The 57671-nt window shown below is 30.5% G+C and carries 51 protein-coding genes and 1 tRNA gene (1 of these 52 running past the window's edge); 33 read left to right on the top strand and 19 right to left on the bottom strand.

Annotation, left to right across the window (positions count from 1 at the left end):
- A protein-coding gene (locus Q0684_RS07330) for a type I restriction endonuclease subunit R (RefSeq protein ID WP_299014523.1) crosses the window boundary here: on the top strand, nt 1–1523 show its 3' portion. It extends 1615 nt beyond the left edge of the window; the window shows 1523 of its 3138 coding nt (coding positions 1616–3138); its start codon lies off the left edge, out of view; it ends in the stop codon at nt 1521–1523.
- A 161-nt stretch (nt 1524–1684) separates the two neighbouring features.
- Here the strand turns inward: Q0684_RS07330 and Q0684_RS07325 are convergent.
- Both Q0684_RS07325 and Q0684_RS07320 read right to left on the bottom strand, forming a co-directional pair.
- Nucleotides 1685–1766, bottom strand: a tRNA-Leu gene (locus tag Q0684_RS07325).
- 1 nt (nt 1767) lies between these two features.
- Nucleotides 1768–2013: a GIY-YIG nuclease family protein gene (locus Q0684_RS07320; RefSeq protein ID WP_299014520.1), complete on the bottom strand. Its 246-nt coding sequence runs from the start codon at nt 2011–2013 to the stop codon at nt 1768–1770.
- A 213-nt stretch (nt 2014–2226) separates the two neighbouring features.
- On the opposite strand from Q0684_RS07320, the gene Q0684_RS07315 reads away from it, so the two are divergent.
- From Q0684_RS07315 to pth, 3 genes are all read left to right on the top strand, one after another.
- Nucleotides 2227–3168, top strand: coding sequence for a ribose-phosphate pyrophosphokinase (locus Q0684_RS07315; RefSeq protein ID WP_299014517.1), 942 nt, complete (start codon nt 2227–2229; stop codon nt 3166–3168).
- A gap of 62 nt (nt 3169–3230) precedes the next feature.
- On the top strand, nt 3231–3836 hold the full coding sequence (locus Q0684_RS07310) for a 50S ribosomal protein L25/general stress protein Ctc (protein WP_299014514.1): 606 nt from the start codon (nt 3231–3233) through the stop codon (nt 3834–3836).
- A 232-nt stretch (nt 3837–4068) separates the two neighbouring features.
- Nucleotides 4069–4635 (top strand): aminoacyl-tRNA hydrolase, encoded by a 567-nt coding sequence (pth, locus tag Q0684_RS07305; RefSeq protein ID WP_299014512.1) that lies wholly within the window; start codon nt 4069–4071, stop codon nt 4633–4635.
- A gap of 33 nt (nt 4636–4668) precedes the next feature.
- Here the strand turns inward: pth and Q0684_RS07300 are convergent, their stop codons facing one another.
- The 8 genes from Q0684_RS07300 to Q0684_RS07265 form a co-directional block, all read right to left on the bottom strand.
- Nucleotides 4669–5214, bottom strand: a complete 546-nt coding sequence (locus Q0684_RS07300) for a hypothetical protein (RefSeq protein ID WP_299014509.1) — start codon at nt 5212–5214, stop codon at nt 4669–4671.
- A 17-nt stretch (nt 5215–5231) separates the two neighbouring features.
- Nucleotides 5232–5681: a 6-carboxytetrahydropterin synthase gene (locus Q0684_RS07295; RefSeq protein ID WP_299014507.1), complete on the bottom strand. Its 450-nt coding sequence runs from the start codon at nt 5679–5681 to the stop codon at nt 5232–5234.
- 100 nt (nt 5682–5781) lie between these two features.
- A complete protein-coding gene (locus Q0684_RS07290) occupies nt 5782–7275 on the bottom strand; it encodes a GH3 auxin-responsive promoter family protein (protein ID WP_299014505.1) in 1494 nt (497 codons plus the stop codon).
- Between the two features lie 3 nt (nt 7276–7278).
- Nucleotides 7279–8142: a M23 family metallopeptidase gene (locus Q0684_RS07285; protein ID WP_299014503.1), complete on the bottom strand. Its 864-nt coding sequence runs from the start codon at nt 8140–8142 to the stop codon at nt 7279–7281.
- Between the two features lie 49 nt (nt 8143–8191).
- Nucleotides 8192–8773 (bottom strand): nicotinate (nicotinamide) nucleotide adenylyltransferase, encoded by a 582-nt coding sequence (nadD, locus tag Q0684_RS07280; protein ID WP_299014500.1) that lies wholly within the window; start codon nt 8771–8773, stop codon nt 8192–8194.
- Nucleotides 8774–8832: 59 nt separating this feature from the next.
- On the bottom strand, nt 8833–9420 hold the full coding sequence (gmk, locus tag Q0684_RS07275; protein WP_299014497.1) for a guanylate kinase: 588 nt from the start codon (nt 9418–9420) through the stop codon (nt 8833–8835).
- Nucleotides 9421–9492: 72 nt separating this feature from the next.
- Nucleotides 9493–10359, bottom strand: a complete 867-nt coding sequence (locus Q0684_RS07270; protein WP_299015528.1) for a YicC/YloC family endoribonuclease — start codon at nt 10357–10359, stop codon at nt 9493–9495.
- A 35-nt stretch (nt 10360–10394) separates the two neighbouring features.
- Nucleotides 10395–11291, bottom strand: a complete 897-nt coding sequence (locus Q0684_RS07265) for a DMT family transporter (protein WP_299014494.1) — start codon at nt 11289–11291, stop codon at nt 10395–10397.
- Nucleotides 11292–11586: 295 nt separating this feature from the next.
- On the opposite strand from Q0684_RS07265, the gene Q0684_RS07260 reads away from it, so the two are divergent.
- Complete coding sequence (locus Q0684_RS07260; RefSeq protein ID WP_299014492.1) at nt 11587–12051, top strand: hypothetical protein; 465 nt, start codon at nt 11587–11589, stop codon at nt 12049–12051.
- 106 nt (nt 12052–12157) lie between these two features.
- Here the strand turns inward: Q0684_RS07260 and Q0684_RS07255 are convergent, their stop codons facing one another.
- A complete protein-coding gene (locus tag Q0684_RS07255; RefSeq protein ID WP_299014489.1) occupies nt 12158–12655 on the bottom strand; it encodes a hypothetical protein in 498 nt (165 codons plus the stop codon).
- A gap of 473 nt (nt 12656–13128) precedes the next feature.
- On the opposite strand from Q0684_RS07255, the gene Q0684_RS07250 reads away from it, so the two are divergent.
- The 17 genes from Q0684_RS07250 to Q0684_RS07170 all read left to right on the top strand — a co-directional run bounded on the left by Q0684_RS07250 (nt 13129) and on the right by Q0684_RS07170 (nt 31230).
- A complete protein-coding gene (locus Q0684_RS07250) occupies nt 13129–13350 on the top strand; it encodes a hypothetical protein (protein WP_299014486.1) in 222 nt (73 codons plus the stop codon).
- A gap of 9 nt (nt 13351–13359) precedes the next feature.
- Nucleotides 13360–14031 (top strand): tRNA (guanosine(46)-N7)-methyltransferase TrmB, encoded by a 672-nt coding sequence (gene trmB / locus Q0684_RS07245; protein WP_299014483.1) that lies wholly within the window; start codon nt 13360–13362, stop codon nt 14029–14031.
- A gap of 130 nt (nt 14032–14161) precedes the next feature.
- On the top strand, nt 14162–14497 hold the full coding sequence (locus Q0684_RS07240) for an MGMT family protein (RefSeq protein WP_299014480.1): 336 nt from the start codon (nt 14162–14164) through the stop codon (nt 14495–14497).
- Nucleotides 14498–14714: 217 nt separating this feature from the next.
- Entirely contained in the window at nt 14715–15854 is a 1140-nt protein-coding gene (locus Q0684_RS07235; protein ID WP_299014477.1) for an Mrp/NBP35 family ATP-binding protein, read from the top strand.
- Nucleotides 15855–15858: 4 nt separating this feature from the next.
- Entirely contained in the window at nt 15859–16095 is a 237-nt protein-coding gene (locus Q0684_RS07230) for a NifU family protein (RefSeq protein WP_299014474.1), read from the top strand.
- A gap of 325 nt (nt 16096–16420) precedes the next feature.
- A complete protein-coding gene (locus Q0684_RS07225; protein WP_299014471.1) occupies nt 16421–16708 on the top strand; it encodes a hypothetical protein in 288 nt (95 codons plus the stop codon).
- Nucleotides 16709–16817: 109 nt separating this feature from the next.
- Complete coding sequence (locus tag Q0684_RS07220; RefSeq protein ID WP_299014468.1) at nt 16818–17324, top strand: ferritin; 507 nt, start codon at nt 16818–16820, stop codon at nt 17322–17324.
- 268 nt (nt 17325–17592) lie between these two features.
- On the top strand, nt 17593–18750 hold the full coding sequence (locus Q0684_RS07215) for a homogentisate 1,2-dioxygenase (protein WP_299014465.1): 1158 nt from the start codon (nt 17593–17595) through the stop codon (nt 18748–18750).
- 343 nt (nt 18751–19093) lie between these two features.
- Nucleotides 19094–20254: a 4-hydroxyphenylpyruvate dioxygenase gene (hppD, locus tag Q0684_RS07210; RefSeq protein ID WP_299014462.1), complete on the top strand. Its 1161-nt coding sequence runs from the start codon at nt 19094–19096 to the stop codon at nt 20252–20254.
- A 349-nt stretch (nt 20255–20603) separates the two neighbouring features.
- Nucleotides 20604–21521, top strand: a complete 918-nt coding sequence (locus tag Q0684_RS07205; RefSeq protein WP_299014459.1) for a tryptophan 2,3-dioxygenase family protein — start codon at nt 20604–20606, stop codon at nt 21519–21521.
- Between the two features lie 104 nt (nt 21522–21625).
- Nucleotides 21626–22396: a DUF3108 domain-containing protein gene (locus tag Q0684_RS07200; protein ID WP_299014456.1), complete on the top strand. Its 771-nt coding sequence runs from the start codon at nt 21626–21628 to the stop codon at nt 22394–22396.
- Between the two features lie 105 nt (nt 22397–22501).
- Nucleotides 22502–23782: a peptidoglycan DD-metalloendopeptidase family protein gene (locus Q0684_RS07195; protein ID WP_299014453.1), complete on the top strand. Its 1281-nt coding sequence runs from the start codon at nt 22502–22504 to the stop codon at nt 23780–23782.
- Nucleotides 23783–23786: 4 nt separating this feature from the next.
- Nucleotides 23787–25355, top strand: a complete 1569-nt coding sequence (gene pgi, locus Q0684_RS07190) for a glucose-6-phosphate isomerase (RefSeq protein ID WP_299014450.1) — start codon at nt 23787–23789, stop codon at nt 25353–25355.
- A gap of 201 nt (nt 25356–25556) precedes the next feature.
- A complete protein-coding gene (locus tag Q0684_RS07185; protein ID WP_299014448.1) occupies nt 25557–28787 on the top strand; it encodes a carboxypeptidase regulatory-like domain-containing protein in 3231 nt (1076 codons plus the stop codon).
- A 240-nt stretch (nt 28788–29027) separates the two neighbouring features.
- A complete protein-coding gene (locus Q0684_RS07180; protein ID WP_299014446.1) occupies nt 29028–29450 on the top strand; it encodes a hypothetical protein in 423 nt (140 codons plus the stop codon).
- Nucleotides 29451–29512: 62 nt separating this feature from the next.
- On the top strand, nt 29513–30247 hold the full coding sequence (locus Q0684_RS07175; RefSeq protein WP_299014444.1) for a lysophospholipid acyltransferase family protein: 735 nt from the start codon (nt 29513–29515) through the stop codon (nt 30245–30247).
- Nucleotides 30247–31230, top strand: a complete 984-nt coding sequence (locus Q0684_RS07170) for an acyl-ACP desaturase (RefSeq protein WP_299014441.1) — start codon at nt 30247–30249, stop codon at nt 31228–31230. Before Q0684_RS07175 ends, Q0684_RS07170 begins: the two co-directional genes overlap by 1 nt.
- 268 nt (nt 31231–31498) lie before the next feature.
- On the opposite strand, the gene Q0684_RS07165 is transcribed toward Q0684_RS07170, so the two are convergent.
- From Q0684_RS07165 to Q0684_RS07155, 3 genes are read right to left on the bottom strand one after another with little or no spacing between them, the layout of a single operon-like run.
- Nucleotides 31499–32281, bottom strand: a complete 783-nt coding sequence (locus Q0684_RS07165; RefSeq protein ID WP_299014438.1) for an amidohydrolase — start codon at nt 32279–32281, stop codon at nt 31499–31501.
- 51 nt (nt 32282–32332) lie between these two features.
- A complete protein-coding gene (locus tag Q0684_RS07160) occupies nt 32333–33379 on the bottom strand; it encodes a DUF3179 domain-containing protein (RefSeq protein WP_299014435.1) in 1047 nt (348 codons plus the stop codon).
- Nucleotides 33376–34329 carry a hypothetical protein gene (locus Q0684_RS07155; RefSeq protein WP_299014432.1) on the bottom strand — a complete coding sequence of 318 codons (954 nt, stop codon included), beginning with the start codon at nt 34327–34329 and terminating at the stop codon, nt 33376–33378. Before Q0684_RS07155 ends, Q0684_RS07160 begins: the two co-directional genes overlap by 4 nt.
- 144 nt (nt 34330–34473) lie before the next feature.
- Here Q0684_RS07155 and Q0684_RS07150 point away from each other — a divergent pair, with 144 nt between their 5' ends.
- Nucleotides 34474–37227, top strand: a complete 2754-nt coding sequence (locus Q0684_RS07150; protein ID WP_299014429.1) for a PD-(D/E)XK nuclease family protein — start codon at nt 34474–34476, stop codon at nt 37225–37227.
- Nucleotides 37228–37238: 11 nt separating this feature from the next.
- Nucleotides 37239–37796, top strand: coding sequence for a hypothetical protein (locus tag Q0684_RS07145; RefSeq protein ID WP_299014425.1), 558 nt, complete (start codon nt 37239–37241; stop codon nt 37794–37796).
- Nucleotides 37797–37887: 91 nt separating this feature from the next.
- On the opposite strand, the gene Q0684_RS07140 is transcribed toward Q0684_RS07145, so the two are convergent.
- Nucleotides 37888–38679, bottom strand: a complete 792-nt coding sequence (locus Q0684_RS07140; RefSeq protein WP_299014422.1) for a universal stress protein — start codon at nt 38677–38679, stop codon at nt 37888–37890.
- Between the two features lie 151 nt (nt 38680–38830).
- Here Q0684_RS07140 and Q0684_RS07135 point away from each other — a divergent pair, with 151 nt between their 5' ends.
- The 3 genes from Q0684_RS07135 (at nt 38831) to Q0684_RS07125 (ending at nt 41642) form a co-directional block, all read left to right on the top strand.
- A complete protein-coding gene (locus tag Q0684_RS07135; protein ID WP_299014419.1) occupies nt 38831–40162 on the top strand; it encodes an MATE family efflux transporter in 1332 nt (443 codons plus the stop codon).
- Nucleotides 40163–40287: 125 nt separating this feature from the next.
- Entirely contained in the window at nt 40288–41055 is a 768-nt protein-coding gene (locus Q0684_RS07130; RefSeq protein WP_299014416.1) for an enoyl-CoA hydratase/isomerase family protein, read from the top strand.
- A gap of 29 nt (nt 41056–41084) precedes the next feature.
- On the top strand, nt 41085–41642 hold the full coding sequence (locus Q0684_RS07125; protein WP_299014415.1) for an MOSC domain-containing protein: 558 nt from the start codon (nt 41085–41087) through the stop codon (nt 41640–41642).
- A 51-nt stretch (nt 41643–41693) separates the two neighbouring features.
- Here Q0684_RS07125 and Q0684_RS07120 read toward each other — a convergent pair whose 3' ends face one another.
- Nucleotides 41694–42836: a DNA polymerase III subunit delta' gene (locus Q0684_RS07120; RefSeq protein WP_299014412.1), complete on the bottom strand. Its 1143-nt coding sequence runs from the start codon at nt 42834–42836 to the stop codon at nt 41694–41696.
- A gap of 73 nt (nt 42837–42909) precedes the next feature.
- Between Q0684_RS07120 and Q0684_RS07115 the strand changes: the two genes are divergently transcribed.
- The 3 genes from Q0684_RS07115 (at nt 42910) to Q0684_RS07105 (ending at nt 46289) form a co-directional block, all read left to right on the top strand.
- Nucleotides 42910–43677 carry a tryptophan-rich sensory protein gene (locus Q0684_RS07115; protein WP_299014409.1) on the top strand — a complete coding sequence of 256 codons (768 nt, stop codon included), beginning with the start codon at nt 42910–42912 and terminating at the stop codon, nt 43675–43677.
- 89 nt (nt 43678–43766) lie between these two features.
- Nucleotides 43767–44954, top strand: coding sequence for a phosphoglycerate kinase (locus Q0684_RS07110; RefSeq protein WP_299014407.1), 1188 nt, complete (start codon nt 43767–43769; stop codon nt 44952–44954).
- Between the two features lie 294 nt (nt 44955–45248).
- Nucleotides 45249–46289 (top strand): aldo/keto reductase, encoded by a 1041-nt coding sequence (locus Q0684_RS07105; RefSeq protein ID WP_299014404.1) that lies wholly within the window; start codon nt 45249–45251, stop codon nt 46287–46289.
- A 110-nt stretch (nt 46290–46399) separates the two neighbouring features.
- Here Q0684_RS07105 and Q0684_RS07100 read toward each other — a convergent pair whose 3' ends face one another.
- The 3 genes from Q0684_RS07100 to Q0684_RS07090 are packed head-to-tail and all read right to left on the bottom strand — an operon-like array spanning nt 46400 to nt 47764.
- Nucleotides 46400–46666: a type II toxin-antitoxin system RelE/ParE family toxin gene (locus Q0684_RS07100; protein WP_299014401.1), complete on the bottom strand. Its 267-nt coding sequence runs from the start codon at nt 46664–46666 to the stop codon at nt 46400–46402.
- Nucleotides 46666–46917: a hypothetical protein gene (locus Q0684_RS07095; protein WP_299014398.1), complete on the bottom strand. Its 252-nt coding sequence runs from the start codon at nt 46915–46917 to the stop codon at nt 46666–46668. The genes Q0684_RS07100 and Q0684_RS07095 overlap by 1 nt, the downstream gene beginning before the upstream one ends.
- 37 nt (nt 46918–46954) lie before the next feature.
- Complete coding sequence (locus tag Q0684_RS07090; protein ID WP_299014392.1) at nt 46955–47764, bottom strand: hypothetical protein; 810 nt, start codon at nt 47762–47764, stop codon at nt 46955–46957.
- A gap of 88 nt (nt 47765–47852) precedes the next feature.
- Here Q0684_RS07090 and Q0684_RS07085 point away from each other — a divergent pair, with 88 nt between their 5' ends.
- The 3 genes from Q0684_RS07085 to Q0684_RS07075 form a co-directional block, all read left to right on the top strand.
- Nucleotides 47853–48665 (top strand): helix-turn-helix domain-containing protein, encoded by an 813-nt coding sequence (locus Q0684_RS07085; protein WP_299014389.1) that lies wholly within the window; start codon nt 47853–47855, stop codon nt 48663–48665.
- A gap of 176 nt (nt 48666–48841) precedes the next feature.
- Complete coding sequence (gene lnt / locus Q0684_RS07080; RefSeq protein WP_299014386.1) at nt 48842–50389, top strand: apolipoprotein N-acyltransferase; 1548 nt, start codon at nt 48842–48844, stop codon at nt 50387–50389.
- A gap of 11 nt (nt 50390–50400) precedes the next feature.
- Nucleotides 50401–57671, top strand: a 7271-nt coding sequence (locus Q0684_RS07075; RefSeq protein WP_299014383.1) for a leucine-rich repeat protein, incomplete at its 3' end; no start/stop codon positions are given.

Below are 57671 nucleotides of genomic sequence, written 5' to 3'. Positions count from 1 at the left end.
GAGTTAACGAAGGTGCAACCGTAAAAGGAAAAGCAATGTTTGTGGCAAGTAGTAGAACAATTGCTTACAATCTATATCAAGAAATAATTGCTTTACGACCTGAATGGGCAGAAATTAAAACTCATGAAGAGGGAAGTGAACTAACAGATAAAGAAAAGAAGGAAATTAAGCCTATGGAGCGCATTAAAATGATAATGACGCGAGGTAAAGATGATCCTAAGGAGTTGTACGATATGTTAGGTTCTAAAGACTATCGTAAAGAATTGGATAGACAATTTAAAAACGAGAAATCTAACTTTAAAATAGCTATTGTAGTAGATATGTGGCTCACTGGTTTTGATGTTCCTTTCTTAGATACCATTTATATTGATAAACCTATTCAAAGACATAATTTAATTCAGACAATTTCTCGAGTAAACCGAAAGTTTAAAGGAAAAAATAAAGGTTTAGTTGTAGATTATATTGGTATTAAAAAACAAATGAATTTGGCTTTGGCTGAATTTGGAAAAACAAAAGGTGACAACATTGAAGAGATTGAAGAGTCTATAATTGTAGTAAAAGACCATCTAAGCTTATTGGGTAAAATATTTCATAAGTTTGATACGACTAGATACTTTAATGGAAATCCGTTAGAGCAATTACAAACCCTAAACAAAGGAGCTGAATTTGTACAACTAACGCAAGAGTTGGAACGTCGTTTTATGGATTTGGTAAAACGTTTAAAAGCGGCTTATGATATTTGCGCAGGAACGGGTGAGTTTACAGATAGAGAAAGAGATGAGATTCATTTCTATTTAGCGGTTCGTTCTATTGTATTTAAATTAACCAAAGGAACTGCACCAGATGCTGCTCAAATGAATGCCAGAGTTCGTGAGATGATTAAAGAGGCAATACAAAGTGATGGTGTAGAGGAAATCTTTAAAATGGGGGATTCAGATGAAAAAGAAGTAGATATTTTTGATGAAGATTATTTGGCTAAAATTCAGAAGATTAAGTTGCCAAATACAAAGATTAAATTACTACAACAACTACTAGCTAAAGCAATTGGACAACTCAAAAAAGTTAATAAAATTAAGGGGATTGATTTTTCAAAAAAAATGCAATCTCTGGTAGAAAAATACAACGAGCGTAAAGAAAGTGATGTATTAAGAAGTGAGGTCTTAGAAGATTTTACAGACGAAATTATCGACCTTTTCTATGAACTAAAAAAAGAAAAAGATTCATTTCAAGACTTAGGAATCGATTTTGAAGAAAAAGCTTTTTATGACATTTTAAAAGCATTAGCTATTAAGTACGATTTTGAATATCCAGAAGATAAATTGGTTCATTTAGCAAGAGAGGTTAAAACAGTAGTAGACGATAAAGCCAAATACACAGATTGGAGCAAACGTGCAGACTTAAAAGCAGAACTAAAAGTAGACTTAATTATTCTTTTGGCAGAAAACGGATATCCGCCAGTAGATAGAGACGAGGTTTATAAAGAAATTTTTGAGCAAGCTGAGAATTTTAAGAAGTACAACTAAATTTTTGCAAACATATATTAATAATTTCCAAAGTGTAGTATTTAAAGAATGGAAAAAATAATTCTTCTTTTTAACTTTAAATTTAAAAACATAGTTGCTAAAACGTTACTAATAAAATTAAAAAACCCTGAAAATCAAACGATTAACAGGGTTTTTACTTGTACTCAAGGTGGGAATCGAACCCACACTCCCGAAAGAACTGGATTTTGAATCCAGCGCGTCTACCAATTCCGCCACTTGAGCATTATTTAGAATCTCGCAAAGATCTTAATTTTTCTTTACCAATTCCAGATTTCCAATATTTTTCTCTTTTCCTTGCTTCTATTCTAGTTTCAACTTTTTCAAAATAAATGAGTTCAAAAGGAGCATATGGTTTAGTTGTTCTTTCTCTTAAACCGTTATGTCTTTTAACTCTATCATTTAAGTTACTTGTTAAACCAAAATAAATATAGTTTCTACTAATACTAGAAATTGCATAAACAAAGAACATATTATCTATTTTAGCGCGCCTGCCTTGTCGGCAGACAGGTCTACCAATTCCGCCACTTGAGCATTTTATAGACTCTTCTTAAAAAACAAGTTACTTTAAGAAGATTGCAAATGTATAAAAATATTTTATTTTAAAGTATATAAATATATTTCAAACTCAATAAATAATTTCTACTTTTGTCAACTACAAATAACACCACTAAAAAAGAACTAAATGCCTTCAAATCAGCTTGCGCCAAAACTATTTGCTTGTAGACAAAGCAAAGTTTTAGCAGAAAAAATTGCAAAAGAATATAGTACAACCTTAGGAAACATTAAGATAACCTACTTTAGTGATGGAGAATTTCAGCCAGCTTTTGAAGAATCTGTAAGAGGGAGAAGAGTTTTTATTATAGGCTCTACATTTCCTAATTCAGATAACTTAATGGAAATGCTATTAATTTTAGACGCAGCTAAAAGAGCATCTGCAAGGCATATTACTGCTGTTATGCCATATTTTGGTTGGGCTAGGCAAGATAGAAAAGATCAACCAAGGGTTGCTATTGGAGCAAAATTAGTTGCTAAATTGCTAGAAGCTGCTGGTGCCACTAGAATTATGACAATGGATTTGCATGCAGATCAAATTCAAGGATTTTTTGAAAGACCTGTAGACCATTTATTTGCATCTACTATTTTTATGCCGTACATAAAAAGTTTAAAATTAGAAAATCTTACCATTGCATCACCAGATATGGGTGGTTCTAAAAGAGCTTATGCGTATTCTAAACACTTACATTCAGATGTAGTTATTTGTTATAAACAGCGTAAAAAAGCAAATGTTATTGGGCATATGGAGGTTATTGGAGATGTAGAAGGTAAAGATATTATTCTAGTAGATGATATGATAGATACAGGAGGTACTTTAGCCCATGCAGCAAATTTAATGAAAGAAAGAGGTGCGAATAGTGTACGAGCTATTTGTACACATCCTATACTTTCTGGAGATGCTTACGAAAGAATAGAAGCATCTGCATTAACAGAATTAATAGTTTCAGATACAATTCCGTTAAAAAAGGAGACATCTAAAATAAAAGTAGTATCTTGCGCGCCATTATTTGCGGCAGTTATGCACAAAGTGCAAGATAACAACTCAATTAGTGGACAATTTTTAATGTAAAACCCCAAGAAATCTCTTAAAAATTAGAGCAAAACGGGTAAATTAATTTTAAACAAAAAGTAATGAAATCAATTACAATTAAAGGATCAAAAAGAGAAAGCGTGGGCAAGGTAGCAACCAAAGCCTTACGTAATGCTGGTATGGTTCCTTGCGTTATTTACGGAGGAGACAAGCCAATGCATTTTTCAGCAGAAGAATTAGCATTTAAAAACTTGGTGTACACTCCAAACGTTTATACTGCAGAAATTCATGTTGATGGACAAAAAATAGCGGCTATCTTACAAGATATCCAATTTCACCCAGTAACAGATAAAATACTACACGTAGATTTTTATCAGTTATTTGATGATAAAGAAGTTACTATGGAAATTCCTGTGAAATTAACAGGTACTTCTCCAGGAGTTTTAAATGGAGGATCTTTACGTTTTACAAACCGTAAGTTAAAAGTAAAAGCAATACCTGCTAATTTACCAGATTATGTAACTGCAGATATTTCTAGCTTAAAAATTGGTAGTAAATTAGTAATTACGTCTCTATTTAATGACGATTACACATTTATGCACCCAGAGAATACAGTGGTTGTACAAGTTAGAACTTCTAGAAATGCTACTGTTGCAGACGATGAAGAAGAAGCAACTGAAGAAGCAGAAGCACCAGCAGCTGAATAGGCACTGTGTTTCATTTAATAAAAAAAAGCGTTACAATTTTGTAACGCTTTTTTTTTACGCTGAACTCGATTTAGAGTTTTATAGATTTATCTAAAGTAAAGTTTAGTTCTATAAAATTTTAGATATTATGTACCATAGATAACTTTATATTTCTTCTTATTTTTGAGGAATGAATTTCTTATCAATTATAAAAAGAAACTTGGGCTTAAACAAAGAGATAAAAGAAGATCTAATGAAAAAATTTTTAATTGTTGGTTTGGGTAATATTGGCGATAAATATTTAGAAACGCGACATAATATTGGCTTTAAAATTCTAGATGAAGTAGCAGAAGAGCATAAAGTTTCTTTTGAAACAGATAAGTTGGGTGATGTTGCTACGTTTCGTTTTAAAGGGCGAACTTTTATTTTATTAAAGCCAAATACATTTATGAATTTAAGTGGAAAAGCAGTAAAATATTGGATGCAAAAAGAAAAAATTGCTGTTGATAATCTCCTTATTGTTACAGACGATTTAAATATCGATTTTGGTACTATTCGTGTAAAAGCAAAAGGTAGTGATGGTGGCCATAATGGCTTAAAAGATATTCAAGAAAAATTAGGGACAAACAAATACCCAAGATTTCGTTTTGGCGTAAGTGCAAATTACGCTAAAGGTAGGCAAGTAGATTATGTTTTGGGCGAATGGAATAAAGAAGAAACTAGTCAATTAATAGAACGTTTGCCTTTGTCTGCCAAAGTAATTACTTCTTTTGGCACAGCAGGTTTAGCAAATACTATGAATACCTACAATGGAAAGTAAAATAGGTTAGCTTTATATTTTAGCTAACCTATTTTATATTCTTTCAAAAGTAATATAAGTAGTTACTTCCTCTACATTACTATTAACAGGTACTTCAATTTCTTGATACAGACTAAAACTATCTTCATTAAAGTTTTTTACTTCTAAAGTACCACTTAGATTTGGCAGTAAACCTCCAGAAAAAGTTATGGTATTATCAGCCTCGTTAACGCTAAAAGTACCAGCAAAATCTATATCTTCTATAATATCTCTTTCTTCAAAACTATCGCCTACAACCGGGTCTAATTTATAAAGTATGGTATAGCTACCTACCATAGTATAAGTGCCATTTGCAGCTAATTCTAAATTTAGTTTAAATAAATCTCCTTCTGTGGTTGCTGTGGCTACTTTTATAGGAAAACCATTAGAGGTAGTTGTAATATCTGTACTAATATTTAAATTAGTAATGGCATAACTGCCTACAATATTTGTGTTCGATAAAATAAAAGCAGGTTCATTATTACTATCACTACTGCTACTACAACTACTAATTGTAATAATGGCCAAAAGTAAAACGAATACTGATGTAATTTTTTTCATAATTTTTGATTTATATGTTAATTTTCACTAGCAAACCACTCTGCAAAACTAGTACTAGTTTCTTGTAATTTTAAAGAATGTAATTTTATGTTTTTAGGTAATCTTTCTTTAATTTTTTTAGCAAAATCTATAATCATCATTTCACTTGTAGGTTGGTAATCTACCAACAAAACGTCATGTCCTCTGTCCATTAACTCTTTTGCCAACTCTACGTGAGGTGTGTTTTTATTAAAAACTGTAGCATGATCAAAAACATCTACAATTTCTTCATTTACAATTTTTTTTAAATCGCCAAAATCAATAACCATTCCTAATTTTACATTAGAAGTATCTTTAATAGGCTTACCAGAAACAGTTACATAAAGCTTGTAAGAATGTCCGTGTACATTTTTACATTTACCATCATAACCATATAAGGCATGGCCAGTTTCAAAATTAAATTTCTTTGTAATTCTAATTGTACTCATTACCTTCTGTTTCTAATTTTGTTGTAAAAATACACAATTACCAATACTATTGCGAGTACTAAAAATAAATAATCTCCACCCATTTTTTTATATTTTTGTTTTAAACTAAGAAATCTTGCAGTACGTCTGCAATTTTTCTGTTGTCAGATAATTGCGGAATTTTATTTTGTCCGCCAAATTTACCAATAGATTTCATGTATGCATGAAAACCACCTTTTTTAACTTTACTTATTTTTAAAGGTCGTAAAACTTTACCTTCAATTAAATCGAAATAATAAATATTTTGTGTTTGCATAGAAGCATCTATTTTTCTAGCAAATTCTTCTAAGCTTTCTGGTTCGTTTTCAAATTCTATAAACCATTCGTGGTAAGGTAAACCATTTTCTGGATTAACTTGAGGTGCCACTGTAAATTCACTTACATTTATAGAAGTACCTAAAATAGCATCATTTAACGCTTTCTCAACCTCTTTACCAATAACATGTTCGCCAAAGGCGGATATAAAATGTTTAATTCTACCTGTAACTTTAATTCTGTAGGGTTTTGTTGATGTAAATTCTACAGTATCTCCAATATTGTAACCCCAAAGACCTGCTGTTGTATTTAATATAATTACATAGTTTACGCCAATTTTTACATCTTTTAAAGAAATTCTAGTGGGGTTTTCATCAAAAAATTCAGTTGCAGGTATAAATTCGTAAAAAATACCAGAATCTAATTGCAACAACATTCCTTTTTCTTTTTGCGAATCTTGGTAGGCAATAAAACCTTCTGAAGCAGGATATAATTCTATGTAATCTATTTTTTTACCAATTAAACTTTCGAACTTATTTTTATAAGGTTCAAAATTTACACCACCGTAAATAAAAAAATTAAAATTAGGGAATAACTCTGTGATAGATTTGCCTGTTTTTTCAATTAACTTTTCAAAATACATCTGTACCCAAGAAGGTATACCACTAATTACAGACATGTTTTCATTTACAGTTTCTTCTACAATTGCATTTACTTTGGTATCCCAATCTTCTATGCAGTTGGTTTCCCAAGAAGGTAATCTGTTTTTAAGTAAATATTGTGGCACATAATGCGCAACAATACCACTTAACCTGCCTAATTTTACTCCGTTTTTGTCTTCTAAAACTGGGCTTCCTTGTAAAAAAATCATTTTACCGTCTACAAAACTAGCATCGTTTTTTTCTGCAATATAAAATAGCAATGCATTTTTTGCAGCTTTTATATGCGTTGGCATAGAGTCTTTGGTAATAGGTATGTATTTTGCACCAGAAGTTGTGCCAGAAGTTTTGGCATAATACAAAGGTTTACCAGTCCATAAAACATCTGTTTCGCCAGCAACCATTCTATCTACATAAGGTCTTAATCCCTCATAATCCGTAACCTTTACGTTCTTTTTAAAATCGCTATAATTTTTTATAGCACTAAAATTATGATCTTTACCAAATGCAGTTTTAGCGCCTTTAGAGAGTAGGTTTTTAAAAACTTTTTCTTGGGTTTTGTGCGGATTGTTGGCCCATTTTAATACTTTTTTGGTATGGTATTTGGCAAACGGAATTGCGAAAAAAGATTTAATACTCATTTTTTAAAAATCTATAAAATTTGTGGGATTTACTGCATAACCACCTTTCCAAAGCTCAAAATGCAAATGTGGCCCAGTAGTAAACTCTCCTGTAGAACCTACACTTGCTATTACTTCTCCAGATTTAACAAAATCGCCTTGTTGCTTTAGTAAATTACCATTGTGTTTGTATACAGATATAAAATCTTTATTGTGTTTTAAAAGTATTACATAGCCTGTTTCTGCAGTCCAGCCAGAAAAAATTACAGTACCATCTGCAACAGCTTTTACAGGTGAACCTTTTTTGGCAACAATATCTACTGCAAAATGTTTTGAACTAGACTCAAAATTTTGAGAAATAATACCATTTAGAGGTGCAAAAAAAACGACTTTTATACTATTATTGTTATTATTTAAAATAGCAAATCTATTTTCTTTTGCTACTTTTTCTCTAAATAAAGAATCTTCTGGTGTGGCATCTAAATCGTCTATTTCAATATTTATTTGTCTTGCCTCGTTTTGTATAGAGTCAATTTCTTCTGCCGTAATTTCTCCGGTTAAAACCGGTTTTAAGGCTTTGGTATAATTTTCTAAAATGGCTAGTTTTTGTTTTAAAGAATCGGCTTCAAAAGTTAATTTTACAGCACTTGCTTTTAGTTTAGATGAGGAGTAACCAGGTATGTACTCTTTTATAGGTGTAAATGCAATTAAAATTGTAGTTAACACAATTAGTAAAATAGAGAAAAAACCACCTAATACAAATACATTTAAGAGCGATAGTTTTAAAGAGAAACGCTCTTCAAAAGTGTCTTCATTTAAAACAACTAACCTGTATTTATCGGTTAATTTTTGTTTTAATTTGCCTTTATTTTTTTTGTTTTTTGTCAAATTTAAATTTGTATGCTGCTACATAATAGCAAACGTAAAAATAAGAAAACTATTTCTTGTAAAAGTTCATTTCGTCTATATATTGCCAAACTTCCGGAGTTAACATTGGTTTTATGTTTTGTCCGTTTTTAATACCATTTCTAATCATTGTAGATGAAATTTGTACAATTGGTGCAGTAACTTTATGAATTTTAGAATGTTCTTTAAATTGATGGTCTAGGCTTCCATCTGCAATTCTTGGATATACATAAATATGATGATTCTCTAGGATAACTTCAAAATTTTTCCATTTATTAAAACTCTTTAAATTGTCTTCGCCCATAATTAAGCAAAACTCTTTATTTGGGTATTTGTCTGCTATATGCGCTAAAGTGTGCACTGTATAATTGGGTTGTGGTAATTTAAACTCAATATCTGATGGCTTAATTTTATTATAATTTTCTGTAGCGCGATATACAAGCTCAAATCTATGGTGATTTTCTAAAAGCGAACTTTTCTTTTTAAACGGATTGTGAGGTGTAACTACCATCCAGATTTCATCTAAATCTGAATTTTCTACCATGTAATTGGCAATAATTAAATGCCCAACATGTATGGGATTAAAAGTACCAAAATATAAACCTATTTTCATTTTTTAAGATAATAGAAAAGAGAGCAAAGAGAAAAGATGCTCAGCCTTGTTTTAATTTACTATTCTTTTTTCTCTTTTAAAAAATCTTCAACTAATTCTACCGCCTCTTTTAAAGCATCTTCTAGAATATAGTTTTTTATAATCTTATCAAACTGAGGCGCAGTAGCCAACTCTACAGAAGCCTTTGCAATGCGCATATTAATCTTGTCTTCACTTTCTGTTTTTCGTTTTTTCAAACGAATTTTTAATTCGTCTATACTTGGTGGTTTTACAAAAATAGCTAAGGTTTCTTTTGGAAACTTTTTCTTAATTCTTAAGCCTCCAGCAACATCAATATCAAAAATAACATGTTTTTTTAATGCCCAAATACGTGCTATTTCTGTTTTTAAAGTGCCATAAAAATTATCTCTATATACTTCTTCCCATTCTAAAAACTCTTCGTTTTTAATTTTACTTTTAAAATCTTTTAAATCGATAAAGTAGTAATCTTCTCCATCTTTTTCTTCGCCTCTGGGCAACCTAGAAGTGGCAGAAATAGAAAACGCTAATTTTAGTTTTTCTTGTTGTAATAAATGGCGTACAATAGTGGTTTTACCAGAACCAGAAGGCGCTGAAAACACAAATAATTTTCCCTTAAAATCTGACATAATTTGGTTTTTTGTTATTCGTTTTTGGTTGATGGATTTTATTAATATTTAAAACCATCAATCAAAAACCAATTAAAGTACATTTAAAATTTGCTCTTTAATTTGCTCTAGCTCGTTTTTCATTTGAATAACAGCTTTTTGCATGGGTGCAAAATTAGCTTTAGAGCCTGTTGTGTTAATTTCTCTACCCATTTCTTGTATAACAAAACCTAGTTTTTTACCATTAGAATCTGGTGTTGCTAAGGTTTCTAAAAAATAGTCTAAATGGTTTGCCAAACGCACTTTTTCTTCATTAATATCTAGTTTTTCTAAATAGTAAATTAGCTCTTGCTCAAATCTATTTTGGTCAGTATCTACTTGTAAATCGTCTATGGCCTTTTTTAAACGTGTTTTTACATTTTCAATTCGGTCTCCATCTAAAGCTTTTACTTCTTCTAAATAATGTTTAATATTTGCAATTCTTTTTTTAAAATCAATTTCTAAAGAGGCAGCTTCATCTGTTCTGTATTGCACAATTTCAGTTATAGCAATATCAATATTTTGGTCAATTAGATTCCATTCGTTTTCATCTAATTCTGCGCGTTCTGTTTTTAAAGCGTCTGGCATTTTTACTGCCATTTTTAATAATTCTACATCATATTCAGAATCAATAAAAAGTGTTTCTCTTAGTTGTTCTACATATTGTTTTACAACACTTTTGTTAACTTTAGACGAAGTTTCATCAGCTGTCATTTCTACAAAAACATTAAAATCTACCTTACCTCTAACCAAAGCTTTTGCTAATTTTTTACGAACAGAAAGTTCTTTTTCTTTGTAATATGAAGGAATTCTAACATTTAAATCTAAATTTTTACTATTTAAAGATTTAATTTCTATGGTTACTTTTTTAGTAGGCAATTGTAACACTGCTTTTCCGTAACCTGTCATAGATTGAATCATAAAATCATCATTTTTAATGTGTTGCAAATATAACTTTATTTGGCCATACTTTTAGGTTGTTTGGTTACTAAAAACACACCTAAAAAGATGATAATACTAGCCGCAATTTTTGTTAAATTTAAAGTGTCACTCCCAGCAATTAAGGCGTAAATTGTGGCTATTACAGGTTGTAAATAAATAAAAACACTTACCGTTGTTGGTTTTAGTTTTCTTAAGCCATACAAGTTAAAAAGATAGGTTATACAGGTTGTAAAAACAACTACAAAACCTACTTTTAAATAGATATTGGTTGGCATAGTTGCCCAAGATATTTGACTAAACTCGCCCCAACCAATAGGCAAAACAATTATTAAACCAAATAAATAAAACCATTTTATAAACGTAAATGGATGGTATTTTGCGATTAAGTTTTTTACCAATACCAAATACAAACCATAAGAGGCTGCATTTACTAAAACTAAAAAATTACCCAAATTACTATTGGTTGCATTGCCTGTAGTAGCATTGCCAAAAATTATTAAAATAACAGTACCAATTAAACCAATAAAAACGCCTAAAATTCTAAGTTTTGGTATTTTTTCTTTTAGTAGAATACTAGAAAAAAGCAATACCATAATGGGCGAAGTAACCATCATTACAGAGGCGCTAATGGGTGTTGTTAAGCTTAAACCTTTAAAAAAGGCTAGCATATTTAAGGCAACTCCAAAAACAGAGGCAAGTAGTATTTTTTTGTAATCAGATTTTTCTATTTTTTCTGATTTAATAAACAAACCTAAGATCCAAAAAATTAGGGTAGCACCTGCCACTCTTATTAAAATAAAACCATAAGGTTGCACAAAGTTGGGCATTACATCTTTGGCAATGGTGTAATTTATACCATAAATAAAAGTACCAATAAATACAGCAATAATGGCAAGTACTCTAGAATTCATTCTTTTGCTTTAAAATAATAGTGCAAAGTTGCTAATAATAAAACTACTAACCATAAAAAAAGAGCTTCAATATTAGAATTGAAACTCTTTTTAAGTTACTGGTTAATTAACTTTTGAACTGCAATATACATTTTTTATTTTTTAAGATAAAAGTATAAATGTAAATTACTAAGATTGCAAAATCTTAAAAAAACCTATGAAAATATTTTTTACAACTTTAGTAGTATTTTTCATCTCTTTTTCTGCATAAGCACAAAAAAATAAGGAATACAGTGTAAAAAAATCAATTTACGGTGTGCAAATAGGTTTATTTGGTTTTTGGGGGTATAATGAAACAAAATTAAATAACCAATTTGCTTTAAGAACAGAAATTGGTTTAGATGGTGGTTATTATTATAGCGATTTAAATACGCCTAAATCTCAGTATATTTTAATTCCGTCTTTATCTTTAGAGCCAAGATGGTATTATAACTTTGCAAAAAGAGATAAAAAAGGAAAATCGATAAAAAATAATGCAGCTAATTTTGTGAGTATTAAAACCACTTACAATCCTAATTGGTTTGCAATAACTAATGTGTCAAATGCAGATTTTTCTAACCTATTTAGAATTATACCTTCTTGGGGAATTCGACGAGATTTAGGCGCAAATTTCGATTTTGATTTAAGATTGGGTTTTGGTTATGGTGTTGCAGTAAATAATAACAACTCTTCTGGCGGTTTTCTAGGCGATTTTTCTGTCCGTTTTGGATATAATTTCTAACAAAGGTATTCGATTACTTGTTTTTTAGAAGATAAGCAGACAAAATTTAATGCTTAAAAAAGCAATTTTTGTGCTAATGAATTTTGCATTAATAAGGTTTAAAAAGTTACAAAACAAAAGGCACAATAAAAATACTTGCAAGCAATAGTAATAAAAATAAGTTTTTTAAGATTTTATTTTTAAGTGCTTCAAAACCGTTTGCGCCAAGCACGGCAACAGGAAAAATTAGAAAAAGTAATTCAGTACCATTTTTGTGGGGTTGCAAAAGGTTGTAGGTTATGGCAATTACTAAGTGTAAAACAAGTAATAACCAGCTTTTTTTAAAAGAGTTATTTACAGCTAACGCTTTTGGTGATTTTAAAACAATACCAAATGCAGCCAGCAATACCATAAAAAGAGCAATACTATAAAAGTTACCTTCTTTATAAAAATTCACAAAAGATAAGGCATCAAAATAGAAAAGGTTGGTAAACGTGTATACTTCATCTATACCAAAACAATAGGTAAAAAATAAAATTAAAGGTGTAGCAAATCCTAATATAGGTATAATTAAACTATTAATAAGCGGCTTTTGATGTAAAAAAATACCTGCATAAATTAGCATACCAAATAAAGCGGTAAAAGGCTCTAGTAAAAATAAAATGCCAAGCCAAAAACCACTATCAAAAAGCTTTTGGAAAATGTTTTTGTTAGATTTTAAACTGTAAATTTTCCTTAAAAATAATATTTGAACAAGAAAAAGTAATAGCACTTCAAAATTTAAAATTACAGTAAAAAAAAACGTAGTAATTATCGTGAAAATATAGTAACTGTAAGAATTATCTAGGGTGAGTCCGTTTTTAGTTATTACAAAATTAAAGAAGAAAAAAATAACTAAAAATAATGTTAAAAAAGCTAAAAATTCTAATACTACAGAAAAATTAAATGAGACAATAAATACATTTATCACATAAAATACAGTAAACAAGCAGAAAAACAACCCAAAAAGGATAATAAAATTGATAGGCTTAGATTTGCTTAAAAAATTGGCTAGCATTGTTTCTTTTATTATTTTTGCAGCGTAAAGATAATTAAGTTATGATAGCAGGCAATATTTTTAAATGGATTGGTAGTTTATTTACAGAACTTTTATTTCTTCCTTTTGAGTGGTTACGTTTATCTGTAGCACAAGCAGATTTAGGTTGGTGGATTTCTAATGCAGTAAACTGGGGTTTTCTTGTAGTACTTTTAGTTTTGTTTGCATATTGGATGCAACAATCTAGAAAGTTTTTAAAAGAAGGTACAGAAGACAGAGCTTAAAAATTTAAATTGGGAAGTAAAAATAAATTAAAACGTTTCAAAGAAAATGAAACGTTCAAAAATGTCATTCAGCCAACAAGAGAAGAGGTAATTACTAATTTTTCTCAAAAAGGCAAATGGCATTCTTTTTTTGGGAATAACAACCCTATTGTTGTAGAGTTAGGTTGTGGTAAGGGCGAATATACTATTGCTTTAGCTAGAAAAAATCCTGATAAAAATTTTATTGGTATAGATATTAAAGGAGCTCGTTTTTGGCGTGGTGCTAAAACAGCTTTGGAAGAAAATTTAGCAAACGTTGCCTTTGTAAGAACCCAAATAGAATTGGTAGATTATATTTTTGAGGCAAATGAAGTTGCTGAAATTTGGATTACTTTCCCAGATCCGCAAATAAAATACCAGCGCACCAAACATAGAATGACAAATACAAGCTTCTTAAAAAAGTACCACACTATTTTAAAAGAAGAGGGTATAATGAATCTTAAAACCGATAGCGAATTTATGCACGGTTATACCTTAGGTTTATTACACGGTGAAGGGCATGAAATTTTGTACGCAAACCATAATGTGTACAAAAATGATGGAGCACCAAAAGAGGTAACAGAAACGCAAACCTTTTACGAAAATCAATATTTAGCAGTAGATAAACCAATTACCTATATTCAATTCCGTTTAAAGTATTAAACAGTTTGTCATTTCGCAATGAGCTTTTTAGGCTTCTCAATTTTATTGGAGATAAAATAATGAGAAATCTAAGAATATTGAAATTTTACCCTAAATTTTAAAAAACTCACAAATTTCTTATCTTAACTGCGTGAAAGAATCCGATAATTTTTTTGAAAAAGTATACCAAACTGCACGTTTAATCCCCTTTGGAAGAGTAACCAGTTATGGTGCAATTGCCAAATATTTAGGTGCAGCAAGATCTGCAAGAATGGTTGGTTGGGCAATGAATAATTCGCATACTCAGCAAGAAGAAGTACCAGCACACAGAGTAGTAAACAGAAAAGGTTTGTTAACAGGTAAACATCATTTTAATGGCACCAATTTAATGCAGCAATTGTTAGAAAGTGAAGGTATTGTTGTTGTAGAAAATCAAATTCAAGATTTTGAAACTGTTTTTTGGAATCCTATGGATGAATTATCCTAAACTCTTATTATTTCTTAATTTTATAAAAATTTACAAATAAATGTAAGTTGCATCATAAAATTTAGACTTTTTCTTTAATAATTTACAGTTATTCACATATAAATAAACGCAATTTATAAGTTTTTCTTTCTTAGTAGATAACACTATCTTTGTATACTACTTTTTCTTTAAAAAGAATTCACCCAAAGTAGCGTAGTTAAAGCAAATACAACATAAAATGAGTTTTACAAAACAAGATATATATAACGCACTAGAAACCATAACTGCACCAGGAGAAGGTAAAAGTTTGGTAGAAAATAAAAACGTAACCAATATAGTTACTTTTGGTAACGAAGTTATTGTAGATGTAACTATAAGTAATCCTACATTACAAGCAAAAAAGAAAATAGAAGCTGAAATTACAAAAGCAATACAAGCAAATGTATCTCAAGAAATTCAGGTAAAAATTAATGTAAAAGTAGAAAAACCTGCACCAAAAGAAAACCCGAATTTAATACGCGGTAAAGAAATACCAAACATTAAAAACATTATAGCTGTGGCTTCTGGTAAAGGTGGTGTTGGTAAATCTACAATTACTGCGAATACAGCAATTTCTTTGGCTAAAATGGGTTTTAACGTAGGTGTTTTAGATGCAGATATTTATGGGCCATCACAACACATTATGTTTAATGTAGAAAAAGAAAAGCCACTTTCTGTAAATGTAGATGGGCGTTCTAAAATGAAACCTGTAGAAAATTATGGCGTAAAATTATTGTCTTTAGGCTTTTTCACAAATCCAGATCAGGCCGTAATTTGGCGTGGGCCAATGGCCTCTAAAGCATTAAAACAATTAATATTTGATGCAGATTGGGGCGAGTTAGATTTCTTACTTATAGATTTACCACCAGGTACAGGAGACGTACATTTATCAATAGTACAATCTTTGCCAATTAATGGTGCAGTTGTAGTAAGTACTCCACAAAATATTGCTTTGGCGGATGCTAAAAAAGGAGTAGCCATGTTTCAGCAAGAAAGTATAAACGTGCCCGTTTTAGGAATTGTAGAAAATATGGCGTACTTTTCACCAGAAGAATTGCCAAACAACAAATATTATATCTTTGGGCAAGATGGTGCAAGAAACCTAGCAGAAGATATAAAAACCCAGTTTTTAGGAGAAGTGCCTTTGGTACAAAGTATTAGAGAAGCTGGTGATGTTGGGCATCCTGTAGCGTTACAAACAGGCACTGTTTTAGAAGAAGCATTTAATCAAATTACAAAAGAAATGCTTTCGCAATTGTTAAAAAGAAACGAGAATTTACCACCAACAGAAGTAGTAAGAATTACTACAATGAGTGGTTGTAGCGCAGTAAAAAAGTAAAATTATGACAGCACAAGAAACCTTAAATAATGTAGAAAAAGCATTAGACGAAATTCGCCCTTTTTTAATGAGCGATGGTGGAAATATTAAACTTTTATCAATAGAAGACACTATAGTAAAAGTACAATTAGAAGGCGCTTGCACAGGTTGCTCTGTAAACCAAATGACTTTAAAAAACGGAGTAGAAGCAACCATAAAAAAGTATGCACCACAAATAGAAGAAGTTATAAATATAGCTTAATTATTTTGGGCGTTACCATGCAAAAAAGCACGGTCGGGCTTTACGTTATATCTTTTTTGTGAAAAACAAAAAAGGATGCCACTTCAATCCCTAACGCAAGCTGTAGAAATCAAAAAACAGACCTCATAAGTTATATGATTTATGAGGTCTATTAGAAAAAACAAGGAATTAAATACTTTAACTTTCACCATAAAATAAAGATTTCATCAAACAAAAAGAATGAAAACCTATAATTAGAGAATCTAATAAAATCAATATAGTATTTTAGAAGTACATTGCTAAATTTTATCTTTATTTATTCTAAATAAATTATTATCTTTGCAGCATGAGTGTATTTACAGATATTCAATTTAGCACACAATTGCAAAAGGTTACCTTTTGTAAATATCTTTTAATATTAGATAATAAAAGAATTTCCCTTACTTTTCCTCAATTACTGCAACTGCGCTATAAAGTTAAAGAACATACTACTTGCGTAAATTTAGAACAGACTATTAATAATCACAATTTTGTTTTATTGCCAATTGCAGACAGGCAACACTTGGTTTTCTTAGAAATACCCAAGCTTTTAGATCTAAAAGAAGAATTAGAATGTTACTTTTATAGCTTTTAGTAATACCTACATAGTTAAACGCCTTTTATTTAGATTATTTATAAATTTCTTGTTTACCATAGATATAAACTGTTTTATGTGTATTTTTGTAACATAAAACAAGATAATCATGAAAACAGCAATAAGAAAACAAATGACAATTCATCCAGAAGTTATGGATGTTTTAAATGAACAGGTGGCATTAGAAATGCATGCATCAGCATCTTATTTAGCTATGGCTTCTTGGTGCGACCAACGCGATTTGGTAAACAGCAAAGCGTTTTTCTACAAACAAGCAGAAGAGGAAAGAGAGCACGGAATGAAAATATTTAATTTCATAAACGATGCTGGTGGAGCAGCAGTTTCTCCTGCAATACCAATTGTTAATAACGAATTTGAAAGCTTACAAGCAATTTACGAAACCTCTTTAGACCAAGAAATACAAGTTACACAATCTATTTACAAGTGTTTTAAACAAGCAAGAAAGGTAGACGATTTTGCATCTGAAGTATTTTTACAATGGTTTGTAAACGAGCAAGTAGAAGAAGAAGATACAGTAAGAAGCATACTAGGTGTATTTGAATTAATGGGAGACATGCCATTAAAAATGATAGACGAAAGATTACCAACAGAATAATCTTTCTAATTAGAAAATTTAAAAACCGAAACAAATTTGTTTCGGTTTTTTTATGCAAAAAACTTAACAAAAAATTAAAATCCCTTTTTTGTATATTTGTTAATCAACGAAATCGTTTTAGTAATATGTATTTAGATTTACTATACTACTTAAAATTCCTGATAAAACGGAATCCAGAATAAAACTTCTTGCTGTCACCCTGAATTAGTTTCAGGGCCTTTTAGATATGTAAACGATTTAACAGTTAAACAATTAAACATTTATCAAAATGCCTTTTTATCATAAATTAGGAAAAATCCCACCAAAACGCCACACACAATTTCGTAAAAAAGATGGCAGTTTATATGCAGAACAATTGTTTGGTACTATTGGTTTTGATGGTATGTCTACCAATTCTTATCACGAACACAGACCAACAATGGTCAAAAAAATTGGCAAACAATATTCAGTAAAACCAAAAATTGCAAAAGCCAATAATATACAATCGTATCGTTTTCGTGGTTTTCAAGTAAAACCAGAAAACGATTATCTAGAAAGTAGAAAAATAGTTTTAACAAACTCAGATTGTAACATTATTTTATCGGCTCCAAAAAAATCTACTAAAGATTATTTCTATAAAAATACAGATGCAGACGAAGTTATTTTTATCCATAAAGGAACAGGAAAATTACGTACACATTTAGGAAATATCGATTTTAAATACGGAGATTATTTAATAATTCCACGTGGCATTATTTACAAACTAGATTTCAATGATGAAAATAATAGACTTTTTATAGTAGAATCTTACAGCCCAGTTTACACGCCAAAACGTTACAGAAATTGGTTTGGGCAATTGTTAGAGCATTCACCATTTTGCGAGCGAGATTTAAGAAGACCACACGAATTAGAAACCTATAACGAATTAGGAGATTTTCTAATTAAAGTAAAAAAACAAGGTGAAATTATAGAAATGACCTATGCCTCACATCCTTTTGATGTAGTAGGGTATGATGGTTATAATTTTCCATACGCATTTTCAATTCACGATTTTGAACCCATAACAGGTCGTATTCATCAACCACCACCTGTGCATCAAACCTTTGAAACCAATGCTTTTGTAATATGCAGTTTTGTGCCACGTTTGTATGACTATCATCCAAATTCCATTCCTGCACCTTACAATCACAGCAATATAGATTCAGATGAAGTAATATATTACGTAGATGGCGATTTTATGAGCAGAAATGATATCGATCAAGGTCATATTTCGCTGCATCCAGCAGGTATTCCTCATGGTCCACATCCAGGAACTACAGAAAAAAGCATCGGCAAAACCAAAACCGAAGAATTAGCAGTTATGGTAGATACTTTTAAACCTTTGCAGGTTACAGAAGAAGCCATAAAAATTGCGGATGAAAATTATTATAAGAGTTGGTTGGAGTAAATCCCATCTTAGTCTTCCCAAAGGGAAGAGATACTCTTGTGTAAAAACTTGCAAAAAAAAAGTTCATTACAATAATTATTAGAAGCTATTTCGCGCTTTCCATTATATCTTTTTTGTGAAAAACAAAAAAGGATGCCACTTCAATCACGGCTAAACTTGTTTGCCAACAAAATTGAAATTTAGGAAACGAATAGCTTTTTTAAAAAATCAACCCTCAAAGGGTTTAAAACCCTTTGAGGGATAAATCAAATCAACAGATTACACTCAATTCCCAAAAGAGTGTTTCTTCCCAAGCCTGCATTGAGTTGTATCGAAATGGGAAGATTAAGACGGGATTCATATCATGAGTAAACCAATACAACCAGTAAATTACAGTTTAGAAAAAATATTCTCAGGAGCACAAGACTTCTTACCATTGTTAGGTACAGATTATGTAGAATTTTATGTAGGTAATGCAAAGCAGGCGGCACATTTCTATAAAACAGCCTTTGGTTTTCAGTCACACGCATATCGTGGTTTAGAAACTGGTGCAAAAGACGCTGTAAGTTATGTCTTAACACAAGACAAAATTAAAATAATGCTTACAACACCATTAAATAGCAAATCGCCAATAAACAACCATATTGTAAAACATGGCGATGGTGTAAAAATAGTGGCACTTTGGGTAGAAGATGCTACAAAATCTTACGAAGAAACTACAAAACGTGGTGCAAAATCTTACATGAAACCAACCGTAGAAAAAGACGAATTTGGAGAAGTGGTAAGATCTGGAATTTACACCTATGGAGAAACTGTGCACATGTTTATAGAACGTAAAAACTACAAAGGCGCTTTTTTACCAGGTTTTCAAAAATGGGAATCAGATTATAATCCACCAACAGCTGGTCTAAAATATATAGATCATATGGTGGGTAATGTAGGTTGGAATCAAATGAACAAATGGGTAAAATTCTATGAAGATGTAATGGGATTTGTTAACTTTTTATCTTTTGACGACAAGCAAATTCATACAGAATATTCTGCATTAATGAGTAAAGTAATGTCTAATGGAAATGGACGAATTAAATTCCCAATAAACGAACCAGCAGAAGGTAAAAAGCGTTCTCAAATAGAAGAATATTTAGATTTTTATGAAGGCCCAGGTGTGCAACATATTGCAATGGCAACAGATGATATTATTAAAACAGTTGCCCAATTAAAAGCAAACGGAATAGAATTTTTATCTACACCACCAGAAGAATATTACAGAGCAGTGCCTGGTAGATTAGAAGAACACAGTCACGAATTAAAAGAAGACATAGAAAAACTAAAAAGTTTAGGCATAATGATAGATGCAGATGAAGAAGGCTATCTATTACAAATTTTTACAAAACCTTTAGAAGATAGACCAACCTTGTTTTTTGAAATTATACAAAGAATGGGAGCTAGAGGTTTTGGAGCAGGTAATTTTAAAGCACTTTTTGAGTCTATAGAAAGAGAACAAGCCAAAAGAGGAACGCTTTAATTAGTTGGCAGTTTTTAGTTTTCAGTTTTTAGTTTTTAGTTGGTAGTTTTATTGGGTTTAAGTATCTGATTATAGATGTTTTAATTAATTTTTATCTAATTTGTTATTTCGACGTAAGGAGAAATCTCACATAAAAAAAACATCGTATTAAATAATTTTTTTATTTAAAAATTTAATAAGAAAGATTTCCCACTTTTCAGTAATAACATTTTATTTATCATTTCAATTCCGAAGTTTTATGAAGAGAAATTTTACATAAAATAATTTTAATTCAACAGACCACACAGGTTTTTAATTCTGTGTGGTCTTTTCTATAAAACTATTTATCTTTGTTTTACAATCAATACAAATGAATAGAGAAGAAATACTAAAAGCCATAGAAGAAAAATATGATAAATTAGGTGTGCCTGTAGATGCCATGTTAGAAGGTTTATTACACAGTACACCAATTACTTATTGGGATTATATTCAGACAGATGCACTTTTAGGATTACAAACCCCAAGAACTACACAGCCAGATGAAATGGTTTTTATAATGTATCATCAAGTAAACGAGTTGTTGTTTAAAATGATTTTGTGGGAAATTGATCAGGTAGCAAAAGCAACAAAAGTAACTGCAGCAAAGTTTACTATGCATTTAGAGCGCATAAGCAGGTATTTTGATATGTTATGCAGTTCTTTTACTGTAATGGCAGATGGTATGGAAAAGGAGCAATATTTAAAATTTAGAAATACATTAACGCCAGCAAGTGGTTTTCAATCTGCACAATATCGCAAAATTGAATTTGCATCTACAGAACTAATACACTTAATAGACGTACGTTTTAGAGATAAAATAGACAGAAATTCTTCTTTAAAAAATGCCTACAATCATTTGTATTGGCAAGCAGCAGGAAAAAATTATACAACTGGACAAAAATCTACCTTATTAAATCTTTTCGAGAAAAAATATTTAGGAGAATTTATAGATTTTATGGAAGATTATAATGATATTAATTTGTCTTTAAAATTTAAACAACTGCCTAAAAAAAGCAGAGAAAATGCAAATTTAATTAAAGCAATGCGCCATTATGATTATACTGTAAACGTTAAATGGGTTATGGCACATTATAATGCCGCAGCTAAATATATAGGTGGTAAAGAATCTGATTTAGAGGCAACAGGAGGTAGTAGTTGGCGAAAGTATATGCATCCTAAATTTCAAAAAAGAATATTTTTCCCTTTTTTATGGAGTGCAGCGGAATTAGAGAGTTGGGGTACTTTTTAGCTTTAATTATGCAGGCAAACAAAAATAAACCATTTTAGAAATCGTTTAATTTTAGTATTTTGGAATGGTAATTGTCATTACCAAATTATAAGTTTAATTTTTTTATGAAAAAGACAGTATTATTATTTTTTGGACTACTTTTTTTGACTTCCATTTATAGTCAGAAAAAAATACAGACTTTTAAAGACGGAGAAGAACTGCGTTATAAAATGAGTTATAGTGGTTTTTTAAGAGCTGGTACAGCTGTGTTAAAAGTAGAAGAAACTGTTTTAAATGGTAAAAACGTATTTCATAGCAAAGGTTTAGGCTGGACAACTGGTATGATAAAATGGTTTTTTAAGGTAGAAGACAATTATCAAAGTTATTTTGATAAAACTATGGTAAAGCCATATTTGTTTAAAAGAAAAATAGACGAGGGAGGTTATAAAAAGCACGTAAATACTACTTTTAATTATGATAATAACACCGCTTATGTGCAAGATTTTTTAAAACAAAAAGATACTACATTACCAGTTTTAAATGTACAAGACATGCTTTCTGCTTTTTACTATTTGAGAAATCAAGAAGTAAAATTTATGAAAAAAGGAGAGTCAATTGCAATAGATATTTTTTTAGATGCACAAACATATCCTTTTAAACTTCGTTTTTTAGGTAAAGAAGTTTTAAAAACCAAGTTTGGCAATATAAACACTCTAATTTTTAGACCCTTAGTACAATCTGGTAGAGTATTTAAAGCGCAAGAAAGTGTAACATTATGGATTACAGATGATGCCAATAAAATACCTATTAAAATGGAAGCGTCTTTAGCAGTAGGCTCTTTACGAGCAGAATTAGAGGCTTATAAAGGTCTGGCAAACGAATTTATTACCAAGTAATTTGTATAAATTTTAACGTTATCGTTTTAGTAACTTTATCTAACTTTTAATTAGAACTGATTTTTATTTGTATTTTTGGCAACGCACGTAAAAAGCCCAATTTTTTTGAAAAAAGCATTCTTTTTCCTAACCTTAATGATTACTTTATTGTCTTGTGACTCTAAAAGTAATAAACAAACTAAAATTCTAAAATCCAAAGTAAAAAAACCGGTTTATAAATTTGGTTATAAAGTAGATGACTATAAAGTAATTTTAGACACCATAAAAAAAGGGGAAAGTTTTGGAGAAATAATGGATAGACACCATATTTCTTTTCCTAAAATAAATAAAATAGCCAATACAATAAAAGATACTTTTGATGTTAGAAAAGTAAGAGCTGGTAAGCCTTACTTAATTCTAGCAAGTAAAGATTCTGTAGATAAAGCTAAAGTTTTTATTTATAAAAACAACAAAATAAATGCAACTGTAATAGATTTTAAAGACTCTATTATAGAAGCTTACACATATTTACAACCCATAAAAAAAATAGAAAGAATAGTAGGTGGTAAAATATATTCTAACCTTTCTAATACTATGGATAGTTTAGGGCTTTCTGCCAATTTAACTTGGGCTGTTGCAGATATTTATGCGTGGACTTTAGATTTTTATAAATTACAAAAAGGAGATTCTTTTAAACTAAAGTTTGAAGAGAAATATATAAATGACACCATATTTGCAGGTTATGGAAATATAAAATCTGTCTTGTTTAGGCATAATAATCAAGATTTATACGCGTTTCGGTTTTTACCGGATTCTGTAAAAAATATTTCAGAATATTATGATGAGAAAGGAAATATGCTACGCAGTCAGTTTTTAAAATCACCCATTAAGTTTCAATACAGAATATCTTCTAGATACAATCCAAATAGAAGAATTGCTTATTATGGTTACAGAAAAAAACCGCATTTTGGTACAGATTTTGCCGCAAATATTGGTACGCCAATTATTGCAACCGCAAGCGGAACAGTCATAGAGTCTACAAGAAGAGGAGGTAATGGTAATTTTGTAAAAATTAAGCACAATGGAACCTACACCACGCAATACTTACACATGAAAAAGCGTAGCGTAAAAAAAGGAGATTATGTAAAACAAGGTCAAATTATTGGTACAGTTGGTATGACAGGTAATACTGGTGGGCCACATGTTTGTTATCGCTTTTGGAAAAATGGCAGACAAGTAGATCCATTAAGTCCTAAAACTAAATTACCAGAAGCAGAACCGTTAAATGATAGCATAAAACCTAGGTTTTTTAAGTTTATTAATCCTTTAAAATATCAACTAGATTACAACCAATTGTCACTACCAAAAGAACCAAGTCAAATTTCACCAGAAATAGCAAAAAATTAATCAAATGGCTTTAAAAAATACAAATCCAACTAAAACACAAGCTTGGCAAAATCTTACTAAGCACTTTAATGAAATTAAAGGAATTAGCATTAAAGAATTGTGTAAAGACGTCAATAGAAAAGAAGGTTTTTCTATACAGTTAGATGATTTATTGGTAGATTTTTCTAAAAATAGAATTACCAAAGAAACGCTAGATTTGTTGTTGCAATTGGCAAAAGAAGTAGATTTAAAAGATGCCATAGAAAAACAATTTACAGGAGCAGTTATAAATGTAACAGAAGGTAGAGAAGTTTTACATACTGCTTTAAGGAGCACTAAAGAAGATGCTATTTTAGTAAATAATAAAAACATAAAGCCCCAAATACAAACGGCTTTAAGAAAAATTAGAAGTTTTTCTAACAAAGTAATTAATGGTAAATGGAAGGGTTTTACAGGTAAATCTATTACAGATATTGTAAATATTGGTATAGGAGGTTCAGATTTAGGCCCAGACATGATTGTAGAATCTTTACAGTATTATAAAAATCATTTAAATACACATTTTGTTAGCAATATTGATGGCGATCACGTTTCTGAAATCATTAAAAAATTAAACCCAGAAACTACCCTTTTTGTAATTGTGTCTAAAACATTTACTACGCAAGAAACGATTACTAATGCAGAAACTATAAAAGATTGGTTTTTAAAATCGGCAACAGTTTTTGATATCCCAAAACACTTTGTGGCGGTCTCTACCAATTTAAATGCAGTAAATAATTTTGGTATAGATAAAGCCAATGTTTTTACAATGTGGAACTGGGTTGGAGGGCGTTTTTCACTTTGGTCTGCAGTAGGCTTATCTATTAGTTTATCTGTTGGTTTTGATAATTATAGAGAATTATTAAACGGTGCAGAAGAAATGGATATACATTACAGAAACACCGATTTCGATAAAAATATACCGGTAATTTTAGCATTGTTAAGTATTTGGTATAATAATTTTTACGAGGCAGAAACAGAGGCAGTTTTACCTTACTCACAGTACTTAAAAAAGTTACCAGATTACTTGCAACAAGCTATTATGGAAAGTAATGGTAAAGGAGTAGATAGAAATGGAGACAAAATAAACTATCAAACAGGTACTATAGTTTGGGGTAGCACAGGTACAAATATGCAACACGCATTTATGCAATTAGTGCACCAAGGTACTAAGTTAATACCGGCAGATTTTATTGGTTATAAAGAGTCTTTATACGGTTTAACAGACCATCACAAAAAATTAATGGCCAATTATTATGGGCAAATAGATGCTTTGGCTTTTGGTAAAACAAAAGAAGAAGTGCATTTAGAATTAAAAACTGCGGGTGAAGAAGATAAAATTGCAACACTTTTACCGTTTAAGGTTTTTGAAGGCAACAGACCTAGTAATGCCATACTTTTTGAGAAACTTACACCAAAATCTTTGGGTAAATTAATTGCACTTTACGAGCATAAAATTTTTACACAAGGTATTTTATGGAATATTTATAGTTACGACCAATTTGGAGTAGAATTAGGAAAAGAGTTGGCTAAAAAATTATTAGATAAACAATAGAATACTTTTTTTTTATCAAATCGTAATTTTTTAATTAAAATTTTCAATATTTTAATAATTTTTAGAAACGTAACATATTGATTAATAGTTATTAAGAAATGTTTTTTAAATCTAAACTTATAAAACCTTAACTTTAAGTTAACATAAGAAACCTGTAAAAGCTACAATTTTGCAGAACATTCAAAAACTTAAATTTAAACAATGAAAAATTTTAAAAACTTATTATTTGTAGTGCTGTTTTTTATAACAGCTACAGTATTAGGGCAAGGTGTTACCACCTCTTCTATGGGAGGTAAGGTTACAGACGCAAAAGGAGAGCCTTTGCCAGGAGCTACAGTGTTTGCAGTGCATATTCCAACAGGAAGTAAATATGGTGCAGCAACAGATTTTGATGGTTTTTATAGAATCTCTAACATGAGAGCAGGTGGACCATATACCGTAAAAATATCTTACGTAGGTTACAAAGAATTTAAAAAAGAAAACATTTTTTTAGAATTAGGTAATTCTGAGAGAATTAGCACCAAATTATCTGAAGATGCTAGTGTTTTAGATGAAATTGTAATTACCACAAGTAACAACGGTATTTTTGATGCAAACAAAACAGGAGCATCAACAAATATTTCTAATAGACAAATAAACACCTTACCTACAGTATCAAGATCTATTGCAGATTTTGTTAGAGTTACACCACAAGCTCAAATTTCTGAAGGAACAGATGGTTTTTCAATATCATTAGCTGGTCAAAATAATAGATATAACGCTATTTATATAGATGGTGCTGTAAATAATGATGTTTTTGGTTTAGCCGCTTCAGGTACAAATGGTGGGCAAACAGGTGTAAATCCTTTTTCTATAGATGCTATAGAATCTTTTCAAGTATCTATTGCGCCTTTTGATGTTAAAATTTCTGGTTTTGCAGGTGGAGCAATTAGTGCAGTAACTAGATCTGGTACAAATGAACTAGAAGGTTCTGTTTATGGTTTTATGAGAAATCAAAATTTGGCTGCTAAAACACCTCCTGGTTTAGTGGGTGATGGAGAAAGAGAAAGATTGGCAGATTTTAGTGCATATAATTATGGTTTTAGACTTGGAGGACCAGTAGTAAAAGACAAATTATTCTTTTTCTTTAATTATGAAAGAGAAGATAGAGATACACCACAACCTTTTAATGCAGGAGTGTATTCTGGAGATAGTTCTTTAGCAGATTTAAATAATCTTTCAGATTTTGTTCAAAATACGTATGGTTACAACATGGGTGGTTTTGAAGGAAGTGCACAAACACTAGCAAGTAATAGAATAACAACCAAATTAGATTGGAATATTAATGATAACAATAAATTATCATTCTCTTACCGTTATACAGATGCAGAAAATTTAGAAGCTAGAAGTTCTAATGCAAATAGAATTGGTTTTATTGGAGGTTCAGAATTATTTAATAGTAAAACAAATTCTGCAACTTTAGAATTAAATTCAACAATTGGAGATAAGTTTGCAAACAGTTTAGTGGTAGGTTATACAGGTGTTAGAGATGATAGAGATCCTTCTGGAGATCCTTTTCCTTCTGTTGTAATTCAAGATGGTTTAAATGCGTTTGCTGGTCAAGGTATACAATTTGGTGCAGAAAGATTTTCTACAGCGAACTTATTAGAAACAGACATTTTAACCATTACAAATAATTTCGAAATTTATAAAGGTATCCATACCATTACTGTTGGTACACATAATGAATTTACAAGTGCTAAAAACTTGTTTTTTCCAAGTAACTACGGATATTATATTTTTGATAGCGTAAACGATTTTATTAGTGGAGGTGAACCATTTTTATATGAAACAGGTTACTCTGTAGCAGATGCAAACAGAGCTGTAGGAGATGAATCATCTGGTTCTGCAGATTTTGATTTTGCACAATTAGGGGTTTACATACAAGATGATATTCAGTTTTCTGATAACTTTAGGTTATCTTTAGGTTTACGTTTAGATACTCCTATTTGGCAAAATGGCCCAGAAAACCCAGACTTTAATAGCGATGAAAATATTGCTTTATTTGAAGCTGCTGGTAAAGATTTTCAAGGTGCTAGAGTTGGTAAAAAAGTAAAAACACAAATCCATTTTTCTCCAAGAGTAGGTTTTAACTGGGATGTTAACGGAGAAAGCAACACTCAAATACGTGGTGGTTTAGGTGTATTTACTTCTAGATTGCCTTTAGTATGGCCAGGAGGAACATACAATAACAATGGTGGTGCAACTGGTGGTTTTACAGATGAAAATGATGTTACAGGACCAATTGGTTTTAATCCAGATGTAAATTCTCAGTTTCAACACCTAAGAGCAGGTTCTAATGATTTTGGAGGTAATGTAGATTTATTTGCGGAAGACTTTATGTTGCCACAAATTTTTAAATCAAACATTGCAATAGATCAAAAATTGAATTTCTGGGGTCTTATAGCTTCTGCAGATTTTATTTGGAATGAAAACATTTCTGCGATTTATTACGAAAACTTAAATGTAGCAGAACCAGTAGGTAACTTGGTTGGCCCTGGAGATACAAGACCAAAGTATGGTGATAGAGTAACGCGTGATTACAACCGTGTTATTTTAGCATCAAACACAAGTGAAGGATATTCTTGGAATGCTTCTTTTACGTTAACGAAACCATTAGAAAATGGTTTTAATGGGAGCTTTACATATGCTTATGGTGAAGCAAAATCTATTTTTGATGGAACATCTTCTCAAAATAGTTCTCAATGGAGAAACATACAAACAGTAAATGGTAAAAACAGACCAGATTTATCAAGGTCAGATTTTGCACAAGGTCATAGAATTTTAGCAACTGTAGGAAAAGAATTTATTTGGAATGATACTTTTAAAACTTTTGTAGGTTTAGTTTATGAAGGTTTAGATGGGCAACCATTCTCTTACACATATTCTGGAAGAAGAAGAGTTTTAAATGACGATTCTAGAGACAACGCATTAATTTATGTACCAGCAAATGCTAGCGAAATTAATTTAGCAGATACTAATAATAACGGAACCGCAGATGAGTGGGAAGCATTAAATGCTTACATTGATGCAGACGATTATTTAAGTAGTAGAAGAGGAGATTATGTAGAGCGTAATGGAGACAGAAACCCTTGGAGCCATGTAGTAGATTTAAAAGTTTTGCAAGACATTAGTTTTAACGTAGCAGATAAAAAGCAAACAGTACAATTATCATTAGACGTATTTAACTTTACAAACATGATTAATAAAAACTGGGGGCAAAGATTTATTAACGTAAATAACTTTTCTTTCTTAGAAAATGTTTCTAGCGGTAATAGCGAAACAAACCCTGTTTACGAATTTAACCCTAATGCATCTAGAGAAATTATAGATGATATAGGTTTATTATCTTCTAGATGGCAAGTACAAGTAGGTCTTAGATATTCTTTTTAAAGTAAAAAAGATAAAAAAGAGATAAATACAACTATTTTGTAAAAAAAATAGTTAGTAATACTACTTTTTAAAATTTTAAAAAACCATCATTTTAACTTTAAAATGATGGTTTTTTGTTGTTTTACTACAAATTAGTTATTTTTTTTAAAAAGTACATATTTTATGTTGTACTATGCTAATGCTTCTTTATTTCTATTTTAAAAATTAGTAACTTTACACCTTAAAATAAAAACCGAACAAATGAAAGAAGTACACTCGTATTGGGCATATTTAGTTTTAGCTATTTTAATTTTTGCAGTGGTAAACGCAATTATTGGTTTAACGCAAAAAAAACAATTTACAGACAAAGATTTACGCATTGGTTTATTTGCGTTAATTGTATCTCATATACAACTTTTAATAGGGTTTGTATGGTATTTTATGTCACCTTGGTTCGAGTTGTTAACTTCAGATACCGCTGCTGTAATGAAAGATAAAACACTAAGATTATATGCAGTAGAACACCCAACAACAATGTTAATTGCAATTATATTAATAACTATTGGCTGGTCTAAACATAAAAAGAAAACAACAGACACCGCTAAATTTAAAACATTTGCAATATTTTATGGTATTGGCTTGTTATTAATTTTATCTAGAATTCCTTGGAGTGCTTGGTTCTAAATGTTTTTTAGCTTAAAATTTGTTTGAACTAACAGAAGTGAATTTTATCCAAATTAAAATAAATGAAAATTTTAAGTTACATTTTGTCCTCCATATTTGTAGCAGTATTTTTTTTATGGCTGCTCATATTTCACCCTTTACAATGGCTTAGTCTAAATTTATTTGGGCCAAAAGCACATGCAAAAATGGTGGCAACCTTAAATTTTTTCTTGGTAAAATCCTTATTAATTATTGGTGTACCTGTAAAATTAATCAATAAACATAAAATTCCAGAAGATACGGCCCTTGTTTTTGTGTCAAATCATCAATCAACTTTTGATATTCCGCCAATAAATTGGTATTTTAGAAAACAATTTCCGAAATTTGTTTCAAAAATAGAATTAGGCAAAGGCATACCAAGTGTTTCTTACAATCTAAGACATGGTGGTGGTGCTCTTATAGACAGAAAAGACCCCAAGCAAGCTATTTCTGAATTGGTAAAATTCTCCAAGAGATTAAAGGAAAATAAATGGGGCGCAATTATTTTTCCAGAAGGAACAAGAAGTAAAAACGGAAAGCCCAAGAAATTTGCCACAAATGGCTTAAAAGTAATTGCAAAGTACAATAAAGACGGTTATGTAGTTCCGTTAACTATTAATAATTCGTGGAAAGTATTTAAATATGGTAAGTTCCCTTTAGGGCTAGGTACTCCTATTACCATAACCGTGCACGAAGCAATTAAAATTAGTACTTTACCTTTTGATGAACTTTTAGAAAAAACAGAAAACGTAATTAAAGAACACATAAAACTAGATTAATGTCTACAATTAAAAATATAAGGATAGAAGTAATGCAAACTTTAGAGCAGAAAATGCAAGAGTTTATGCAGACTTATTTAATTCCTGCAGAAAAAATTTGGCAACCTACAGATTTCTTACCAAACTCTCAGAAAGATTCTTTTATTCCTGAAGTAGAAGAAATTAGAGAATTGTCTAAAGAATTGCATGACGATTTTTGGGTAGTTTTAGTAGGAGATACAATTACAGAAGAAGCATTACCAACTTACGAATCTTGGTTGTTAGATTTAGATGGTGTTTCTCAAGACCCAGATAATAGTTGGGCAAAATGGGTAAGAACTTGGACTGCAGAAGAAAACAGACATGGAGACACCCTAAATAAATATTTGTATTTATCTGGTAGAGTAAATATGCGTGAGGTAGAAATTTCTACACAACATTTAATTGCAGATGGTTTTGATATTGGTACGTCTACAGATCCATATAAAAACTTTGTGTATACCACATTTCAAGAATTAGCAACGTATGTATCGCACAATAACGTAGCAAAAATTGCACGTAAAAAAGGACACAAAGCATTGGCTAAAATGTCTAAAATTATTGCTGGGGATGAAATGAGACATCACCAAGCATACGCACATTTTGTAAAAGAAATTTTTAAAATAGACCCAAGTGAAATGATGTTGGCTTTCCAACACATGATGAAACATAAAATCGTAATGCCTGCAATGCACCTTAGAGAATCTTTTGGCGCAAAAGGCAGTTTGTTTGATGATTTTTCTGCAGTTGCACAAAGAGTAGGCGTTTACACAGGGTTTGATTATGTAGATATTCTAAGGAAGTTAAACACAATGTGGGAAATAGATAAGATTACAAACTTAACGCCAGAAGCAGAAAAAGCAAGAGATTACCTAATGAAATTACCAGACAGAATGTACAGAATTACAGAAAGAATTGTAATTCCAGACACAAAGTTCGAATTCAAATGGATGATTCCAGCCTAAATAATTATTAGAAGCTATTTCCAGCTTTCGCTACTCGCTTCACGCCCAAAAGCGTGAGCACTCAAACAATAGCCTGTCTTGAGCGTAGTGCAAGGACTTCAATCTAGGCCAGTCTTATTTGCTAACTATTCGCATTTATAACCGCTTAGAACTTCAAAAAAAATCTATCAGACCTCACAGGTTTCAAAAATCTGTAAGGTCTTTTTTATTATATTGTTGTCATTTCTAAACAAGCCTTTTTAGGCGATTGAGAAATCTTATTTTTTTTTTAATTTAAAATTTTAAATGAATCCCTATCGCTTAAAAATCCTAATTTATTTCTAGTGAAATCTTGCTTAGTTTTATCCAATTTTGCAGTTACAAAACCAACTTTATTATTTTCTAAACTAGCTATTTCTTCACCCAAATAATCAACAACTAAAGAGTTTCCAGAATAGTTGTAACCATTAGCATCTGTACCAACTATATTTACCCCAATTACATAACTCATATTTTCTATAGCACGCGCTTTTAAGAGTGTTTCCCAAGCTTTAATTCTAGTAACAGGCCAATTAGCCATATAAATTAGTAAATCATAATTTTCGGTATTTCTAGCCCAAACAGGAAAACGTAAATCGTAACAAATTAAAGGGCAAATGCGCCAACCTTTAAAATTTATAATTATTTTTTCTAAGCCAGATGTATATACTTTATTCTCGCCAGCCAAAGTAAAAGAATGTCTTTTGTTGTAGGTTTCAATTTTTCCTGTTGGATGTACAAAAACTAACCTGTTATAGTAGGTGTTATTTTCTTTAATTACAATACTTCCAGTAATAGCAAAGTCATTTTTTTGAGCCATTTTCTGCATCCAAGAAACAGTAATTCCATCCATAGTTTCTGCAACTTTTTCGGGTTGCATTGTAAAGCCAGTTGTAAACATTTCTGGCAAAACTACTAAATCAGTTTTTTCTGATAAATGGTTTATTTCCTTTTCAAAGAAAGCTAGATTTTTGGCAGGATTTTCCCAAACCAAATTTGCTTGAATGCCTACTACAGTTATTGAATTTTGCATAACATAAATTTACACGTATTATGTTATAAAGATACTACTTGTTATAATATATTATTGATTATAAATTTCTGTATCGTAAAAAGGAGGTATAGAAAACCAAAAAGCCATAAAAGATTCAGAAGATGTTAAGCGCTGTCCTGTTCTTGGCCCAGCAATTGCTTCGCCAAAAATAGTCCACGTATTACCTTCGTTATCCATTAATAAAGATTCTGTATTATTATAAGTATACTCAAAAGTTAGTGAGTTGGTAGTATCATCTAAAAGAAATGAAACTATAAATTCGTTATTTCCTGCTACCAGATACTCATCACCTTCAAAAGAATCTCTAATTACATTGCCAGTAGCAAATGTAGAAAACGTATACGCTTTTGCTTTTGTACCTTTTATAATGGTATGAATTCTCTCTTTAAGTGGCAATCTATTGTCTTTATCTACAGGAAATAGAAACAAATTGTTATTCGTATTATAATCGCCATAAGGCGAAACACCATATGTTCTTGCAAACCCCGTGCTTCTACTTACCACTTTTGTATTTGGGTATATGGTTTTCCAAGTTTTCCAAGTAGTTTCAAAAAGTGGTATTAAATCTATTTTGGTATCAATTAATTCTCCATTAACAGCTGTATTTAAAATTTGAGACCAATTGCTATTTGTTTGCCTATCAAAAGGAATTAAATTGGTGTTGTATAGCAAGCCAGAAACACCAAAAGTAGTTTCACGTCCGTTTAAAATTCTATTCCAACCAATTCCTGTACCTGTAAGTGGGCAATAGGTAATCGCTACAGAAACATCGCCAATATTATCATTAATAATTTCGTGCCAGTCTAATATACTATGAGAATATGCTCTAATATCGTCTCCATTTTTATAACCAATAACTAAATCTGTATCCCTTATAAAACTACTTTCAGGGTCATTTGAATTTACTAAATTTGGGTTAGTTAAAGCAGGTATACCATCTCTACCAGGACCACCATCAAAAATTTCAGCTATTGGGATACTCCATTCAGATGAAAAATTATTTTCTACAATATTGTTGTCATTATTTTGACAAGAAACAAGTATGCCTAAGATACATAATAGTGCAAGTTTTTTCATTTTATGTTTATTATTAAAGGTTGTTTTTTTAAGAATTTGTAGGTAAAACCAGTTGTAAATCTAGACGTTGGTGTAAGTTGTGTACCATCTACATAACTATAAAGTGGAACTTCCAATTTATTGGTAAAACCTAAATTTTGAGACAATTGTATGGTTAATTCAGCTCTAGCAAAAAGCCATTCACCTCCTGTATTTGGAATAGGCGAATTGTCAATTTCATCTACTGTAGATTTTCTGTATTTAAGAACTAAACCTGGGTTTACAATAGTTTTAGCCACTAAAAATTGATCTATATAACTAATATTAGCTTGTAAAACATTCCCAAATTTATAGGTAGATGTATTGTTTAAATACGAATTATTTACACCAGTAAATCTGTAAGTTACACTACTAGAAAAAGTAGCTGAAGGTCTAAAATTTAATTGTTTTGCTAAAGATAACCATCCAATACCATCAAAAGCACCACTGCCAGGTTGTAAATCTGCGGTTAATTGAATGCCTTGGTTAGAAACAATATCTGATTTGCCCAATGGTATTTTAGAGCCTAAACCAATGTTTAAAGTAGTGTTGTTTTTAAAAACGTTTGGCAACGTATATTTTAGTAAAATTACAGCATCTCCAATTCCTTTGGTTTCTGTAAAATTTTCGTTTCCAAATTGCGTGATTGTTCTAGTTTGATTTACCCAAGTAAATAAAGTTTCTATAGAAAATTTATCTGTAAATGCATATCCAATATTAGCTAAAATAGAATTAGTAATGCGTTGTCTAGAATCATCATCTAAACGTGTACTACCAGCATTTAAGGTGTTTAAATTATTATAATCATAATTAATACCTAGCAATAAAGATCCTTTTCCTTCATTAGAAAGCCCAAGATTATTAGACAAAGGAACGCCACCAGAACAACAGGTTTGTGCATAAACTTGTAGTCCAGAAAGTAACACTAACATGATTATACTAGCAAACTTCATGAAAAAATTTACTAATCAGTCTAAATAATTTCTAAAAACTTACACTTTATTTTTATTCTTAAAATAAAGGTTTCCTAAACTATAGATTTTGTAATTTAGTTTCTCATAGCAAGCCACTAATTTATGCAATCTTTTATTTCAGAAACCTTAGATAATATTTTAAAAACAACCCGTTCTTTTGAAGATGTGGTATTTATTTTACCATCTCAAAGAGCAAAAGTTTTTTTAAAGCAAACGTTAAAAGATAAAATTACGGTTGGTTTTTTACCAGAAACGCTAAATATAGAGCAATTTGTGCAACAAATTTCTGGTGTTCAAAAAGCAGATAACATACAATTGTTATTTCATTTTTATACCATTTACAAAAACTTAGAAAAAGAGCCAGATACTTTTGATGTTTTTGCATCTTGGGCGTTTACAGTGTTGCAAGATTTTAATGAAATAGACCAACATTTAATAGATACCAAAGATATTTTTGTCTACTTAAGAGACATACAACGTCTAAAAAAATGGTCTGTAAAAGGCACGTTTAAAGAAACCGAGTTAATGAAAGATCATTATTCGTTTTTAGAAAAATTACAGAACTTTTACGAACCTTTTTATCAATTTTTATTAAAAAATAAAATTGGTTACCAAGGTTTAATGTATAGAGAAGCTTGTAAAAATTGCGCCAATTTCTTAAAAGAAAATAGCCAGAAAAAATACATTTTTATAGGTTTTAATGCCTTAAATAAAGCCGAAGAATTTTTGTTTCAGGAAGTATTAGCTCAAGGAAATGCAGATATTTATTGGGATTTAGATGAAACCTTTTTCAAAGGAAACCATCAAGCAGGAACCTTTATTAGAAAGTATAAGAAAACTTGGAAGTATTATGAGAAAAATACTTTAAAATCTTTGAGTAATAATTTTTCTAAACCTAAAAACATACAAGTAATTGGTGCCTCTAAAAATACAACACAAATAAAGTATGCAGGAGAAATTTTAGAAAATTTTACCGATTTTAAAAATACAGCTTTGGTTATGGCAGATGAGAGTTTGCTACCAATTACACTAAACTCTTTGCCAAAAAACATAAATGCTATAAATATTACTATGGGTTATCCTTTAAAGGATATACCTGTGTCTAATTTGTTGTTTTCAATTTTTCAATTATTCATTTCACAAGAAAAATTACAAAAGGTAACAGAAGGAGAGTTTTACCACAAAGACGTTGTTCGTTTTTTAAAAACACCATTAATTTATAAACAATTAGTGGCACAAAATTCTAAGAAATTTCAAGATTTTATAACACAAATTGCATCAGAAAACTTAACATTTATACCTTATAAACAAATAATTAGCATTTTAGATGTAAATGAAGATCAGCCAGATAATACGCTTAAAAGCATTTTTAAGCCCTACACAACAATTGGTAATTTTTTAGACAGAATTTTAAATGTAATTCATCTTTTAAAAGACGATGTAACAGCGTTAGAAAAGGAATATTTATATAGATTTCATACTATTTTTACGCAGTTAAAAAACCTACAAACCGAATTTAATTATTTTACAGATTTAAAAACATTATCTGTGTTTTTTAGACAATTAATTAGTTCAGAAACCTTGTCTTTTCAAGGAGAACCTTTAAAAGGTTTGCAATTAATGGGAATGTTAGAAACCCGTGTTTTAGATTTCGAAAACATTATTTTAACGTCTACTAATGAAGGTATTTTACCTGCAAGTTCACAGCAAAATTCTTTTATTCCTTTTGATGTTAAATTGGCCTTTGGCCTGCCAACATACAGAGAAAAAGACGCTATTTTCTCCTATCACTTTTTTAGATTATTGCAACGTGCAAAAAATGTATTTATAATTTATAACACAGAACATGATGTTTTTGGAAGTGGAGAAAAAAGTAGGTTTGTTACACAATTAGAAATGATAAGACCAGATATTATTCAAAAAATAATAGCGCCAAAAGTAGTATCAGACAAAGCCAAGCTAAAAGAAATTACAAAAGACAATAGTACTGCAGATCGTTTAAAAGAATTGGCGGCAAAAGGCATTTCACCATCTGCATTAACCAATTATTTGCACAATCCTATTGCGTTTTACAAGCAAAAAATATTAAAGTTAAAAGAGTTGGATGATGTAGAAGAAACCGTTGCATTTAATACTTTAGGTACAGTTGTGCACGAAACTTTAGACGAGTTGTATACGCCTTTTGTGGGTAAATTTTTAAATACAGCTGTGGTTACAAAAATGCAACAAGATGCAAATGATTTGGTGGTAAAACACTTTAAAATTCACTTTAAAAATGGCAATTTAAACACCGGTAAAAACCGACTGATTTTTGAGGTAGCCTTAAGATTCGTTGCTAATTTTTTAAAACAAGAAAAGCAATTGGTTGCTAATAAAGACAACCAACTTAAAATAATAGCAACAGAAGAAAATTTAGCTGCAGAAATTAAAATAGATGGTATAGATTTTCCTGTTAAAATACATGGGCAAGTAGATAGAGTAGATGAGTTGAATGGTGTGTTAAGAATTATAGATTACAAAACAGGTATGGTAACTAATGCCAATTTAAAAGTACCCGATTTTAATAATTTAAGAGACGATAAGCATTTAAAAGCAATACAAGTTTTGTTATACGCTTATTTGTATACCAAAAATAAAAATTACAATTTTACACAACCACTACAAGCCGGAATTTATTCATTTAAAAACATGAATAGTGGTTTTTTACCCATAAATTTTTCAGGCAATTATAGACAGCCAGAGGTAGAAATTACCCAAGAAAAACTAGAAGATTTTATAGAAGAAATAAAAACCTATATTTTAGAAATTTACAACCCAGAAATCAATTTTATAGAACCTGCAGATTTAAAATATTAAAACGTTTTGTTATGAAAGAATACAGCGAATTTTTTAATTTCGGGTTTAAAAATGACTCAGCAACGAGAAATAAGATTTTCACTTATTTTAAAAGCTATAATTTTAGGGCAACAACAGAAGAAAAGCAACAAATTATTTTTGAGAATAAATGTACTTGGTTAGATACTTGGAAAACGAATATTTTCAAGTTACAATCAAAAATTACAATTCACTTTTTAGCAGATCACAAAGTTCAAATACATTACCAAGTAATAAATGCAGGTTTTGGCTCAATAACACCTTTAGCTTTTACCAATCAATACCAAGATTTTATAAAGAATTTAGACAACTATATTCATAAAAACGAATCTTTTCAATTAAAAAACGAAACCTTAATAAAATCAGGTAAAGTAAAGTTGCTAAAAAACCTAGGTATACTTTTGGTTGCTTTAGTTTTCGGTTTTGTATTGGCAAGTTTATTAAAAAAACAAATTGCAAATGGTTGGGTTGCAACTTTACTAATTATTGCAACAGTTTTTATTTCAGAAAAAGTAATAAATGCATATCATACAAGCAAGAGCAATGCTTAGTAAAATAGAGAGAGCTTTATAAAATTAGCAAAGAACAAACTACCAAATAATCTATTTTTAAACCAACTAATACCAATTAAACCTATTAAATTTATTTCCCTCTTAAAACTAACAAAGGTACATTCGCGTAAAACTCTTCTTTTAAGATGGTGTTTTTCTCCCATAATTTCTTAAAAAAACCTCTTTTTCTTCTTAAAACACAAAGCATATCTGGGTTAAGCGTTTTTAAATGTTCTAGCACTCCTTGAAAAGTAGTAGCATTTTCTGTAACCGTTAAAGTAGATTTCATAGTGTCTAAATCGCTATGTAAAATCAAATCTTCCTCTTTATAATTTGGCGTTTTCACTAAAAGTAAATTCAAGGTAGGCTTGTAGTGTTCTACAATAAATTGTAATGGTTTTAAAGCAGTTTTACTTTTAATTATACCAGATTTAAACGCCATTAATATGCTAGAAATAGGTTTGTAAACATAGCCATCAGGAATTGTTAAAACAGTAACATCACTCTTTTTAACAATATTTCCAGCAGTATTCCCTAAAAACACTTCCTCTTTAATCGCGTTACTTTTAGCACCAACAATTACCAAATCAATACCCAATTCAGCATCAATATTCTGTATGCTATCTGTAACACTACCTTTGGCTGCAATTAGTTTAATATCAACATTTTTAGTGTCACAAGCCTTCACCATTGTTTTTAAATACAAATTGGTCTCACGCTCAATAATATTACTAACATTTACCATAGTACCCGCTTTAGATTGTGCACTATATGCCCTAAAAACAAAAACTTTAGCATTATTATCTTCTGCAAAATCAATAGCGTATTGTAAGGTAGATTGTGCACTTTCTGTAGAGCCAATAGGTACTAAAATATGTTTCATAATCATAAATTTGAGTTTGCAAAGTTACATATTTTTTTGGGCGTTACCACAAGGGTCAGGCTTTTCGTTACAAGTCCTCGTTCGTAACCTCACTGTGGGCTTTTCACTGCAATCCTTAACGCAAATGTAGTTACCTTTGCAAAATTAAATTATGGCAACAAAAATTACATTTAAAAATATAAATAAGTTAGCAATTCCTGCTTTAATTGCAGGTATTGCAGAACCCGTTTTGTCTATTACAGATACCGCAATAATTGGCAATATAGAAAGCAATGCAACAGAAAGCTTGGCAGCTGTTGGTATTGTAGGTGCATTTATAAGCATGTTAATTTGGGTTTTTGGGCAAATTAGAAGCGCTATTTCGTCTATAATTTCGCAATATGTAGGCGCAAATAAATTAAACGAAGTAAAAGAATTACCTGCGCAAGCTATAGCAATAGTAGTACTTTGTAGTTTAGTAATATTGGCAATTTCCTATCCGTTTTCTAAACAAATTTTTCAATTTTATAATGCATCAGGCTTAATTTTAGACTATTGTATACGTTATTTTAGCATACGTATTTTTGGTTTTCCATTTGCGCTTTTTGTTTTTGCTATTTTTGGAACGTTTAGAGGTTTACAAAACACATTTTATCCAATGGTAATTGCTATTATTGGTGCCACTGTAAACATTATTTTCGATTTTGTTTTGGTTTATGGTATAGAAGGTTATATACCTGCAATGCATATAGAAGGTGCAGCCTATGCAAGTGTATTAGCACAAATAGTTATGGCTATTATTGCTGTTGTTTTATTGCTTAAAAAAACAAGTATTTCTTTAAAACTATCGCTATCCTTTCATCCAGAAATAAAAAGACTTTTAGGCATGATGGGTAATCTTTTTATAAGAACCATTGCTTTAAACATTGCCTTGTATTTTGCCACATCTTATGCCACAGGCTATGGGCCAGAATATATTGCAGCTTATACCATTAGTTTAAATATTTGGCTTTTAGGCGCTTTTATGATAGATGGTTACTCCAGTGCAGGTAACATTTTGGCGGGTAAATTTTTGGGTGCAAAAGATTACAAATCTTTGGTAGATTTAAGTAATAAATTATTCAAATATGGCATTATTGTAGGCGCTATAATGGGTTTAATTGGTTTGTTATTGTACAATTTTATAGGAACTATTTTTACAAAAGAAACCATTGTTTTAGAACAGTTTTATACCGTTTTTTGGATCGTACTAATTACTCAACCCATAAATGCAATCAGTTTTATTTTTGATGGGATGTTTAAAGGAATGGGAGAAATGAAATATTTAAGAAACCTTTTAATTTTATCAACAGGTTTGGTTTTTATTCCTGTACTGCTAATTTTTGACTATTTAGATTTTAAACTAGTTGCCATTTGGATTGCCTTTACCTTTTGGATTTTAGCAAGAGGTTTACCTTTGGTATTAAAATTTAGACGCAAGTTTTTACCTTTGGTAAAAGGCTAAATAAATTGTCTTCTCGAGCGCAGTCGAGAGATGTTTAATTATGAATCCGTATTAGTTAAGTTCTACAGAACTTATATTTTACTAAAAAGAGAATAAAAACCTATTTTTACAAAAACAATCATTTTATGACTACAACAAGACAAAACGGAAGTTTATATACCAATATTCATAATAAAATTGCAACTATAGAGTTTGGGCACCCTGCAAGTAACTCTTTTCCTAGTGATTTGTTAGAAAGATTAAGCAAAGAATTAATTACTGTTGGTGCTAAAGAAGAAGTTGCTGTTATTGTATTAAAGTCAGAAGGTGAAAAAGCGTTTTGTGCAGGCGCCTCTTTTGATGAGTTGGTAGCCATAAAAAATTTAGAAGAAGGCAAACAATTTTTCTCTGGTTTTGCCAACGTAATTAATGCCATAAGAACCTGTGGAAAATTAGTAATTGCTCGTGTACAAGGCAAAACAGTTGGTGGTGGCGTAGGTTTGCTAGCAGCTTGCGATTATGTTTTGGCAACAGAACAAGCAGCCATTAAACTATCTGAATTAACCATTGGTATTGGTCCTTTTGTAATAGAACCTGCCGTTTCTAGAAAAATGGGAATTGGGGCTACTGCAGAATTAACCTTAGATGCTACTAGTTGGAAAAATGCCTATTGGGCAAAAGAAAAAGGTTTGTACGCAAAGGTTTTTGAAAACACAAAAGAGTTAGATGAAGAAGTGGAAATTTTATCAGAAAAATTAGCTTCTTATAATCCTGTGGCTTTAGCAGAAATAAAAAAAGCATTGTGGAGAAACACAGAAAATTGGGATACTTTATTGGCAGAAAGAGCAGCTGTTTCTGGGGAGTTAGTTTTATCTGATTTTACCAAAACAGCGTTAGCAAAATTTAAAAAGTAGAAAATTTTAGTAATTTCTATAGTTATAGCATGAAAATTATTTCAACAAATATTGGCGAGCGCAAAGAAGTAACGTTTAAAAATAAAACGTTTTTTACGGGTATTTATAAAAATCCTGTAGAGGGTTCAATTTTTTTAAATAGTAAAGAGGTAAAAGGCGATGAAATTTCAGATAGAAAAAATCATGGTGGAATTTTACAGGCAGTTTACGGGTATTCTTTAGAGCATTATGCTTTCTGGAAAGAAAAGTATCCAAATGTAGCTTTTAATTTTGGTATGTTTGGAGAAAACTTAACTATTGCAGGTTTAGATGAAAGAAATATACATTCTGGAGATACTTTTAAAGTTGGTGAAACCATTTTAGAGGCTACCATTCAAAGAGATCCTTGTTACAAATTAGGTGCACGTTTTAATGATATGAAAATTGTAAAACAATTTTGGAACACTACTTTTTGCGGCGTTTATTTTAAAGTTTTACAAACAGGCAATGTAAATGTTGGTAACCAATTCATCCAAATAAAATCTTGTCCAGAAAACCCTACAATTGCAGATTTGTATTTGGCTAAAAAAGTTAAAAAAGGAATGTAATTTAGATATTTGTCATTTCAACCTTGTAGAGAAATCTTTATAGAGCATCAACTAAACTACATCTTCTTTTTTATGCAAAAAACGTGTTAGTTTCATAGAAAGATCTAGCAAAATAATCTTAGCATTTCCGTTTCTTTCTATATGATACATGGCTGTGTTCAACTCTTTTTCTATCTCTAAAATATTACCAGAATGCACAAAAGGGGCAAATTTAGATAAATCGAAACCTGTAGCAGATTCCATAAAAACCAAATCTGGCGATTTGTAATTTATTAATAAGGCTTGTCTAAAAAACTGTATGCAATAGTCTAAAAAACGTTTTTGAGTTTCTCTACCGGTTTTTGCAATAGTTTCTGACCAAGCAATTAATTGTTGCACAACAGCAGCATTACCTTTGGCTTTAAAAGCGGTTCTAATCCAAGTAATAAACCACTCTTCAAAAATTAAATCAGAACCATCATTTTGTAATAAATGCAGTGCTTTATTTAAATTTCCTGCCGCCTGATGCGCAATTTTAGTAGCTTCATTATTAGAAATATTATGATTGGTAATTAAAGTTTGAGAAATATCTTGTTCACTTAAAACAGGAAAATGCAATGCTTGGCAACGTGATTTTATGGTATTTATAATCTGTTCCTCGTTTTCTGTAACTAAAATAAATACTGTTTTTTCTGGTGGTTCTTCAATTAGCTTTAGCAATTTATTTGCAGCAGCAATATTCATTTTTTCTGCCATCCAAATAATCATCACCTTAAAACCACCTTCAAAACTTTTTAATTTTAGTTTTTTAACTACTTCTTCAGCTTCATCTACACCAATAAGTCCTTGCTTATTTTCTACACCAATATGTTGTAGCCAATTAAATAAACTTCCATAAGGTTGTGTTGCAATAAATTCTCTCCATTCGTTTAAAAACAAACTACTAACAGGGTGTTTTTTTACATTGTCATTAGAAGTTACAGGAAAAGCAAAATGCAAATCTGGGTGTTGTAGTTTGTTGCATTTTAAGTTGCAAACTTCTGTATTTTCAGAAAAATTACATAACAAAAATTGTGCATAAGCAATTGCCATAGACAAAGTGCCACTACCTTCTTTACCCACAAAAAGTTGTGCGTGTGGTATTCTACCATTTTCCGCAGAAACGCGCAAATGTTTTTTAATGTGTTCTTGCCCTATGATTTGATTAAAAAGCATAAGCAAATATAATGGTTTCTAAAATTGTTAGGTAGAATTTTGTACATTTAAAACCATCTAAATTTAAAGTTTAATGAAAAAAATAATACAAATTTTAAACGGAATTGCCTTTGTAGGTGTTGTTTTTATAAATTATTTATCGAATACTGGTATTTTAAACAATACTACAATTGGTGAAATTTCTAGAAATTACAGAACACTTTTTACACCTGCAGGTTATGCTTTTTCTATTTGGGGTTTAATTTATTTGTTATTGTTTGGTTTTGCTATTTATCAAGTTAGAAGTCTTTTTGTAAAGGTAAAAGAAGATAATTTTGTAGAAAAAATTGGGTTTTGGTTTATAATTTCTTGTATTGCCAATAGTGCTTGGGTTTTTGCTTGGATTTATGAATTTACAGGACTTTCTTGTATTTGTATTTTTCTATTGCTTTTTTCGCTATTAAAAATTGTAATTAATAACAGTATGCAAATGGCTAAAACTTCTTTTGCTACAAAGTTATTTATGCATTGGCCATTTGTAATTTACAGTGGTTGGGTTACTGTAGCTAGTGTTGCTAATATAGCTGCATATTTGGTGAAATTAGAATGGGAAGGTTTTGGTGTTTCTCCGTTGGTTTGGACAATTGTAATGATTGCAATTGCCACTTTAATAAATGTTTTCATGGTATTAAAAAGAAATATGTTTGCGTTTGCATTTGTGGGTACTTGGGCATTAATTGGCATTGGAGTAGCCAATACAAATGGAGCTAATAATTTGGATACTATTGCATTGTCTGCAGCAATATTTTTGGTTGTTTTATCCGTTTTTAAAATGATTGCACTAAAAAAGCATAGCATATAATTACGCAAACGATGTATTAACTTTTAGAACATCAGTTGTAAAAAGAGTAAATAAAAAAGTATTTTTGTTAAAAATAGAATAGACTACAAATGAAAACAATAAAAGATTTTAATTTCGAAAATAAAAAAGCCATAATTCGTGTAGATTTTAATGTGCCTTTAAATGAAAATTTTGAAGTTACCGATAAAACAAGAATTCAGGCGGCAAAATCTACCATTATAGATATTTTAGAACAAGGTGGTAGTTGTGTTTTAATGTCTCATTTAGGTCGTCCAAAAGGATTTCAAGATGCATTTTCTTTACAACACATTGTAAAATCTGTAGTAGATGTAATTGGTTGTAAAGTTAAGTTTGTAGAAGATTGTATTGGAAGCAAAGTAGAAGAAGCAGTTGCTAATTTAGAAGCTGGTGAAATTTTGTTATTAGAAAATCTTCGTTTTTACGAGGAAGAGAAAAAAGGAGATGTAGCATTTGCAGAAAAATTATCTAAATTAGGAGATATTTATGTAAACGATGCTTTTGGTACAGCACACAGAGCACATGCTTCTACAACTATAATTGCTCAATTTTTCGAGGAAAATAAATGTTTTGGTAATTTATTAGCAAGAGAAATTTTAAGTATCGATAAAGTTTTAAACAATTCTGAAAAACCAGTTTTGGCAATTTTAGGAGGCGCAAAAGTATCATCTAAAATAACAGTAATCGAAAATATTTTAGATAAAGTAGATCACTTAATTATTGGTGGAGGTATGAGTTTTACCTTTATTAAAGCGCAAGGTGGCAAAATAGGAAATTCTATTTGTGAAGATGATAAACAAGAATTGGCTTTAGATATTTTAAAACAAGCAAAAGCAAAAGGCGTAGCAGTGCATATACCTGTAGATGTAATAGCTGCAGATGATTTTTCTAATGATGCAAATACACAAATTTGTGATATAAATGCAATTCCTGATGGTTGGGAAGGCGTAGATGCTGGACTAAAATCTAGAGAGATTTTTGATACTGTTGTAAACAAGTGTAAAACCATTTTATGGAACGGGCCTTTAGGTGTTTTTGAAATGGAATCTTTTGCAGGCGGAACAAAAGCATTAGGAAATTCAATAGACAAAGCAACACAAAACGGAGCATTTTCTTTAGTTGGTGGCGGAGATTCTGTTGCAGCTGTTAAACAATTTGGTTTTGCAGAAAAGGTAAGTTATGTTTCTACTGGTGGTGGTGCTATGTTAGAAATGTTAGAAGGAAAAACTTTGCCTGGTATTGAGGCGATTGAAAAGTAAAATCCCATCTTAATCTTCCCTAAGGGAAGAAACTCATGCTCTTGTGACTAAGAGAAATGAGTTGTAAATTTTTTTAAAAAGTCATAAGTTTAATATACTTATGGCTTTTTTCTATTTATAAATTTGAAATTAAAACTCAAAAAGGTCAGACTGAGCCTGTCGAAGTCCAATCAAGTCTAGTTAGAAAAGTGAAAGTTATATTAAATCTTAATTCTAATTCCGAGAATGGATTTAAAGTTTTTAATTTCGCAATACGTTTTTAACAATTCAATAATTACACGATTATACACTAATATGAAATACACAACACTACCAAATACAGATATAAAAGTTAGTAAAATTTGTTTAGGAACCATGACATGGGGAAACCAAAACACGCAAGAAGAGGCATTTGAACAAATGGATTATGCCTTGGCACAAGGTGTTAACTTTTTTGATGTTGCAGAATTATATCCTGTACCTGCATCACCAGAAACCTATGCAGATACTGAGCGTATTATTGGGAATTGGTTTGCAAAAACAGGCAATAGAGATAAAGTTGTTTTAGCAACCAAAATTGCAGGTGGTGGAGATTATACCGCGCATATTAGAAAAGGTGGCTTAACTAAAGAGAATATTTTAGAAGCTATAGAGGGCAGTTTAAAACGTTTGCAAACGGATTATATAGATTTATATCAGTTACATTGGCCTAATAGAGGTGTAAACGTTTTTGGGACAAGAGATTTTATTACAGATAATGCTAAAAATGAGGCAGAAGATTTTGCTGGAATTATAGAAACTTTAAACGATTTGATTAAACAAGGTAAAATTAGAAGCTACGGTTTGTCTAACGAAACACCTTGGGGAATGATGAAATACATGGAAACTGCTAGAAATTTAAATTTAGCGCAACCTGTAACCATACAAAATGCATATTCTTTAATTTTAAGAAAGTTTGAAACTGGTGCTTCTGAAGTTTGTTTAAGAGAAAATATTGGATTATTGGCATATTCGCCTTTAGCACAAGGTGTTTTAACGGGTAAATATTTAGATGGTGGCAGTCCAGAAGGTTCTCGTGGAAATTTATTCCCAAGATTTATTGCACGTTATATGGGTGCCAATCCAGAGAATGCAGTAAAACACTATAATGATATTGCTAAAAAACACGGATTAACTTTAACGGAGTTGTCTTTAGCATTTATTAATCAATTACCATTTGTAACAAGTAATATTATTGGTGCCACAAAAATGAGTCAGCTAAAAGAAAATATCAACTCTATAAATGTAGAGTTATCTGATGAAATAATTAAAGAAATAAACGCAGTACACAATGCAAATCCTAACCCTGCGCCTTAATAAGTCTTCAGTAATTCAGTATTCAGTGTGCAGTCATAAAAAAATCCGAAGTAAAAATTTTACTTCGGATTTTTTTGGTTTTATTATTGCTATAAAAATAGAAATTTATTTTATGGAAATAGCTTGTAAATATCTTCTCTTTTTAAAAATCGAGCAATAGTAATGTTTTCGTTTTCGTTGAAAATACCTAGTCTGTAGTCTCCAATTCTAATTCTGTAGGCATTTTTATGACCAGACATTTTTTTAACATTAGAGATTTTAAGTAAACTATCTTTTTCCTCTAACTCTATAAATACGTCTTTTAATACGTCCTTAAGTTTTTGATTTTTTATCTTTTTTAAATCTTTAAATAAACTTTTTAAGTAAATAACTTTCATTATTCCTCTAAAGCTTTAAATATTTCTTCTCTACTAACAGTATCGTTTCTATCTGCTTGTTGCATTAATAATAAAAGACCAATATCTTCTTTTTGTTCGTCTGTTAACTTTTCTGATTGCTCTTTTTCTTTGCTTTGAACAAAAAGTACAATCGCTTTTTCCATTAACTTCTTAACACTTAAATCTTCGAAAGCAGATAATATTTTAAGTTTTGTAAGTGTAGTTTCGTCTATTTCAATTAGTTTTTTCATAATGCATAATTTATATAACAAATATATAATATATATACTATATATTAAAGTTTGCTTTTAAGATTGATTTAGCAGGCACATGTTTAGAATTTTCCAAAACAATAAACTTTTTAATAGAGGCGAATGTTTTTTTACTTCTCCTTTTTAATTTTAGAGCAGGTACAAAAAAATCGTCTTTAGACGCAATAATAGTAATGGGGGTTTGTATTTTTTTTAATGCTGATGTTTTAAAGTTTGGTGTGATAGAAAAATCCATTTTAAAATGCAAGAATACTTCTTTTAAATATGGATAGGTGAATTCATCAAATTCATCATAAATATTAGACAAACATTGTTTTAGGTGAATTTCGTTTTTAGTTTTTCTGAATTTTCTCATCGGGATTAAAAAACGAAAAATTGTTTTTGGTAGAGAACCATTTACAATTCCTGCAGGGGAAATTAAAAAGACTTCATTTACTTTTTTTTCATCAATTAAAAGCGATTGTAAAATAGGGAAAGCTCCAAATGAAATTCCGCAGAAAGAAAAAGAATTAAGTTGAAAGTGATTGATAACTTCTTGCAGCCATTTACCATAAGAAGTATCTTTTTTATTTATTCTTACAAAATCGCTTTGGTTGGGTTCACCTAAAATATCAACAGCAAAAATTTGATATTTTTCTGCCAGAAAAGAAACCATACTAAAAGCAAAAGGTGCACTAGTGTTTAAACCATGTAGCAAAAAAAGTGCAGGTTTACCTTCATCACCAAAAATAATAACATGGGTTTTACCAAAAGAAGTAATAATATCTTTTTCGGTAAACGAGGTTTTAAATGTTTTTAATTTACTGTTGTATAGTTTGTTAATCAATTTATAAAGTTTATTTAATTTTTAAATTTGTCGGAAATTTACAGCAATCCTATCTTTTTATTCTAGTATTTTTACGTTTTCTAACCAAATGGAGTTTATAAATAAAAAAGACTTTAGGCATTCTTTTTACAAAGATGTAACGCGGATCAATTATAAAGAAGACATGTCTTCTCAATTAATTAGCGATTATGGCTATACTTATATTATGTTGCGTTATGGCAACATAGAAGCTTTTAATTATAAAGGTAAAAAAGTAGAAGTGCCTGAAGTTTTTATTAAAGGTACAGGAGATTTTTTTACCGTAAAAGCCTACAAAAACAGCTCTTGGTTGTCTTTTGAGTTGCCAAACCACATATTGCATAACGTAACTAAAATTCATTCTAAAAAAAATAGAAATACGTTTGTAGATCTTTCTTTATATGTAGAAGAAGAGGTTATTAGTAGCTTATATAGCACTTTAAGAGAAGTAAACGCTATTGAAGAAATTACTAAAATTGCAGATCATCATCTAAGAGATTATTACAGAGATTGGAGTGCCTTATTACCGTCTGTAGAAATTGTACAGTACATTTTAAACAAAAAAGGAATGTTGGCAGTAGAAGAACTCTCTGAGGTTTTTCCGTATTCTACCAAAACAATTGAAAGAATTTTTAATAAAGAAGTAGGTGCAAGTCCTTACCATTACATCTGTTTAGTGCGTTTTAATTATGTGATAAGAGAGCTAGAAAAGAATCAATTTGCCTCTTTAGCCGACTTGGTAGTACAATACAATTATTACGACCATTCACATTTTGAAAAAGATTTTAAGAAATTTTTAGGACAAAGTATCAAGTCTTATAAAAATGATAATAATCTGTTGTTAACTAATGGCTTATCTAGAGCATATGTTAAGAAAAAATAACCCCGTATAAATACCTGTTTTTGTTTTTTGAGACAAAAATGTCTCAAATTTACAGTACTTTTCATTTTTTGGTTTTTATTTTTGTTTTTTAATTCCCTCTTTCGCTAAAATGCAATTGTTGCAACGCAATTATTAAAAAGATATTATTTTAATAAGGCAAAATTGGTAATTATTATATGTTAAAAAAGTTACTTCAAAATAATTTTATACTAGTTATAGCTTCTTCTGTTGTAAGCATTTTTGCATTAATGTACTTAAATTATTTGTTGTTATTTGTAAGTTTAGTCCCTACACTTTATGTAATTTATAAATCGACTACCTCAAAAAATATTGCTAATGGTATTTTGTTTGGTGTAGTTTTAGCTACCTCACTTTATTATTGGATGTTTTCTAGCTTTGTTGCTTATACAGAAGATGAATCAATATTTTTAGCCATTGGTTTTATTGTACTTAGTATTGTATGTATAGCAATTTTTTATGGTTTACTTTTTGCTTGTGTATCCTTTGCTTTTAAAACTACCAAAAGCAGCAAATATTTATGGTTGCAATCTATTGTAGTAGCAAGTGTTTGGTCTTTGTTAGAAATGTTTTTACCAATAATTTTAATAGCGTATCCTTTTCATGCACATCAATTTGGCACAGTATTATCTAAAAATATATTTTCAATACAATGGGCTAGTTTAGGAGGTACAGCGTTACTTACTTTTTTTGTAATACTTATAAATGCTTTTTTAGCAAGTGCTATTTTTAATCAGAAAAAAAAATATGCCGTTGTTTCTTTAGTTTTTGTATTTGTACTTTTTTCAGGAGGTTTTCTTTTAAAATCTTTTTTATCTCCTTTAAATTCAAAAAAAACTTTTAAAGTATCTAGTGTATCTGGTAATTTTAGTACAAAAGACTTTTGGAATCAAAATAAAGTCAATCAATTGGCAACAGATTATTTTCAATTAATAGCGCAAGTAAATCAAGAAAAGCCAGATTTTGTCATTTTTCCAGAATCAGCATTTCCTTGGACTTATTTTGGTAAAGATGATTTATTGAATGAATTTCATAAAAGATTAAATCCGGACACAGCTTTAGTATTAGGATTGAATAGTACGCAAAATTTAAAAGACACTATTGTTAAGAACAAAGTATTTTATTTTAAAGAGGGCAAAGAACTTGGTTCGTATCAAAAAGAAATTTTAATAAAAGGTATAGAAAGTCCAATTGCAAATCTGGTAGCACCTTTTGCTCATAATAGCAATTATATTGTTGAAAAAACAAAAGAAAAAAATCAATTGTTTAATACGCCTTATGGTAAAGCAGGTGTTTTAATTTGTAATGAAAGTGTTGTAGCTTCTCATGCAATACAGCAAGCAAAAAATGGAGCAAATTTCTTTTTTAATACCAGTAATGATAGTTGGTTTAAAGATACTTACATTACAAGGCATCACCTTTATCAATCTAGATTATTGAGTGTAATTACCAGAAAAGATATGGTTGTAAGTAATAATACAGGTTATAATGCAATTATAAAAAGTACAGGAGAAATTTTAAAACTATCTAAAAAAGACTATAAGAGCATCATTACAGGAAATATAGAACCAAACAACTCAACTACATTCCAAACTAGATTTCCTTATTTATTTGCTATACTTTTAATCATCTTTTTATTTATGATTACAATGTTGAATAAGAACAATCTCATAAACAGTAACAAAAAAATACCAATATCAAATTAAACTGACTACTCATGAAAAAAAACATTACTATTTTACTACTACTATTTATTAGTATTACGGCTTTTGCAAATACCGTTGTTAATAACTACAGATGGAGAAATGATGATGGAAACCAGACCACTGCTAGTTGGAAAGCAAATGTTAATACACCCATTACAATTAAAGATGAAAATCTAATAAGGCTAAGGTTTAGTGTTCAAGAAATAGGATCCGGTAGTGATTTTAAGATACCCGATTTAGAATACAAAAAAACTACAGAAAGCACATGGACAGTTATAGACAATACTACAAATAACGATTTTGTTTTTAGTGCCTCTAATAATGTTAATAACGGAGATGTTACATCACAACAAATAAGTAATAAACCTGATTTTTTTAGTTCTGACTATTCTACAATAATTTCATCTAAATCAGCAGGATCTTTAAGGATAGGAAAGAATCAAGCCTATGAAATAGAATTTGTTTTTAAAACTACCAATAACGTATCTTTAGGTGCAACATATGAATTTAGACCAATTAATCATACCACTTATGATGAAACTGCTCAGGCAACAACAGCACAAATTTTTCAACCTTTTTTTGAAAGTACACCAACTTTTACGAATATTACAGAAAGCAGTTTTACATTAAATACAGATTTAAATGAGGCTGGTACAATCTACTACGTAATACTTCCTGATGGTGCTACAGCCCCAACTTCTGCAGAGGTTAAAGCTGGTACAGGAAATTCTGGAGCTACAGCTATTACTTCTGGCTCAGAAGTTACTAATAACGCAACATTTACAAATACAATTAATTTTACAAGTTTAATACCTGGTGCAAATTATGATATTTATGTTGTTGCAGAAGACGCAACAGTAGATCTTGTTTTGCAAGATAATCCTCTTAAATTAGATGCAAGAACTATTGATACCACTCCACCAGTTTTTGAAAACAGCACACCATCAATTTCCAACATACAACAAACAGAATTTAGTTTATCATTTGATATAGATGAAGCAGGTAGAGTACATTATGTTTTAGTTGCAGATGGTGCAACTGTACCAACTATTTCCGAAATAAAAGCAGGAACTGCAAGTGCAGGTGCAACCCCAGTAAAAAGCGGAAATGCAACCATAACCACCGCACCTTTTACAGACAATTTTAGTATTTCTGGTTTAACAGGAGCAACTGCTTACGATTTATATATTGTAGCAGAAGACGATGAAAGCACACCAAATACACAAACGACCATTATAAAATTTGATGTTGCCACATCTGGTTTACAACAATGGTACAAAGCTAATGATGGTTTAACTAAAAATGCATCTAATGAGGTTACAGCTTGGGTAGATCAATCTACGTTTGCAACAACATCTACACCAGAAGGAGCACCAATACAAGCGAATAGTATTAATTTTAACCCAGCAGTAACTTTTGATGGTACAGGAAATCAGTTTTTTAGAATTGATTTGTCTGGTATAGATAATAACAATTATAATTTTATTGCAGTTTCTAAAAGAACAAGTAGCAAAAGTGCTAATAATTTGTTAGGTACAGGTGGGCCAGCAGCCAACAGAGGTTTGCATTTTGGTTACAATGGTAATCAAGTTTTACAATTGGCACATTTTGCAAACGATTTAAATGTACCTATTTCTAACGGATTTAATGCGCCAGAAATTACGCCAGTAATTTTAAGGGGAAGTTTAGATACTACCGTTGGTAGAGCAATTTCCGAGTTAAAAGCAGGAAACTTAGTTCAGGGTTCAGATAACAATACTGCAACTTTAACTGGTTTTACTAGTAGTTTTTTAGGAATTGGATTTAACACTACAAGAGCATTTCAAGGCGATATTGCAGAGGTAATTGTGTACAATTCAACTTTAACCAATGCAGAACTTGACAAGATTTATTCTTATTTAGCAATTAAATACGGTTTAACTTTAGATAATTCTGATGGCGGTACAGCAGGAGATTATGTTGCAAGTGATGGTGCAACTATTTTTTGGGATGCTTCAGAAAACGCCACTTATTACAATGATATTACAGTAATTGCAAAAGATTCTGGTAACGATTTAGAGCAACCAAAATCTAAAAGTGAAAATGGTGATGCCATAGTAACTATAGAAAAAACAGGTGCAATTGCAGATATGAATGCCATTGCTGTTGGAAATAATGATATAGTGCATGCTTTTTCGGCAACAAATTCTCCAACAGCTTTACAAACTTCAAACAGAGTTTGGAAAATGCAAAAAACGGGTGCTTTAACTGATATTAGCATTAGTTTAGAAATTTCAGGAAATTCTGATGTTTTAGCAGATTATCAACTATTAGTAAGTACAGATGCAGATTTTACAACAGGTACCACAAACTATGCTGCAAGTGCTATAAATGGAGATACCATTACTTTTAATAATATTGCAACTGCAAACAATGTGTATTTTACAATTGCTCAAAAATCATTTGATATTGTTAGTTTGTTACCCGCAAATAATGATGTAAATGTTAATTTTAATGGAGATTTAGAAATTACTTTTAGTGATAATGTTACTAAAGGCACAGGTTTTATAACTATACATAATGCAGATTTTTCAAGTTTTAATACGCTAGAATTTATTGATGTTTTGGGTGATAATGTTGTTGTAGAAAATGAAAAAGTTACTATTACACCAAGACTTGTTTTACAGAATGGTGGAAATTATTATATAAATATTCCTTCTACAGCTTTTAAAGATAGTACTGATAAAAATTTTGTTGGTATTACAGATAATACAACATGGTCTTTTGGTTTAGAGGGCTTTACAAGAAATAATATTGGCTATAGGGTAACGTCTGCAACTGCACCATTAACGGCTGAAGCTGTTGCCTTTTTTAATTTTAATACAAATTTAGTTATACCAGAAACCACAACAGATAATAACAATAATACCTATGCTGTTACTGGTGTAGGTGCAAATGCTTTTGAAGATAGTGCTATTGTTTCAGTTACATTACCTGCTAGTATTACTGCATTAGGTAACGAGGCTTTTAAAAATGCTGCTGTCACCTCTGTAAGATCAAATAGTACAACACCAGCAACTTTAAATGCAGGCGTATTTAATAAAAGTGAGATAGATTTAATAATACCTTTTGGCACAACTGCGGCATACGTAGCTGCAGGTTGGACAGGTTTTAAGTCTGTAACTGAATTGGATTTTGTTGTTGATAATATTTTATATAAAATTACATCTTCTACAGCACCTTTAACCGTAGAAGCTATTAATTACGCCGGGCAAAGTGGTGGTTTAACTATACCAGAAACTGTTACTAATTCTGGTAACACGTATACTGTAACATCAATTGGTTCTGGTGCATTTAAAGCTAAATTTTTATCTAATGCAGTTACAATACCAAATACAATTGTAACTATTAAAGCAGAGGCATTTAAAGACAATAATATTCGTGATTTTAGAATTAGTTCTGGCAATAATTTTGGGGAAGATGATGATGATGGTCCAGGACAAATGGGAACTGAACCAGTTGTACCTGCTTTAGAATCTATAGGTAATGGTGCATTTCAAAATAATAGCTTAAGAAATACATTATTTATCCCTAAAAAAGTAAATAGTATTGGAGATTTTGCTTTCGCTAATAATACCTTTACATTTTTGGATATATCTAGCGAAAATGAGGTAACCATAGGATCTAATGCTTTTGATAGTAATTCTAATTTAAGAAGTGTTTTTTCTAGAACCAATACACCCGCTATTTTGCCAGCAAATGCAATTACAAATAGAAGCAATATTCGTCTTTTTATACCTGCAGCAACTACAAATACCTATACTACAGCTAATTGGACAGGATTTAGTGAAATTGAAGAACAACGCATAACTATAAATGATATTTCGTACAGAGTAACCTCAAGTACAGCACCTTTAACCGTAGAAACACAGGATTATACAGGCACAAACACTACAGTGGTTATACCTAGTAGCGTTACTATTTTAGGCAATACATATGCTGTTACTGGTATTGGTAGGAGTACTTTTTTATCTAACTCATTAACTTCAGTTACTATACCAAATACTGTGGTGAATATTGAAGAGAGCGCCTTTAGAAATAACCAATTAACAAGTATTACCTTACCACCAAATTTAACTAAAATAGGAATGAGTGCGTTTGTTAACAATCAATTAACAACAATAAATATACCAAATACTGTAAGTGTTTTAGAAAATAGTGCTTTTGCAAGTAATGAGCTAGTAAGCGCAAACCTACCCACCAATTTAACAACAATACCTAGTGGTTTATTTGCTAATAATAAATTAACAAGTATCACAATACCTAATACGGTTACTACAATTGAAAGTGTTGCGTTTCGAGACAATTTATTAACAAATATTACAATACCAAATGGCTTATTAAGAATAGAAGATGATGCTTTTCAAAGAAATAAGTTAACCTTAGTTAACTTACCAAATTCTATAACTTTTTTAGGAAATAGAGTGTTTAGAGAAAATTTAATTACAAGTGCCAACATCCCTAATACGCTAACAGAAATTAAGTCTAGCTTGTTTGAAGAGAATTTGCTAACCGCTATTACCATACCTGCTTCTGTAACTAGAATTGAAAGAAGTGCATTTGAAAAGAATAAAATAGCCAATCTTATTTTACCAAGTACGTTAAGAGAGTTAGAAGAAAACGTTTTTAGACAAAATTTGCTTACTAGTATTACAATTCCTAATACAATTACTTCTTTAGATGATGATATCTTTAGTGAGAACCCAATTACCAAAGTCACTTCAGAGTTTATAAATCCAATCCGTTTTAATGATGCTTTAGGTCTCAACGCTAGAGATGCTGTTTTAATTGTTCCTAAAGGAACAACTGCTGATCATATTTCACAAAGATGGAATCGTTTTAGAACAATTTTGGAGCCAGAGATAATTGATGAAGATTTCATATTCGAAACTATTGAAGGAGCAACTCCACTAGCAGTAAAATTAATTGGTTATACAGGTACTAGCAAGACACCAGTAATTCCTGAAAGTACTGTTTTAAATGGAGATACTTATGCAGTTACTACTATTGCTGAAAGTGCTTTTGAAGATTTAGAGTTAGCAGGAGTGACCATTCCAGATTCAGTAACCTCAATAGAATCAGACGCATTTTTAGAAAATAAAATAACCAATTTAATATTACCCAACTCTGTAGTTACCATAGGTAGTGAAGCTTTTGCAGAAAATGAAATTGCTACAATAAGCTTTTCTACAGCTATGACTACCATAGGTAATAATGTGTTTAGCAACAATAAGTTAACAGCACTAACAATCCCAAGCACTATTATTGCTATTGGTTCTTCTGCTTTTTCTAGCAACGAAATTAATAGCCTTACATTACCAAATACTTTGGTTTCTATAGGTCAAACTGCCTTTTCTAGTAATAAATTAACTAGTGTTATTATACCAAGTTCTGTAACTACTTTAGGTACTTATGCTTTTAGTAATAACTTATTAACAAATGTTACAATGTTAAATAGTGTTACTACAATTCCAGAAGGTTTATTTGAAAGTAATGAGTTGGCAAACTTTACTTTTCCTAGCACAGTAAATACCATTGGTGGAAGAGCTTTTAGAGATAATAAATTTGTAAATCTAACCTTACCAGAAGGTATTCAGACATTAGATTCAGAAGCTTTTAGAGATAATCAAATTGTAGAATTAAATTTACCTAATACGCTTGTAAATATTGGTTTTAGGTCTTTTTATTTTAATGAAATTGAAGAGTTAATTGTGCCAAATTCTGTAACTACCATCAGTGACGAATCGTTTAGATTTAATAACCTGAGCAATATAACACTACCAAGTTCTGTTACATCTTTAGGTAGAAGGAGTTTTGATGATAATACAACTTTACAAAATATAACATCTACAAGCACAAGCCCTACAAATCTTAATAGTGCAATTGGTGTTTTTGCAAGAACAAATGTTACCTTGCTTGTGCCATCTGGAACAACTGCAGCATATAATACAGCAGGTTGGACCGACTTTAAATCTATCATAGAGCCAGACATTATTAGTAATGGTATAGTTTACAAAATTACTTCTAGTATTGCGCCTTTAACAGTTGAAGCAGTGGCATACCTAGGTAGAGATACTACTATAATATTACCTGCCAGTATTACAGATAATGGAAATGTATACGCCGTAACTAGTATTGGAGAAAAGGCTTTTTTTTTAAAGAATTTAGATAGTCTTACGTTACCAAATACCATAACAACTATTGGCGATAGCGCTTTTGCAAATAATAACTTAACTACGCTAGATCTGCCAACCACTTTAATTTCTATTGGAGACTTTGCATTTAATAATAATAATATAACGTCTATTGATTTTCCAAATTCAGTAACTTCTATAGGAATTTCAGCATTTCAATCTAATGCGTTAAACAGTGTAACTCTACCAAATAATTTAGCACTAATTAACGAACGTTCATTTTCTAGAAACCAATTAGAAGAAATTACACTACCAAGTTCGGTCACTAACATTCAAAATCAGGCTTTTGCTTCTAATCGAATCAATACCATTTTTGCAGACGCTACTACACCACCTGTTTTAAATACTTTGGCTTTTTTAAGCAACAGTATAACAGATGTTATTGTACCGCAAGCAAGTTTAACTGATTATAGAGCAGATGTAGAATGGGGTAAGTTTTTTGTACAAGTAAATTCCGTTTTAACTTTTAATGATATTACCAAAGAATACAGAGACGCAGATTTTATATTAAATGCATCTACTACTTCTACAGGAGCTATCAGTTACAGTATAGTTTCAGGAGGTACAGGTTCAGCAACATTATCTGGTATAAATAATAATACAGTAACTTTAGGTAATGCAGGTACAGTAATTATAAGAGCAACTTCAGCTGTAGACGGAGATTTTGCAGAAATCTCTGAAGATATTACATTAACTATAACACCAAAAGCAATTGCCATAGTAGCAGAGGCAAAAACAAAGGTTTATGGCGAATCAGATCCTGCTTTAACCTTTAGCATAAACCCAGCTTTAGAAACAGGTGATGTTTTAACAGGAAGTTTATCAAGAGCAATGGGTGAAGATGTAGGCACGTATCCAATTAGTTCAACTTTAGCAAATGCGAATTATACAATTACCTTTACAGGAGCAGATTTCACAATTACATCAAAAGCAATTGCCATAGCAGCAGAGGCAAAAACGAAGGTTTATGGGGAATCAGATCCTGCTTTAACCTTTAGCATAAACCCAGCTTTAGAAACAGGTGATGTTTTAACAGGAAGTTTATCAAG

The organism is uncultured Polaribacter sp., from assembly GCF_947503875.1.
Classification (GTDB): Bacteria; Bacteroidota; Bacteroidia; order Flavobacteriales; family Flavobacteriaceae; genus Polaribacter.
The sequence above is the reverse complement of the archived record's forward strand: the minus strand, read 5'-3'. Positions and strand labels throughout refer to the sequence as shown.

Coding starts and splice junctions, on each gene's coding strand:
- Q0684_RS07200 (WP_299014456.1), top strand. CDS start 21,626: ATGAAAAAGACAGTATTATTATTTTTTGGACTACTTTTTTTGACTTCC.
- Q0684_RS07150 (WP_299014429.1), top strand. CDS start 34,474: ATGCAATCTTTTATTTCAGAAACCTTAGATAATATTTTAAAAACAACC.
- Q0684_RS07230 (WP_299014474.1), top strand. CDS start 15,859: ATGACAGCACAAGAAACCTTAAATAATGTAGAAAAAGCATTAGACGAA.
- Q0684_RS07255 (WP_299014489.1), bottom strand. CDS start 12,655: ATGCTAATTTATGCAGGTATTTTTTTACATCAAAAGCCGCTTATTAAT.
- Q0684_RS07105 (WP_299014404.1), top strand. CDS start 45,249: ATGAAATACACAACACTACCAAATACAGATATAAAAGTTAGTAAAATT.
- Q0684_RS07165 (WP_299014438.1), bottom strand. CDS start 32,281: ATGCAAAATTCAATAACTGTAGTAGGCATTCAAGCAAATTTGGTTTGG.
- Q0684_RS07175 (WP_299014444.1), top strand. CDS start 29,513: ATGAAAATTTTAAGTTACATTTTGTCCTCCATATTTGTAGCAGTATTT.
- Q0684_RS07225 (WP_299014471.1), top strand. CDS start 16,421: ATGAGTGTATTTACAGATATTCAATTTAGCACACAATTGCAAAAGGTT.
- gmk (WP_299014497.1), bottom strand. CDS start 9,420: ATGTCAGATTTTAAGGGAAAATTATTTGTGTTTTCAGCGCCTTCTGGT.
- Q0684_RS07155 (WP_299014432.1), bottom strand. CDS start 34,329: ATGTTAGTGTTACTTTCTGGACTACAAGTTTATGCACAAACCTGTTGT.
- nadD (WP_299014500.1), bottom strand. CDS start 8,773: ATGAAAATAGGTTTATATTTTGGTACTTTTAATCCCATACATGTTGGG.
- hppD (WP_299014462.1), top strand. CDS start 19,094: ATGAGTAAACCAATACAACCAGTAAATTACAGTTTAGAAAAAATATTC.
- Q0684_RS07320 (WP_299014520.1), bottom strand. CDS start 2,013: ATGTTCTTTGTTTATGCAATTTCTAGTATTAGTAGAAACTATATTTAT.
- Q0684_RS07130 (WP_299014416.1), top strand. CDS start 40,288: ATGACTACAACAAGACAAAACGGAAGTTTATATACCAATATTCATAAT.
- lnt (WP_299014386.1), top strand. CDS start 48,842: ATGTTAAAAAAGTTACTTCAAAATAATTTTATACTAGTTATAGCTTCT.
- pgi (WP_299014450.1), top strand. CDS start 23,787: ATGGCTTTAAAAAATACAAATCCAACTAAAACACAAGCTTGGCAAAAT.
- Q0684_RS07310 (WP_299014514.1), top strand. CDS start 3,231: ATGAAATCAATTACAATTAAAGGATCAAAAAGAGAAAGCGTGGGCAAG.
- Q0684_RS07300 (WP_299014509.1), bottom strand. CDS start 5,214: ATGAAAAAAATTACATCAGTATTCGTTTTACTTTTGGCCATTATTACA.
- Q0684_RS07100 (WP_299014401.1), bottom strand. CDS start 46,666: ATGAAAGTTATTTACTTAAAAAGTTTATTTAAAGATTTAAAAAAGATA.
- pth (WP_299014512.1), top strand. CDS start 4,069: ATGAAAAAATTTTTAATTGTTGGTTTGGGTAATATTGGCGATAAATAT.
- Q0684_RS07120 (WP_299014412.1), bottom strand. CDS start 42,836: ATGCTTTTTAATCAAATCATAGGGCAAGAACACATTAAAAAACATTTG.
- Q0684_RS07315 (WP_299014517.1), top strand. CDS start 2,227: ATGCCTTCAAATCAGCTTGCGCCAAAACTATTTGCTTGTAGACAAAGC.
- Q0684_RS07290 (WP_299014505.1), bottom strand. CDS start 7,275: ATGAGTATTAAATCTTTTTTCGCAATTCCGTTTGCCAAATACCATACC.
- Q0684_RS07160 (WP_299014435.1), bottom strand. CDS start 33,379: ATGAAAAAACTTGCACTATTATGTATCTTAGGCATACTTGTTTCTTGT.
- Q0684_RS07170 (WP_299014441.1), top strand. CDS start 30,247: ATGTCTACAATTAAAAATATAAGGATAGAAGTAATGCAAACTTTAGAG.
- Q0684_RS07125 (WP_299014415.1), top strand. CDS start 41,085: ATGAAAATTATTTCAACAAATATTGGCGAGCGCAAAGAAGTAACGTTT.
- Q0684_RS07295 (WP_299014507.1), bottom strand. CDS start 5,681: ATGAGTACAATTAGAATTACAAAGAAATTTAATTTTGAAACTGGCCAT.
- Q0684_RS07205 (WP_299014459.1), top strand. CDS start 20,604: ATGAATAGAGAAGAAATACTAAAAGCCATAGAAGAAAAATATGATAAA.
- Q0684_RS07265 (WP_299014494.1), bottom strand. CDS start 11,291: ATGAATTCTAGAGTACTTGCCATTATTGCTGTATTTATTGGTACTTTT.
- Q0684_RS07115 (WP_299014409.1), top strand. CDS start 42,910: ATGAAAAAAATAATACAAATTTTAAACGGAATTGCCTTTGTAGGTGTT.
- Q0684_RS07220 (WP_299014468.1), top strand. CDS start 16,818: ATGAAAACAGCAATAAGAAAACAAATGACAATTCATCCAGAAGTTATG.
- Q0684_RS07270 (WP_299015528.1), bottom strand. CDS start 10,359: ATGATTCAATCTATGACAGGTTACGGAAAAGCAGTGTTACAATTGCCT.
- Q0684_RS07235 (WP_299014477.1), top strand. CDS start 14,715: ATGAGTTTTACAAAACAAGATATATATAACGCACTAGAAACCATAACT.
- Q0684_RS07085 (WP_299014389.1), top strand. CDS start 47,853: ATGGAGTTTATAAATAAAAAAGACTTTAGGCATTCTTTTTACAAAGAT.
- Q0684_RS07140 (WP_299014422.1), bottom strand. CDS start 38,679: ATGAAACATATTTTAGTACCTATTGGCTCTACAGAAAGTGCACAATCT.
- Q0684_RS07185 (WP_299014448.1), top strand. CDS start 25,557: ATGAAAAATTTTAAAAACTTATTATTTGTAGTGCTGTTTTTTATAACA.
- Q0684_RS07135 (WP_299014419.1), top strand. CDS start 38,831: ATGGCAACAAAAATTACATTTAAAAATATAAATAAGTTAGCAATTCCT.
- Q0684_RS07250 (WP_299014486.1), top strand. CDS start 13,129: ATGATAGCAGGCAATATTTTTAAATGGATTGGTAGTTTATTTACAGAA.
- Q0684_RS07145 (WP_299014425.1), top strand. CDS start 37,239: ATGAAAGAATACAGCGAATTTTTTAATTTCGGGTTTAAAAATGACTCA.
- Q0684_RS07110 (WP_299014407.1), top strand. CDS start 43,767: ATGAAAACAATAAAAGATTTTAATTTCGAAAATAAAAAAGCCATAATT.
- Q0684_RS07095 (WP_299014398.1), bottom strand. CDS start 46,917: ATGAAAAAACTAATTGAAATAGACGAAACTACACTTACAAAACTTAAA.
- Q0684_RS07180 (WP_299014446.1), top strand. CDS start 29,028: ATGAAAGAAGTACACTCGTATTGGGCATATTTAGTTTTAGCTATTTTA.
- Q0684_RS07215 (WP_299014465.1), top strand. CDS start 17,593: ATGCCTTTTTATCATAAATTAGGAAAAATCCCACCAAAACGCCACACA.